The organism is Corynebacterium sp. 32222D000AT (genome assembly GCF_053546955.1).
This window is the reverse complement of record NZ_JBPPVW010000001.1, coordinates 55,916-111,837: the sequence shown is the minus strand read 5'-3', so window position 1 is coordinate 111,837 and position 55,922 is coordinate 55,916. Positions and strand designations below refer to the sequence as shown.

Annotated in this window: 53 protein-coding genes and 1 tRNA gene (2 of these 54 running past the window's edge); 39 read left to right on the top strand and 15 right to left on the bottom strand. The window is 65.9% G+C overall.

What is annotated here, in order from left to right; all coding sequences use genetic code 11:
- Positions 1-69 carry the final stretch of a metal-sulfur cluster assembly factor gene (locus ACEE23_RS00560; RefSeq protein ID WP_070768020.1) on the top strand. The gene continues 339 nt to the left of window position 1, outside the view, so the window shows 69 of its 408 coding nt (coding positions 340-408); its start codon lies beyond the left edge, outside the window; it ends in the stop codon at positions 67-69.
- 93 nt (positions 70-162) lie between these two features.
- A complete protein-coding gene (locus ACEE23_RS00555) occupies positions 163-1,794 on the top strand; it encodes an ABC-F family ATP-binding cassette domain-containing protein (protein WP_448871191.1) in 1,632 nt (543 codons plus the stop codon).
- Positions 1,795-1,930: 136 nt separating this feature from the next.
- Here ACEE23_RS00555 and ACEE23_RS00550 read toward each other — a convergent pair whose 3' ends face one another.
- The 3 genes from ACEE23_RS00550 to ACEE23_RS00540 form a co-directional block, all read right to left on the bottom strand.
- Positions 1,931-2,188 (bottom strand): hypothetical protein, encoded by a 258-nt coding sequence (locus ACEE23_RS00550; RefSeq protein ID WP_368521166.1) that lies wholly within the window; start codon positions 2,186-2,188, stop codon positions 1,931-1,933.
- A 141-nt stretch (positions 2,189-2,329) separates the two neighbouring features.
- Positions 2,330-2,620, bottom strand: a complete 291-nt coding sequence (locus tag ACEE23_RS00545; RefSeq protein ID WP_368519310.1) for a hypothetical protein — start codon at positions 2,618-2,620, stop codon at positions 2,330-2,332.
- Between the two features lie 5 nt (positions 2,621-2,625).
- Positions 2,626-3,918, bottom strand: coding sequence for an anion permease (locus ACEE23_RS00540; protein ID WP_448871194.1), 1,293 nt, complete (start codon positions 3,916-3,918; stop codon positions 2,626-2,628).
- Positions 3,919-4,236: 318 nt separating this feature from the next.
- On the opposite strand from ACEE23_RS00540, the gene ACEE23_RS00535 reads away from it, so the two are divergent.
- The 4 genes from ACEE23_RS00535 (at position 4,237) to ACEE23_RS00520 (ending at position 7,288) form a co-directional block, all read left to right on the top strand.
- Positions 4,237-4,488: a hypothetical protein gene (locus tag ACEE23_RS00535; protein WP_368519312.1), complete on the top strand. Its 252-nt coding sequence runs from the start codon at positions 4,237-4,239 to the stop codon at positions 4,486-4,488.
- A 341-nt stretch (positions 4,489-4,829) separates the two neighbouring features.
- The gene (locus tag ACEE23_RS00530) at positions 4,830-5,402 is read left to right on the top strand and encodes an ATP-binding cassette domain-containing protein (protein WP_368521164.1); all 573 of its coding nucleotides are present in this window, start codon (positions 4,830-4,832) and stop codon (positions 5,400-5,402) included.
- Positions 5,403-5,523: 121 nt separating this feature from the next.
- Positions 5,524-6,405: a hypothetical protein gene (locus ACEE23_RS00525; protein ID WP_448871196.1), complete on the top strand. Its 882-nt coding sequence runs from the start codon at positions 5,524-5,526 to the stop codon at positions 6,403-6,405.
- Between the two features lie 289 nt (positions 6,406-6,694).
- Positions 6,695-7,288 carry a hypothetical protein gene (locus ACEE23_RS00520; RefSeq protein WP_448871198.1) on the top strand — a complete coding sequence of 198 codons (594 nt, stop codon included), beginning with the start codon at positions 6,695-6,697 and terminating at the stop codon, positions 7,286-7,288.
- A gap of 10 nt (positions 7,289-7,298) precedes the next feature.
- Here the strand turns inward: ACEE23_RS00520 and ACEE23_RS00515 are convergent, their stop codons facing one another.
- Complete coding sequence (locus ACEE23_RS00515; RefSeq protein ID WP_368521161.1) at positions 7,299-8,663, bottom strand: PFL family protein; 1,365 nt, start codon at positions 8,661-8,663, stop codon at positions 7,299-7,301.
- A gap of 15 nt (positions 8,664-8,678) precedes the next feature.
- On the bottom strand, positions 8,679-8,948 hold the full coding sequence (locus ACEE23_RS00510; RefSeq protein ID WP_290221813.1) for an ACT domain-containing protein: 270 nt from the start codon (positions 8,946-8,948) through the stop codon (positions 8,679-8,681).
- A gap of 88 nt (positions 8,949-9,036) precedes the next feature.
- On the opposite strand from ACEE23_RS00510, the gene ACEE23_RS00505 reads away from it, so the two are divergent.
- The 5 genes from ACEE23_RS00505 to ACEE23_RS00485 all read left to right on the top strand — a co-directional run bounded on the left by ACEE23_RS00505 (position 9,037) and on the right by ACEE23_RS00485 (position 13,814).
- Complete coding sequence (locus ACEE23_RS00505; protein WP_368521160.1) at positions 9,037-9,717, top strand: NAD(P)H-binding protein; 681 nt, start codon at positions 9,037-9,039, stop codon at positions 9,715-9,717.
- Positions 9,718-9,872: 155 nt separating this feature from the next.
- Positions 9,873-10,871, top strand: a complete 999-nt coding sequence (locus ACEE23_RS00500; protein WP_368521159.1) for a nucleoside hydrolase — start codon at positions 9,873-9,875, stop codon at positions 10,869-10,871.
- Between the two features lie 199 nt (positions 10,872-11,070).
- Positions 11,071-11,811, top strand: a complete 741-nt coding sequence (locus ACEE23_RS00495; RefSeq protein WP_368521241.1) for an ECF transporter S component — start codon at positions 11,071-11,073, stop codon at positions 11,809-11,811.
- A gap of 21 nt (positions 11,812-11,832) precedes the next feature.
- A complete protein-coding gene (locus ACEE23_RS00490; protein WP_448873492.1) occupies positions 11,833-12,603 on the top strand; it encodes an ABC transporter permease in 771 nt (256 codons plus the stop codon).
- Positions 12,594-13,814, top strand: coding sequence for an ATP-binding cassette domain-containing protein (locus ACEE23_RS00485; protein ID WP_448871203.1), 1,221 nt, complete (start codon positions 12,594-12,596; stop codon positions 13,812-13,814). The genes ACEE23_RS00490 and ACEE23_RS00485 overlap by 10 nt, the downstream gene beginning before the upstream one ends.
- Here the strand turns inward: ACEE23_RS00485 and ACEE23_RS00480 are convergent.
- Positions 13,811-14,380 carry a TetR/AcrR family transcriptional regulator gene (locus tag ACEE23_RS00480; RefSeq protein WP_070768031.1) on the bottom strand — a complete coding sequence of 190 codons (570 nt, stop codon included), beginning with the start codon at positions 14,378-14,380 and terminating at the stop codon, positions 13,811-13,813. The two genes, ACEE23_RS00485 and ACEE23_RS00480, sit on opposite strands and share 4 nt — an antisense overlap.
- 175 nt (positions 14,381-14,555) lie before the next feature.
- Positions 14,556-17,372, bottom strand: coding sequence for an aconitate hydratase (gene can, locus ACEE23_RS00475; RefSeq protein WP_368521156.1), 2,817 nt, complete (start codon positions 17,370-17,372; stop codon positions 14,556-14,558).
- A gap of 376 nt (positions 17,373-17,748) precedes the next feature.
- Between can and ACEE23_RS00470 the strand changes: the two genes are divergently transcribed.
- From ACEE23_RS00470 to ACEE23_RS00460, 3 genes are all read left to right on the top strand, one after another.
- On the top strand, positions 17,749-18,237 hold the full coding sequence (locus ACEE23_RS00470; protein WP_368534009.1) for an Rv1476 family membrane protein: 489 nt from the start codon (positions 17,749-17,751) through the stop codon (positions 18,235-18,237).
- Between the two features lie 875 nt (positions 18,238-19,112).
- Positions 19,113-20,987 (top strand): DIP1281 family NlpC/P60 protein, encoded by a 1,875-nt coding sequence (locus tag ACEE23_RS00465; protein ID WP_368526513.1) that lies wholly within the window; start codon positions 19,113-19,115, stop codon positions 20,985-20,987.
- Between the two features lie 47 nt (positions 20,988-21,034).
- Positions 21,035-22,120, top strand: coding sequence for a ferrochelatase (locus ACEE23_RS00460; protein ID WP_448871208.1), 1,086 nt, complete (start codon positions 21,035-21,037; stop codon positions 22,118-22,120).
- Here ACEE23_RS00460 and ACEE23_RS00455 read toward each other — a convergent pair.
- Positions 22,117-22,893: a hypothetical protein gene (locus ACEE23_RS00455; RefSeq protein WP_368519325.1), complete on the bottom strand. Its 777-nt coding sequence runs from the start codon at positions 22,891-22,893 to the stop codon at positions 22,117-22,119. The genes ACEE23_RS00460 and ACEE23_RS00455 overlap by 4 nt on opposite strands.
- A 33-nt stretch (positions 22,894-22,926) precedes the next feature.
- On the opposite strand from ACEE23_RS00455, the gene ACEE23_RS00450 reads away from it, so the two are divergent.
- Positions 22,927-23,781, top strand: coding sequence for a DUF3097 domain-containing protein (locus tag ACEE23_RS00450; protein ID WP_448871210.1), 855 nt, complete (start codon positions 22,927-22,929; stop codon positions 23,779-23,781).
- On the opposite strand, the gene ACEE23_RS00445 is transcribed toward ACEE23_RS00450, so the two are convergent.
- The 3 genes from ACEE23_RS00445 to ACEE23_RS00435 all read right to left on the bottom strand — a co-directional run bounded on the left by ACEE23_RS00445 (position 23,778) and on the right by ACEE23_RS00435 (position 25,363).
- Positions 23,778-24,347: a MarR family transcriptional regulator gene (locus ACEE23_RS00445; protein ID WP_448871212.1), complete on the bottom strand. Its 570-nt coding sequence runs from the start codon at positions 24,345-24,347 to the stop codon at positions 23,778-23,780. The genes ACEE23_RS00450 and ACEE23_RS00445 overlap by 4 nt on opposite strands.
- A gap of 70 nt (positions 24,348-24,417) precedes the next feature.
- Positions 24,418-25,167, bottom strand: a complete 750-nt coding sequence (locus ACEE23_RS00440; protein ID WP_368521153.1) for a TVP38/TMEM64 family protein — start codon at positions 25,165-25,167, stop codon at positions 24,418-24,420.
- Positions 25,168-25,277: 110 nt separating this feature from the next.
- A tRNA-Leu gene (locus ACEE23_RS00435) sits at positions 25,278-25,363 on the bottom strand.
- A gap of 313 nt (positions 25,364-25,676) precedes the next feature.
- Between ACEE23_RS00435 and ACEE23_RS00430 the strand changes: the two genes are divergently transcribed.
- Together ACEE23_RS00430 and ACEE23_RS00425 are read left to right on the top strand one after the other, a co-directional pair.
- Positions 25,677-26,213 carry a YbhB/YbcL family Raf kinase inhibitor-like protein gene (locus ACEE23_RS00430; protein WP_368519329.1) on the top strand — a complete coding sequence of 179 codons (537 nt, stop codon included), beginning with the start codon at positions 25,677-25,679 and terminating at the stop codon, positions 26,211-26,213.
- A gap of 14 nt (positions 26,214-26,227) precedes the next feature.
- On the top strand, positions 26,228-26,617 hold the full coding sequence (locus ACEE23_RS00425; RefSeq protein WP_368519330.1) for a hypothetical protein: 390 nt from the start codon (positions 26,228-26,230) through the stop codon (positions 26,615-26,617).
- A gap of 141 nt (positions 26,618-26,758) precedes the next feature.
- On the opposite strand, the gene ACEE23_RS00420 is transcribed toward ACEE23_RS00425, so the two are convergent.
- Together ACEE23_RS00420 and ACEE23_RS00415 are read right to left on the bottom strand one after the other, a co-directional pair.
- Positions 26,759-27,868 carry a quinone-dependent dihydroorotate dehydrogenase gene (locus ACEE23_RS00420; RefSeq protein WP_368519331.1) on the bottom strand — a complete coding sequence of 370 codons (1,110 nt, stop codon included), beginning with the start codon at positions 27,866-27,868 and terminating at the stop codon, positions 26,759-26,761.
- A 12-nt stretch (positions 27,869-27,880) separates the two neighbouring features.
- Entirely contained in the window at positions 27,881-28,912 is a 1,032-nt protein-coding gene (locus ACEE23_RS00415; RefSeq protein ID WP_368519332.1) for a hypothetical protein, read from the bottom strand.
- A 246-nt stretch (positions 28,913-29,158) separates the two neighbouring features.
- Between ACEE23_RS00415 and ACEE23_RS00410 the strand changes: the two genes are divergently transcribed.
- From ACEE23_RS00410 to ACEE23_RS00370, 9 genes are all read left to right on the top strand, one after another.
- Positions 29,159-29,983 carry an undecaprenyl-diphosphate phosphatase gene (locus ACEE23_RS00410; RefSeq protein WP_368519333.1) on the top strand — a complete coding sequence of 275 codons (825 nt, stop codon included), beginning with the start codon at positions 29,159-29,161 and terminating at the stop codon, positions 29,981-29,983.
- 93 nt (positions 29,984-30,076) lie between these two features.
- A complete protein-coding gene (gene mshC, locus ACEE23_RS00405; RefSeq protein ID WP_368521152.1) occupies positions 30,077-31,315 on the top strand; it encodes a cysteine--1-D-myo-inosityl 2-amino-2-deoxy-alpha-D-glucopyranoside ligase in 1,239 nt (412 codons plus the stop codon).
- A 24-nt stretch (positions 31,316-31,339) separates the two neighbouring features.
- Entirely contained in the window at positions 31,340-31,720 is a 381-nt protein-coding gene (locus ACEE23_RS00400) for a hypothetical protein (protein ID WP_448871216.1), read from the top strand.
- Positions 31,721-31,820: 100 nt separating this feature from the next.
- Entirely contained in the window at positions 31,821-32,582 is a 762-nt protein-coding gene (locus ACEE23_RS00395) for an HAD family hydrolase (RefSeq protein ID WP_368521150.1), read from the top strand.
- A 51-nt stretch (positions 32,583-32,633) separates the two neighbouring features.
- Positions 32,634-32,897, top strand: coding sequence for a phosphoribosyl-ATP diphosphatase (locus tag ACEE23_RS00390; RefSeq protein WP_368519337.1), 264 nt, complete (start codon positions 32,634-32,636; stop codon positions 32,895-32,897).
- Positions 32,898-32,976: 79 nt separating this feature from the next.
- Positions 32,977-33,822, top strand: a complete 846-nt coding sequence (gene hisG, locus ACEE23_RS00385) for an ATP phosphoribosyltransferase (RefSeq protein WP_368521149.1) — start codon at positions 32,977-32,979, stop codon at positions 33,820-33,822.
- 111 nt (positions 33,823-33,933) lie between these two features.
- Positions 33,934-35,499 carry an aspartate ammonia-lyase gene (gene aspA / locus ACEE23_RS00380; RefSeq protein WP_368521148.1) on the top strand — a complete coding sequence of 522 codons (1,566 nt, stop codon included), beginning with the start codon at positions 33,934-33,936 and terminating at the stop codon, positions 35,497-35,499.
- A gap of 231 nt (positions 35,500-35,730) precedes the next feature.
- Complete coding sequence (locus ACEE23_RS00375) at positions 35,731-37,038, top strand: anaerobic C4-dicarboxylate transporter (RefSeq protein ID WP_448873490.1); 1,308 nt, start codon at positions 35,731-35,733, stop codon at positions 37,036-37,038.
- 141 nt (positions 37,039-37,179) lie between these two features.
- Positions 37,180-38,844, top strand: a complete 1,665-nt coding sequence (locus ACEE23_RS00370; protein WP_368521146.1) for a formate--tetrahydrofolate ligase — start codon at positions 37,180-37,182, stop codon at positions 38,842-38,844.
- A 146-nt stretch (positions 38,845-38,990) separates the two neighbouring features.
- Here the strand turns inward: ACEE23_RS00370 and ACEE23_RS00365 are convergent, their stop codons facing one another.
- Positions 38,991-39,854, bottom strand: a complete 864-nt coding sequence (locus ACEE23_RS00365) for a RecB family exonuclease (RefSeq protein ID WP_368521145.1) — start codon at positions 39,852-39,854, stop codon at positions 38,991-38,993.
- 46 nt (positions 39,855-39,900) lie between these two features.
- On the opposite strand from ACEE23_RS00365, the gene ACEE23_RS00360 reads away from it, so the two are divergent.
- The 11 genes from ACEE23_RS00360 to ACEE23_RS00310 all read left to right on the top strand — a co-directional run bounded on the left by ACEE23_RS00360 (position 39,901) and on the right by ACEE23_RS00310 (position 53,437).
- Positions 39,901-41,175: a M18 family aminopeptidase gene (locus tag ACEE23_RS00360; protein WP_368521144.1), complete on the top strand. Its 1,275-nt coding sequence runs from the start codon at positions 39,901-39,903 to the stop codon at positions 41,173-41,175.
- 81 nt (positions 41,176-41,256) lie between these two features.
- Complete coding sequence (locus ACEE23_RS00355) at positions 41,257-42,093, top strand: tRNA (adenine-N1)-methyltransferase (protein ID WP_368521143.1); 837 nt, start codon at positions 41,257-41,259, stop codon at positions 42,091-42,093.
- Positions 42,094-42,177: 84 nt separating this feature from the next.
- Positions 42,178-43,722 carry a proteasome ATPase gene (gene arc / locus ACEE23_RS00350; RefSeq protein WP_448871223.1) on the top strand — a complete coding sequence of 515 codons (1,545 nt, stop codon included), beginning with the start codon at positions 42,178-42,180 and terminating at the stop codon, positions 43,720-43,722.
- Positions 43,707-45,224, top strand: a complete 1,518-nt coding sequence (gene dop, locus ACEE23_RS00345; RefSeq protein ID WP_448871225.1) for a depupylase/deamidase Dop — start codon at positions 43,707-43,709, stop codon at positions 45,222-45,224. Before arc ends, dop begins: the two co-directional genes overlap by 16 nt.
- Positions 45,225-45,298: 74 nt before the next feature.
- Positions 45,299-45,496: a ubiquitin-like protein Pup gene (locus ACEE23_RS00340; protein ID WP_368521140.1), complete on the top strand. Its 198-nt coding sequence runs from the start codon at positions 45,299-45,301 to the stop codon at positions 45,494-45,496.
- 63 nt (positions 45,497-45,559) lie between these two features.
- On the top strand, positions 45,560-46,942 hold the full coding sequence (gene pafA, locus ACEE23_RS00335; protein ID WP_368521239.1) for a Pup--protein ligase: 1,383 nt from the start codon (positions 45,560-45,562) through the stop codon (positions 46,940-46,942).
- Positions 46,943-47,010: 68 nt separating this feature from the next.
- Positions 47,011-48,051 (top strand): helix-turn-helix transcriptional regulator, encoded by a 1,041-nt coding sequence (locus ACEE23_RS00330; RefSeq protein WP_368519348.1) that lies wholly within the window; start codon positions 47,011-47,013, stop codon positions 48,049-48,051.
- On the top strand, positions 48,051-49,007 hold the full coding sequence (locus tag ACEE23_RS00325; RefSeq protein WP_368519349.1) for a helix-turn-helix transcriptional regulator: 957 nt from the start codon (positions 48,051-48,053) through the stop codon (positions 49,005-49,007). The genes ACEE23_RS00330 and ACEE23_RS00325 overlap by 1 nt, the downstream gene beginning before the upstream one ends.
- Before the next feature lie 103 nt (positions 49,008-49,110).
- The gene (tatA, locus tag ACEE23_RS00320; RefSeq protein WP_368521139.1) at positions 49,111-49,422 is read left to right on the top strand and encodes a Sec-independent protein translocase subunit TatA; all 312 of its coding nucleotides are present in this window, start codon (positions 49,111-49,113) and stop codon (positions 49,420-49,422) included.
- Positions 49,423-49,654: 232 nt separating this feature from the next.
- Entirely contained in the window at positions 49,655-50,638 is a 984-nt protein-coding gene (gene tatC, locus ACEE23_RS00315; protein WP_368519351.1) for a twin-arginine translocase subunit TatC, read from the top strand.
- 21 nt (positions 50,639-50,659) lie between these two features.
- A complete protein-coding gene (locus tag ACEE23_RS00310; protein ID WP_368521138.1) occupies positions 50,660-53,437 on the top strand; it encodes a DEAD/DEAH box helicase in 2,778 nt (925 codons plus the stop codon).
- Positions 53,438-53,471: 34 nt separating this feature from the next.
- Here ACEE23_RS00310 and ACEE23_RS00305 read toward each other — a convergent pair whose 3' ends face one another.
- The gene (locus tag ACEE23_RS00305) at positions 53,472-54,167 is read right to left on the bottom strand and encodes a serine protease (protein ID WP_368521137.1); all 696 of its coding nucleotides are present in this window, start codon (positions 54,165-54,167) and stop codon (positions 53,472-53,474) included.
- Positions 54,168-54,188: 21 nt separating this feature from the next.
- Here ACEE23_RS00305 and ACEE23_RS00300 point away from each other — a divergent pair, with 21 nt between their 5' ends.
- Both ACEE23_RS00300 and ACEE23_RS00295 read left to right on the top strand, forming a co-directional pair.
- Positions 54,189-55,343, top strand: coding sequence for a M24 family metallopeptidase (locus ACEE23_RS00300; RefSeq protein ID WP_368521136.1), 1,155 nt, complete (start codon positions 54,189-54,191; stop codon positions 55,341-55,343).
- A protein-coding gene (locus ACEE23_RS00295; RefSeq protein WP_368519355.1) for an SDR family oxidoreductase crosses the window boundary here: on the top strand, positions 55,340-55,922 show its 5' portion. The gene runs 227 nt beyond the window's last position; 583 of the gene's 810 nt are visible here — the first part of the coding sequence; the start codon lies at positions 55,340-55,342; the stop codon falls past the right edge of the window. Before ACEE23_RS00300 ends, ACEE23_RS00295 begins: the two co-directional genes overlap by 4 nt.

The window sequence follows — 55,922 nt, the reverse complement described above, 5'->3', positions numbered from 1 at the left end:
CCGTGGGGTCCGAACATGATCACCGAGGAGGGGCGCGAACAGCTCCAAGCCCTCGGGTTCGCCGTCTAGGCTCGACTTCGTTTTCTCTCACTTAGCCAGGCTCCTTGGTTCGTCCAGGGGGCCTGGCTTTGTGCTGCGCGGAAGTTGATAGACTAGCGGGTTGTGATTGTTACCAATGACTTGGAAGTTCGCGTCGGCGCCCGTACCTTGCTCAACGCCCCGGGCCAACACCTGCGCGTCCAGCCGGGGGACCGCATCGGGCTCATCGGACGCAATGGTGCCGGAAAGACCACCACGATGCGAATCCTGTCGGGGGAGACGGAGCCCTACGGCGGTTCGGTGACCACCTCCGGGCCCATCGGCTACCTGCCGCAGGACTCCCGGGAGGGCAATATCGAGCAGTCCGCCCGCAACCGCGTGCTTTCTGCCCGCGGCCTGGATGAAATCCAGCGTTCCATGGAAAAGCAGCAGCACATCATGGAAAACACCGACGACGACAACAAGCGCGACAAGGCGATCGCGAAGTTCTCGCGCCTGGAGGAGCGCTACCAGGCGCTGGGCGGCTACGAGGCCGCGGCCGAGTGCGCCCAAATCTGCGACAACCTGGGCCTGCCGCAGCGCGTGCTGGACCAGCAGCTCAAGACCCTGTCGGGCGGCCAGCGCCGCCGCGTGGAGCTGGCCCAGATCCTCTTCTCCGCCACCGCGGGCGCGGGCAAGTCGAACACGACCCTGCTGCTGGACGAGCCGACCAACCACCTGGACGCGGACTCGATTACCTGGGTGCGCGGCTTCCTGGCCAAGCACGAGGGCGGCCTCATCATGATCTCCCACGACGTGGAGCTGCTCGAGGCCGTCTGCAACAAGATCTGGTTCCTCGACGCGGTCCGCGCGGAAGCCGACGTCTACAACATGGGGTACAAGAAGTACCTCGACGCCCGCGCTACCGACGAGGCCCGCCGGCGCCGCGAACGCGCCAACGCGGAGAAGAAGGCCGCGGCGCTGCACAAGCAGGCCGCGAAGCTGGGCGCGAAGGCGACGAAGGCCGCGGCCGCGAAACAGATGCTCGCCCGCGCTGATCGCATGATGAACGAGCTGGACGAGGTGCGCGTGAGCGACAAGTTCGCCAGCATCAAGTTTCCTGAACCGGCCCCCTGCGGCAAGACCCCGATGAACGCCAAGGGCCTGACCAAGATGTACGGCTCCCTAGAGGTCTTCGCCGGCGTGGACCTGGCCATCGACAAGGGCTCCCGCGTGGTGGTACTCGGCACCAACGGCGCGGGCAAGACCACCTTGCTCAAGCTGCTCGCCGGGGTGGAGCGCACCGACGGCGAAGGCGGCATCGTCAGCGGCCACGGCCTGCGCATCGGCTACTTCGCCCAGGAGCACGACACCATCGACGGCGACAAGACCGTCTGGGAAAACACCATCGAGGCCTGCCCAGAGGCCGGCCAGCAGGACCTGCGCGGACTGCTCGGCGCGTTCATGTTCTCCGGCGACAAGCTGGAGCAACCCGCCGGCACGCTCTCCGGCGGTGAGAAGACCCGCCTGGCCCTGGCCACGCTGGTTTCCTCGCGCGCCAACGTCCTGCTGCTGGACGAGCCGACCAACAACCTGGACCCTATCTCCCGCGAGCAGGTCCTGGACGCCTTGCGCACCTACACCGGCGCCGTCGTCCTCGTGACCCACGATCCGGGTGCGGTCAAGGCCCTCGAGCCCGAGCGCGTCATCATCATGCCCGACGGCGACGAGGACCTCTGGTCGGACGAGTACATGGAGATCGTCGAGCTGGCCTAAACGCCTCACCGCTTACGCCCCCTGCCATCCGTGTGCCCAGGCGGCAGGGCAGTAGCGGGGAAGCTCGAAACAAAAAGCACCGCCGCGGGCTGCCAGGAAGGCAGGCCGCGGCGGTGCTTGTATGTATGGGTTGGCTTTAGCGCAGCCAACCGAAGCTCAGCAGGAATGCTTCGAGCTGAATCATCTCGTCGGTATCGGGGGCGTGGCCGGCGATAGTCTCGAAGGCCGCTGCGGCCTCCTTGGTGCTCGCCGGGGTCGAGTCAGCCTCGACCAAGTATTCAGCCACCGCGGCGTCGACCGGGATAGCAGAAATGGTATCCACGCCGGTACCGGTGAGAGAATCCTTGAACGTATCAGCAATGCCATCCAGGATGGTGCGCATTGTGGTCATCATGATTCACCTCCACGTGAATACGGATCGTCTCGATAGTTGATAGCTCAATTATAGGACGGTCGTTCTGTGAAAGCAACCCCTAGGTAACCGAGTGTTAACCTTTTGTTCACTTTATGGCCGGGCGGTGTGGCCCGGCCGGTTTTAGAGGCCGCCGAAGAGCTCCATGCCGAAGTAGTGGGCGATGGTGTCGCGGGCAATCCAGACGATGGCGAGGATGATGACGGCAGCGAGCACGGCGTAGACGGTCCAGCCAAGCACCTTCATCTGGGGGCTGGCCGGGGTGTCGTCCACCACGACGCCATCGGCGTTGCGGATGGGATCGCCGGTCATGCACCGCATGCCGAGTGAAAACAGGAGCGGAATGCCGGCGCCAAAGAGAAGGGCAAGCCCGGCGACGTGGAGGATGGACTGGAAAATCTCGGTGACGGTCATGGCGTTTAGCGACCTTCCTGCGCGTTAGTGGAATCGGATGCGGCGACCGGCTGAGCAGACGCGGTGGCGGCGGCAGCGACGGGCTCCTGGGGGCGGGACATGGAGGAGTCAACGGACTCCGAGTCCTTGTTCCAGTCCTCGTTGACGTTGGAGGCGTCGACCGGGTTCATGCGGGAGCGGACAACGATGAGGGCGGCCATGGCGACCAGGAGGACGAAGTCCACGATGGCGCCCACCGTTAGTGAAGAGAAGGCGGATACGCCGTGGGCGAGCCACCAGCTGACAAAGCCGACGAAGGCGGCGCAGGGCAGCGTGATCAGCCAGGCCGCGGCCATGCGCATGGCCACGCCCCAACGGACGTCGGCGCCGCGCTTGCCGAGGCCGGTGCCCATGATGGAGCCGGTGGACACGTGCGTGGTGGACAGCGCCATGCCGCCGGTGGCTGAGGTCAGGATGATGGCGGCCGAGGTGGCCTCAGCGGCCATGCCCTGCGGGGACTCGATTTCGACCAAGCCCTTGCCCAGGGTGCGGATAACGCGCCAGCCGCCGGAGAGTGTGCCGGCTGCGATGGCGATTGCACAGGCGAAAATGACCCAGGTCGGGATGCGCGACTCGGCGGAGGTCTCGCCAGCGGCGACCAGCGCCAGGAAGATAACGCCCATCGTCTTCTGCGCGTCACCGGCGCCGTGGGCCAAGGACACCAGGCAGGCGGTCACGATCTGGCCGTGGCGGAAGTGTTCGTTCTTGACCTTCGTCGGGATGGTGTTGGTGACCCAGTAGATCAGGGCGGTGGCGCACGCGGAAACGAGCGCGGCGATGACGGGGGAGGCCAGGGCCGGGATGATGATCTTGCCGGCGATGGAGGACCACTCCACGCCGCCGGAGCCCATGGCGGCGAAGGCCGCGCCAATCAGGCCACCAAACAGCGCGTGGGAGGAGCTCGACGGCATGCCCAGCAGCCAGGTGAACAGGTTCCACAGGATGCCGCCGATAAGGCCGGTGAAGACCACCATCAGCAGGGCCTGGCCGTCGGCCGGCACTGCGCCGGTGCCCGCGCCGGAGAGGTCATAGGAGTCCAGGTTGACGATTCCCTTAGCCACCATGGCGGCCACGTTAACGGAGAGGAACGCGCCCACCAGGTTGAGCGCCGCGGAGATGGCTACCGCGGTAAAAGGCTTGAGCGCGCCCGTGGCAATCGAGGTCGCCATGGCGTTGGCCGTGTCGTGGAAACCGTTGGTGAAGTCAAAAGCGATGGCGGTAATCACCACGATCGCCAGGATGATCAGAGTCGCTGTCACAGTGTCGGCCCCTTGCAGTGCATGATTTGAGTAGTACAGAGTGCATCTGCGGCGCCCAAGCGTCGCGGACGGTCCGAAACATTACTCCTGCCTCGAGATTTGAACAATTTAGTTCATGCACCTATCTGAATTGTCACACTAAATTAATTCCCAGGTTGCATGGTGTTAACCGGCCGTTAACCTAGGTGGGCTTCGCCACCTCCGCGGAGGTGGCTAACGCAACACCAAAAGCGCCGATTTCTCCCGAATTAAACACTAAAATAGGGGATAACATTTCACTACTTTGCGCCGACCGTGACGCAGGAAAAGGAGTCAACCATGTCCTGTTCGTGGGATAAGTGCCAACACGACCTGAACAAGCGCTGGTCGCAGCTCTCTTCAGCCGAGCAAAAGGGCGTTATCGGCGCCCTCGTCCTGGACGGCGTCCTCAAGGCGACCGCGTGGCACTACCTCTACCACCTACCCAGCCGCAAGATCCGCGGGCCGAAGTGGCTCTGGGCCATTATCACCGCCGTCATCGGCACCTTCGGCCCCGCCGGCTTCCTCCTCGGAGGCATCCGGCGCCGTTAGAACCTAACGCACTTAGTGGCAGCCCTGGCTTTGGCTAGGCTGCCACTTTTTCTTGTTCGGGGTCCTCGCTACCTTTGGAGGTCAATTTTGTGGGAGTGTGCTGGGCAAACGTATTGAAGGTTAGTGCAGTGTCCATGCGACTCTCGTGGAGAATCTTCCGTTTGGTACTTTTATTCAGTCCGAGTGTTTTAGGGTCTTAAGAGAAGTGTGCGCAGGGCAATACTATTTCGCTCTTTTTGTCCTGTGTGTGAGTGGCTTAGTGGCCCCGGCGCTGTGCAGTTAATCCTGCGCACGTCAGGAGACGACGGCCGAAGGTTTAAGCATCTCCCGCAAAGGAATCCATGACTGTCTACCTAGAAAACGTTGAGGTGAGGCGCGGGCGGCGCGTCACGTGCTCGGTCCCGCGGCTGGAATTGGATGAACGTCCGACGTTGCTCTTGGGGCCGAACGGCGCGGGCAAGACCTCGTTGATGAACGTCGCCGCAGGGATTCTGCATCCCTCTTCCGGCAGGGTAGTTCGCAGCGGAAGGACCATCTACGTCCCGCAAAAATTCACGCCCATCGTTGGGTTCAGCTGCCTGGAGTACTGCGCGTATGTGGCGTGGTTGCAAGGGCAAACCTCGGCTGCCGCACGCGCCGATGCGCCGCGGTGGTTGGATTCCGTGGGGCTTGCCTCTTTGCGCGGGCACCGGTGCGACCGATTGAGTGGCGGTGAGGCTGCCCGCCTGGGGCTGGCGACTGCGCTGAACAGCGCGGCAGACACGTTGCTGCTCGACGAACCGAGTGCCTCTTTGGATCCACTGAGTAAACAGCAGCTGACGGAGACGTACCAACGCGTAGCAAGCAGCGGGCATTCGATAGTTGTCTCGACGCACGACCCGGGCGAGCTGCAGGCGCCTTTTCCCGAGTGCTAGTCGTCTTAGAAGGCGCTATTGCTTTCGACGGGAGCCGGGACGAGTTTCGCCAGTTGGGGGAAACCGGTTCAGGGCCCGTGGCGGTGCTCGCTCGGTCTTTCGTGGAAAGGGGGCAGAGACCATGACACGCCTATTTGGTCTGTCGCACTGGCTGCGCCGCCCGTCAGTGTGGTTGGTGATCGTGGGGCTAGCCATCCTTTTGGTGCCACTGGGGGAGTTGACCAGTGGCGGGTACGGCCAATCGGCACTGGCGCAGGCTACCGTCTCATTCTTCGTGGCGGTTCCGGCCAGCGTGTGCGCCGTGGCCTGGGAAGCCTCCCGGTTCCGAGCACTTCGGCCACTGTCACCACGGACCGGGCTGAAGATTTTCGCCAGCCGTGCCGGAGGCTTCATCTTCGTCCCCCTCGCTGGTTTTCTGCTGGGGCTGGTGTTGCTCCTGCCCGGCTCGTCTGCGCCGAACCTGTCCACGTTGACCGGGATGGTGTTGTACTGCCTGGTAGTCGGGCTGGCCTGGTCGGTCGTCGGCTTCTGTTTGGGACTTATGCTCCGCCCGGTCTTTGCCATTCTGCTAGGCGTCGCGGTTCCGTACGTCTGGTACGCGCTGACCCCGGCCCTGCAGCCCGGCCGGCTACGGGTATTGACCGGAGATTTTACGGCATGCTGCGCACTGGATCGCACGATAGATCCGCAGGCTGTGCTGGTTGCAGCACTCAGTGTGAGCGCATTGGCTTTAGCGGTGCTAGGACTCACGGCGGCGGTATCGCGCGGACGAGTCCATGTCGGGGTGCCCCTAAGCGTTGGAGCCTCAGTAGTCAGCGCGGTGCTTGCTTTTGCGCTCGCTGGCACCGTCGGCGTGGGCGGGGGCAAACCTCGCGCGGCAGAGGAGATCCGGTGCGTGGACGAGGTGTGCACGTGGCCGGAAGTCCCAGAGCACAACGTCGAGCTCAATGTCCAGGCCCTAGACGAGATCAACGAGCTCGTCCCGGAAGGGCTCCGGCCCTGAGTCACCGGCCCCGTGGTCTGGGACGCCGCGTCCGGTGGGCAGCTTCTCTTTAGCGGGGCGGAGCACGTCGACGGGGTACTGGGAGACTTCATCGACCAAGTGGCCGTGGGATATCTCAGCCAGGCAGGCGTTGCTGTCTGCGGCCGCGATCCCCAGGGATTGAGCTCGGTGCGAACCATGGAGCCGTGGCCGATGGATAAGCCGCTGTCGGTCGAAGCGGTCCAGCAAAGGCTAGAGGAAACGCTATGCCCGCCGGCCGACGCCACCGTTCGGCAGGGAGGGTAGTGTCTTGCGTTCGATGTTCGCTTTGTACTGGCGTTCCCACCGGCTCATTGCGGTAGTCGCTGTGGCGCTGGGGTGTGTCGTGGCGGTTGTCGCTATCGGGAGAGTCGCTATTTCATTGCCATGGATTTCCCGAGAAGGGTTGGTAAACGTGGCGGTGGTGGCGGAAATCGCCTACGGGTGTCTGATTCCGTTGACCTTTCGCAATCGGGCGTCGGAGCTTGAGGAAATCGGCGAACGAAACTGGAAGGTGCCGGACAGCCTCCTCGTTGGCGTCCTGTGGGGTTTGCCCGTGGCGGTAGTGGTGCTGACCGAGGAGGGGCTGAGGTTCTTTTATGCCTGCTCACTGCTTCAAGCGGCATGGATTGTCCTGGGCCGGTGGCTACGTAGCGATACTGTGATGGTGGCGATAGTAGGGGCGTTCCTCGTACAAACTGCGCTGTGGTCGGCGGTCGCGCATTCGCCCTGGCGCTTCGCGCTTTTCCTACTAGAAACCCCGCCGGCTCCGGTCGCCTGTGGGCTGGCCGGGTTGGGCGGGGTGGTCTGCCTGGTCGGGGTGGGCGCCTATAAGGCGGCCAACCCCGGGGACCAGGCGAAGTAGGGAACGGCTCCTAGTTGCGGAAACCGTGGACCGGGGCGGGGATGAAGCCGCCGCGGTTGATGAACTGGGAGTTGCCCACGGTGTTGACCGGGATGACGGGGGCGTAGCCCAGCAGGCCGCCGAAGTTGACCTCGTCGCCGATCTGGGCGCCGGGCACCGGGATGACGCGCACCGCGGTCGTCTTATGGTTCATCATGCCGATGGCCGCCTCGTCGGCGATCATGCCGGCGATGGTGGTGGCGGAGGTATCGCCCGGCAGGGCAATCATGTCGAAGCCGACGGAGCAGATGGAGGTCATCGCCTCCAACTTGTCCATGGAGATGGCCCCGGACTTGACCGCGTCGATCATGCCCTTGTCCTCGGAGACCGGGATGAAGGAACCCGACAGGCCGCCGACGCGGGAGCAGGCCATCATGCCGCCCTTCTTGACGGCATCGTTAAGCAGCGCCAGCGCAGCGGTGGTGCCGTGGGTGCCGACCTGGTCCAGGCCCATGTGCTCGAGGATGTGGGCGACGGAGTCGCCCAACTCGGCGGTAGGTGCCAGGGACAGATCCACGATGCCGAAGGGGACACCGAGGCGCTCCGCGGCGAGGTTGCCTACCAGCTGGCCGGCGCGGGTGATCTTGAATGCGGCCTTCTTGACCTCTTCGGCGACCTCGTTGAGGGTCGCGCCCTCCAGCGAGCCCAGGGCGCGGTCGACCACGCCGGGGCCGGACACGCCCACGGAGACGACGCAGTCGGGCTCCTCGATGCCGTGGAAGGCACCCGCCATGAACGGGTTATCGCCCACGGAGTTGGCGAAGACGACCAGCTTGGCGCAGGCGATGGCGGAGTTGTCGCGGGTCAGTTCCGCGGACTCCTTGATGACCTCGCCCATGCGCTTGGCGGCGTTCATGTTGATACCGGCGCGGGAGGAGGCGATGTTGACCGAGGAGCAGACGAGCTCGGTGGTGGACAGGGCCTCCGGGATGGAGTCGATGAGCTTCTTCTCCGCGGAGGTGGCGCCCTTTTCCACGAGGGCGGAATAGCCGCCCACGAAGTTCACGCCGACTTCCTTGGCAGCGCGGTCGAGGGCCTCGGCGACCTCGACGGGGTTGCCTTCGACGCCGGCGACCACGAGGGAGACCGGGGTGACGGAGATGCGCTTGTTGACAATCGGGATGCCCAGCTCGGTCTCGATACCGCGGGCGACCTCGACCAGGCGCTCGGCGCGCTTAGTCACCAGGTCGTAGACGGCCTCGGCGGTGGCAGACATCGTGGAGCGGGTGCAGCCGAGCAAGGAGATGCCCATCGTGACCGTCCGGATGTCCAGGCGGTACTTGTCGATCATCTCAATGGTCTCGAGGACCCGGTGAGTATTGAACGTGTTAACCATGAATCCAGACTCTCCTTAGACCTCGTTCATGGTGGTGAACAGTTCTTCGGACTGGATGCGAATGGACTGCTTCTTCGCTTCCGCGACCGGATCCATCTTCGACTGGATTTCGGCAATAGAGGTGGCAGAATCATCAAACTCGACCCGCAGAATCATCGTGAAAAAACCGGACATCAACGTCTGGGAGATGTCAACAATATTCACATCGAGCTCGGCGAGCTGGGTGGACACGGAGGCAACAATACCGGTGGAATCCACACCGGTCACGGTCATAATCGCAAACATGTCCCTATTGTATCTGTCACTCCACAGGTGGCGGGCTAAAGGGCAAAATCGGCAAGGTAATTCGCCTCACGTTGGTACGGTGGGGCTTATGACTGCGAACAAAGAACTCAAGGTCCTCATCATCGGCGGACACGGCAAGGTCGCCCAGCTCGCCGCACCGAAGCTGTGCGAGGCCGGCGCCGAAGTCACCTCGCTCATCCGCAACCCGGATCAGCAGGCCGACATCGAAAAGCTGGGTGCGACGCCGTACCTGGCGGACGTCACCCAACTAACTGTGGAGGACTGGGCCCAGCTGGAGAGCCAGTTCGACGCGGTGGTCTGGTCCGCCGGTAACGGCGGCCGCGGCGGCGAGCAGGTCACCATCGACGTCGACCAGGACGCCGCACTGGCCAGCATCCACGGCCTGGAGCAGCTGCGCGATCAGGGCGCAAAGGTCCCGCGCTACGTCATGGTCTCCTACAAGGGCGCGACGCAAGCGGAGTTCGACCCGGATCACGACCTCTACACCTATTCGCTGGCCAAGAAGGCCGTGGACGACTACCTGAACTCCACGGACTTGGACTACGTCATCCTGGGCCCAGCTGTGCTTACCGACGAGCCGGCGGCGGGCATCCAGCTGGTTGCCGATCAGCCTGCGACCTCTACCGATGAGCACACCTCCCGCGAGCTGGTGGCCGCGGTCATCACCGAGGTCGTTACCCGGGAGCAGACCCCGCACAGCCCGGTTTCCTTCGTCGATGGCGAAGGGACGCTCGGCGAAATCGCCTAGACCGGGAGAGCGTCTGTCGGTCCCGTAGACTTCGTCGATTGCGGAGATTCTCGAGAATATTGGAGACTCTGGAGACTTCGGAGACTTTGCGGGCCGTGCAGACTCTGGAGACTGTGGGCACTAAGAAAGGACCTGGGATGGAGGCGAGAGACGAGATGGCAATTGAGCGAGTGAATTCAGGGGCGGGGCAGGCACCGCGCAAGGTCCTGCTGGATTGCGACCCCGGCATCGACGATGCCGTTGCCATCCTGTACCTGGCCGGGCGGCACCACGCCGGAGAAATCGAGCTGGTCGGGATTAGCACCACGGGTGGCAATGCCACCGCCGAGCAAACCGCGGTTAACGCCCGCTGGCTCCTGGACGCCTGCGGCCTGCCCGAGGTCCCCGTGGCCGTCGGGGAGGCCGGCCCCGCCGATCGCGAGCTGGTCACCACCCCGGAGACCCACGGACCTAGCGGCCTGGGGCACTTCGACGCGCGCCTGGCTGATGGGGCAGAGCCGAAACAATCGTGGCGGGAGCTGTGGCAGCAGTGCCTGGACGGGGAGGAGCCCCTAGATCTTATCGTGACCGGACCGCTGACGAACGCGGCGCAGTGGGATAACCTCGCGAGGTTCCGCCAGGTCACCGTCATGGGCGGGGCCGTCAACTACCGCGGCAACACCACCCCGACCGCCGAGTGGAACTTCTGGGTGGACCCTTTGGCCGCCCACCGCTTCTTCCACGCCCAACTGCCGCCGGTGGTGCTGTGTTCGCTGGAGGTGACCGAGCAATTCCTCATCACCCCGGAGCGCGCCGATCGGTTGGCGGGCGTGCTTGATAATGCGGACCTGGCCGAGGCGATGCTCGAGATGCTGCGGTTCTACTTCGAGTTCCACGACGCGCAAGGCGAGGGCTACCAGGCCCAGGTCCACGACGCCGTAACCGCGATCGTGGCGCTGGGCGCGTGCGCCTATGATGCCGTGCCCACCACCATGGACGTCGAGGTCGACAGCCCACTGCTGCGGGGCACGAGCGTGGCCGACCTGCGCGGGCACTGGGGCCGCGACGCCAACGCTTCGCTCGTGACCGGGGTGGACATCGACCGCGCCCACGCGGAATTGGAGCGGGGCTGGCGGCTGCTAGCCGAATTCGGGCTACAGCACCCGGAACGCTAAGATAGCCACCGTACAGCTGCTGGCTCGAGGTGACATAGAGCAGGCAGCACGGCAATAGCCGTGCTTTTCCTATCCACTACCAACCCGTAGGTGGTCAATTTCTATGTCCCCACTGTTTTCAAAGTCCGCTCCATCTGCTGATTCCGCCGAGACGCGAACCCCCGGCCCGGCCAAGCTCAGCGCCGGCCGCCGCGCCCTCATGGTGGCCGGCGCCCTGGTCGTCGCCGGCACCTGGATCTACCTGGTTCTGCTGCGGCCCACGGATTGGGAGTCCGTGGCCGGCAGCCCCGAGGCACTAATTACCCTGGCCGGCTATTTCGGCGGGGCAGCGCTGCTGCTCGCCGGCGCGCTGCCGTCGCTATCCGCCGAGGCAATCGCCCTCATCCCGGTCTGCTTGGTCATCAACATCGTCATCGGTGAGCTCATCGGCTCTATCGGCGTGCCGCTCTACCTAGATTCCCTGGGCACCGTCCTGATGGCGGCCCTGCTCGGCCCAGTGGCCGGCCTGGCCACCGGCACGCTGTCATCCGTGGTCTGGGGCTTTATCAACCCGGCCGCCCTGCCGTTTGCGGCGGTGTCGGCGGCCACGGGGTGGATGGCCGGGTGGGTCATCCAGCGCGGTGCCTTCCAACGCATCTGGCGCATCGTGGTCAGCGGCGCCATCATCGGCATCGTTAGCGGCATGCTCGCCGCTCCGGTCGCGGCCTTCGTCTACGGCGGCACGGCGGGTCTGGGCACGGGCGCGTTGGTCTCGGTCTTCCGCGAATTCGGCAATTCCCTCCTCGCGTCGGTGACCATGCAGTCGCTGGTCTCCGATCCGCTCGACAAGATCGTGGTCCTTGCAGTCGTGGCGCTCACGGTGAAGGCGCTGCCGCAGCGAGTCCTCAAGCGCCTGCACCCGGCAGTGCAGCCGCGCCAGGACGCCGAGACGAAGTCCTAGCCGCCGGGAATACCAACCGATATGGGCATGGGGATGGGGACGGGCCAGGGCCCGGCCGCGGGCACGCGCGGTGGCGGTAACGCGCCGCGGGCGCCGCAGCGCAGGCTCCACCCGGCGACGCCTGCGACTTTTGCCGCGGTGGCGCGGCTGCTGGTCATCGCGCTGAACCACCCGGCGGTCTCCGCGGTGGTGCTGGGGCTCGCGCTGGTAGTCGGCACCTACCGCGGCCGCGGGCCGGCGGTGGCCATGATGACCTGCGCTATTTCTCTGCCCGCGGCGCTGTCGATGGTCGCCATCCACGCCCCGCACGGTCAGGACCAGATCTTTGCTTTCGTCACCCGCGACGGGTTGGTCCTGGCCGGGGTCTTGTCGCTGCGGTTTTTCGCGCTCGTCGCGGTGGTACTCGCCGCGGTGGCCTGCGTGGACGTGCCCGACGTTGCCAAGGCGATCCAGGCCTCTAAGGCCGGGCACAAGGTGGCCTATATCGTGGGCGCCTCGTTGCAGCTGCTGCCGCGGGGCACCCGGGTCGTCGGCGTAGTCCGGGACGCTAACCGCCTGGAAGGCCGCGCGCCTAGCTGGCGGAACCTGGCCAGCCGCTATATCGGCCCGGTGGTCTCCTTGCTGCTGTACCAAGCCACGGCGCAGGCCAAGGCACTCACCGCCGTCGGCTTCGACCAGCCCGGCCCGCGCACGGTGCTCCGCCCGGTCCCGGCCACCCTAGGCCAACGGGTCTTCCGCTGGGCCGCCGTAGTCGCCGGGCTGGCCGTCGTGGGGTGGTCGCTATGGAGTTAGCCCAGCTGGCCGACCGCGTTCGGGAGTCCTCCGCGCGGTTGGTGCAAGTCGTGGTGCCGTATAGCTACCAGGTTGAAGACGTCGCCGAGGCGCTGGCCGGCGCGCTGGAGACCCGGGCGGTGCTAGGCGCTGACCCGCAGGTGCACATCTCCGCGCTGCGTAACACGGTCATTGAGGAACTGGCCATCCCGCTCGAGCACGCTGGATGGACGCGGGAGAGCATGGAATGCCAGTGCACCGCGGTGCTCGCGCAAGTGGGCTTAAGCGAGCACGCGGAGCGCGACCCGCGGCAACTGTCCGGCGACCAGACCCGCCGTCTGGCTATCGGCGCGCTGACCATCGTCTCCCCGGCAGCGGTCGTGCTGACCGAGCCGCTCGCGGGGCTGGACAGTAGGTCCCGGGCGGGCATCGTCGAGCTCCTCCACGCCTTGGACGGCAGCCGGGTGGTGACGATCAGCCACGCCGTGGAAGAAGACCTGGGTGGCGGGGTCGTCGCCCTCGCCGCCACCACGGACGAGCCGGACCTGGCAGCCGCGGTGCAGGCCCTCGACCTGCCGGGTGCCGGGACGAGGATAGAGCCCGCGGCCGGGTCGGTAGCGGATGCGGCGGGGGAGAGCCTGCCCGTGCGGGACCTGGTGGTGCGCCGCGGGGCGGGCCGGCGGCGCTGGTGGCAGTTCCGGCAGACCCAGGACCCGGGTTTTCAGGTGGGTCCGGTCGACTTCGATCTCGTACCCGGTCGGGTGCTGTGGGTGCGCGGGGACAACGGCAGGGGGAAGACCACGCTGGTGCGCGCGTTGGCGGGCCTGGATGGCCATGAACCGGTTTGTGACTCCGTCGCGGCCTGCCTGCAGTCGCCCTTCGACCAGGTGGCGGCCCCCACCGTGGAGACGATGCTGGGCTCGGCACAGGCGTGCAGGCAACTCGGCCTTGACCCCCAAACGCACCCTTTGGACCTGCCGGTCTCCCAGCTGCGGGTGGCCCAGGTTGTCGCCACCACCCGGCGGGCGGCCCGCGTCGTAGTCTTCGACGAACCGGATACCTACCTCGCGCCCGCCCACCGAGAGGTCATCGCCGGACTTATCGCCCGGGTGGCGGCCACGGGCGCGGCGGTGGTGTTGACCTGCCACAACGAAAAATTCGTGCACGACCTGCCTGCGGGGCTGGCCGTGCACGAATTGTGGCTGGGGCGGACGGGGAAGGACCTGTCCTAGTCGACGCCGTCCTTGCGGATGGAGTGCTCGACGATGTCGAGGACGCTGCTTAGCCGCTGGGTATCACCCATGGCCAGCCGGTTGATGAACCCGTCCATGAAGGTCTCCAGGTAGATGACCAGGGTCTCGACGGGGACGTCGTCGCGCAGCCGGCCCTTCTCCGCGTTGGAGTACAGGCGCTGGCGGACCGCGTCGTCCAGGATGGACTGGTGGTCCTTCCAGCGGGCACGGAAGGAGGCATCCGTGCGCAGCAGCGAGATGATCTCCAGGCGGGTGGCCAGCCAGTCGTAACGCTCCGGCTGGTTGAGCATGTTGCGCATGACCTCAACCAAGCCCTCGCGGGCGACGACCTCCGCCTGGCGGGCGGCGTCCTCGCGGGCCAGGGCCAAAAACAGCGACTCCTTGTCACCGAAATGGTGGAAGATAGCACCGCGGGACTTGCCTGTCGCTTCCTCCAACAGGCGCACCGTGGCACCCTCGTAGCCATGCTCCGCGAAGCAGCGCCGAGCACCTATCAGGATGTCGTGGCGGCGCCGGTTGAGTTCGCTATCGCTGACGATGGGCATGTTGTGACCTCTTGCTCTGTGGGTGGACGTGGACAGGAAATTGCGCGTAGGCGCATGAGCCCCGCGGGGCGGGTGCGGGAATAGCTAAAGGGGGCCGCGAGGCTCCCGCAGGTTGACGCCGCGGGAGTGCAGCCCCCTCTAACTTCAGGGTGCGGCTATATCGAGCCTAGCCAGCTTAGGACTTAACCATCTGGCGCAGCACGAACTGGAGGATGCCGCCGTGGCGGTAGTAGTCAGCCTCACCAGGGGTGTCGATGCGCACGTCGGTGTCGAACTCGACGGTGGAGCCGTCCTCCTTGGTGGCGGTGACGTGGACCTCCTTCGGGTGGCCCTCGTTGTTGAACTCGCTCAGGCCAACGATGTCGAAGGTTTCGGTGCCGTCCAAGCCGAGGGACTCGTGGGAGTCGCCGTCCTTGAACTGCAGCGGAGCCACGCCCATACCGATGAGGTTGGAGCGGTGGATGCGCTCGTAGGACTCGGTGATGACGGCCTTGACGCCCAGCAGGTTGGTGCCCTTAGCAGCCCAGTCACGGGAGGAACCGGTGCCGTATTCCTTACCAGCCAGAACGACCAGCGGGGTGCCCTGCTCCTTGTAGTTCTGAGCAGCGTCGTAGATGAACGCCTGCGGGCCACCCTCCTGGGTGAAGTCGCGGGTGTAGCCGCCGGTCACGTCCACCAGCTGGTTAGCCAGGCGGATGTTCGCGAAGGTACCGCGGACCATGACCTCGTGGTTACCACGACGGGAGCCCAGGGAGTTGTAGTCCTTGCGGGCCACGCCGTGCTCGTCCAGGTACTGGGCGGCCGGGGTGCCCGGCTTGATGGCGGAAGCGGGGGAGATGTGGTCGGTGGTGACCGAGTCGCCCAGCTTCACCAGGACGCGAGCGCCCTTGATGTCTTCGACGTCGCCCGGCTCGAGCTGCATGCCCTCGAAGTACGGTGCCTTGCGGACGTAGGTGGAGTTCTCGTCCCACTCGAAGGTCTCGCCCTCCGGAACGTCCAGGTTGCGCCATGCGTCGTCGCCCTTGAAGACGTCGGCGTAGTCGGCCTCGTACATCTCGCGGGAGATAGCGGACTGGATGGTCTCCTCAATCTCCTCGGTGGACGGCCAGATGTCCTTCAGGAAGACGTCGTTGCCGTCCTGGTCCTGGCCCAGGGCCTGGTTCTCGAAGTCGAAGTCCATGGTGCCGGCGATAGCGTAGGCGATGACCATGATCGGGGACGCCAGGTAGTTCATCTTGACGTCCGGGGAGATGCGGCCCTCGAAGTTACGGTTACCGGACAGGACTGCGGTAGCAGCCAGGTCGTGCTCGTTGATGGCGTCGGAGATCTCGTCCGGCAGCGGGCCGGAGTTACCGATGCAGGTGGTGCAGCCGAAGCCGGAGAGGTAGAAGCCCAGAGCCTCGAGGTCCTTCCACAGGTCGGCGCGCTGGAAGTAGCCGTCGACAACCTGGGAACCCGGGGCGCAAATGGTCTTGACCCACGGCTTGGAGTGCAGGCCCTTCTTAGCCGCGTTGCGGGCAATCAGGCCGGCGCCGACCATGACGGACGGGTTCGAGGTGTTGGTGCAGGAGGTGATGGAGGCGATAGCCACCATGCCGTGGTCCAGGGTGTACTCGCCACCGTTCGGGGAGTTGACCACGACCGGGTGGGACTGACGTCCGGAGGAACCCTTGGCGGCGGACTCGTTGTTGCCCGCGCGGGACTGGTTCAGGCCGCCGGTGACGTCGACGTCGTCGTCCGGAGCGCCGCCCTCGTCGGTCATGCGCTTGGCCTCAACGGTGGTCTCGTCGACGATGACCTCGTCGGTGGTGTAGTTGCCCAGGTCCTTACGGAACTGCTCCTTGGCCTCGGACAGCAGGATGCGGTCCTGCGGGCGCTTCGGGCCGGCGATGGACGGAACCACGGTGCCCAGGTCGAGCTCGAGGTACTCGGAGTACTCGGCCTCCGGAGCGTCCTGCTCCAGCCACATGCCCTGTGCCTTGGCGTACTCGCGGACACGGTCGATCTGCTCTTCCGGACGGCCGGTGAGCTCGAGGTACTTGATGGTCTCTTCGTCGATCGGGAAGATGGCCGCGGTGGAGCCGAACTCCGGGGACATGTTGCCGATGGTGGCGCGGTTAGCCAGCGGGACGGACTTGACGCCGTTGCCGTAGAACTCGACGAACTTGCCGACAACGCCCTGCTGACGCAGCATCTCGGTGATGGTCAGAACGACGTCGGTAGCGGTCACGCCGACCGGGATCTCACCGGTCAGCTTGAAGCCGACGACCTTCGGGATGAGCATGGAAACCGGCTGGCCCAGCATGGCAGCCTCGGCCTCGATGCCGCCGACGCCCCAGCCCAGGATGCCCAGGCCGTTTTCCATGGTGGTGTGAGAGTCGGTACCGATACAGGTATCCGGGTAAGCCAGGCCCTCGTTGTCGAAGACGACGCGGGACAGGTACTCGATGTTGACCTGGTGGACAATACCGGTTCCCGGGGGCACCACGCGGAAGTTGGAGAAGTTCTCGGAGCCCCAGCGGAGGAACTGGTAGCGCTCCTCGTTGCGCTGGTACTCGATCTCGACGTTCTTCTCGAGAGCGTCGGAGGAACCGAAGGCCTCGGTGATAACGGAGTGGTCGATGACCATCTCGGCCGGGTTCAGCGGGTTGACCTGATCCGGGGTGCCGCCCAGAGCGGACACGGCCTCGCGCATGGTGGCCAGGTCGACCACACAGGGAACGCCGGTGAAGTCCTGCATCAGAACGCGGGCCGGGGTGAACTGGATCTCGGTGTCCGGCTCAGCCTTCGGGTCCCAGTTGGCCAGGGCATCGATGTGCTCCTTGGTCACGTTCTTGCCGTCTTCGTGGCGCAGCAGGTTCTCGCCGAGGACCTTCAACGAGTAGGGCAGCTTGGACATGCCCTCGACAGCGTTGATGTCAAAGTAATCGTAGGACTTGCCGTTGACGTCAAGAGTCTTCTTGGCGCCGAAAGAGTTCAAGCTTTCAGTCACAGGGAGCTCCATTCCTTGTTTGAGAACTAAGATGTTCGCCATCGTCGCTCAGGTATTAGTTCCGCATACTCGCCCGGGCGCCCCGCGTGAGCGGGAAACTAGGGCGAAGTTAATAGCCATGGGATATATACTTCGGAGACGACGTGAACGCGATGGTTCATTTATCCATCATAGATGGCTGAACCGTCGACTGCCTTAACTATAACAGTACGCGCGTTCTGTTTCCAGCATTTTGACGCTTCGCGGCGAGTCGGATGCGCGTGGGCTGCGAGTTGATGCGTAATGTGGCCCCGTAAACAATCCCACCGGGTCCGGTCTATTCCCAGCTCAACGCACTGTTGGGGAAGGACCTGGGATGCGACAAGGAGACGAGACGATGATTCCGCAAGGGGTAGATGTTCCGGACTTGGCGGAACAGCTGGACCAGGATTCGGTTGCATTTACTAACCCCGTTTTAGCGGGGGACCCGGGTGCGCAGGCGGACGCGCAGGCCTCGTTGCGGGACGGCGACGGGATTGCCGTCGTGGACATCGCGGGCGGTTCGCCGGCCGATTATCGCGACGTCGCCCAGGAGCTGCAGGACGCCACCGGCCTGGATACGGTCATCGTCCAGTCTCCCGGAACTATCTCTGTGGTTAGTGATTCCTTGTCCCGCGCCGAGATTGAATCTGCCCAGGCCGGGGTCCCTACAGGGCTGGTGCAATCCGAGGCCCTCGACGCCTTCTATGTCGGCGTCGACCAGACTCCGTTTAGCTACGTGTCCGCTGCGATGGTCGTGGTCGCGGTTCTTGCCGTGGTCGGGGCAATCTGGGCCTTCCGGCAGGCGGTTCGCGGCGTCCAGCGAACCGAACCGGCTCCGGCCTAGAGGGGTAGTGCGGGTGTTGCCGGCAGTAGGCGCACCCGCCGGCGCTAGGTGTCCGCGCTAAGAGCGTAACAATTGTCCATGTAACGATAGGGCCGCTTCTGGTCGTGGGGCCCGGGAATAAATCGGGGTCGGTAGGTGTTAAGGGGCGCCGCCGTTAGGCGCAGTGGTCAACCTTGTAGGGTTGACCACTTTTTCGATCCGCACGCCCGTCGGTGGGGCACGCGTTACATGATCGAGCAAGAAAAGCACGAAAGTGACGAAACTCACAGGCTTAGTCTCAAGTTGGTAACAGTGCTGGTGACGGCGAAATGTTAAGTGCTGTGACTTTACTTAACTCGTGTGGTTTGTGAGAAACCTATGCGAGATATGGCGTATGTGCTTTATGGTTTCCATAGCAACTCATGAGGTGAATTGTGGAACATGGTTCACGGATTGAGGCTTGACTGGAACGTTCAGACGTACGCGGTACGGGCATGTGGGGAAGCACGCCAAGACCGGGCGAAGGGCCGTTGTGGTTGGGGTTCAACCGTTTGCCGAGTCCGGCAGTTGGCCTATGGGTTGGAGTTAATGTCCAATCTTTGTATTACCAGCAGGCTAGGAGGAGACAAGTCGTAGGCCTTTACCTTTGTTCTTAAGTGTCGTGCCCATACCGACGGTCTTTCGTTCCGCGATGACCGATTTGCGGGGTGGCTGCTGCGCCCGGAGCTCATGCCGATGGGGAAGTCTGTGCCTGAGTCCGCCCAACAGCCGTTCCCATAGACGGGATGGGTGAGCGCGCTCTTCTGCTCACGGTTGAGAACCTGCGGCTTCGGCATACTTTTGTGCGAGGTAGGCCTGTCTCAACACGCCTAGCTTGCTGGCCAAGGAGCATATTCGTGGCCACCACATCCAATGTGAACGCGCGGAGTAATTCCGGCCGTTCTTTCAAGTCCCGTTTCCGGGCGGCGTTTTCCGCTGTTGCCTGTACGGCAGCGTTGTCTACCGTCGCCACTTTGACCCCGACCGTTGCCAACGCCGATGAGCCGGGCGACGACCTGAAGCGCCTGACCCGGGAACTTACCCGCGGTAGCAGCTCGATCTCCGACGTCGCCGGCGCCATTGCCGACGTCCAGGGCGAGATCTCTCGCCTGGAGGGCGAGATCGGTCGCTACCGCGAGATCGTCAACCAAGCTTTGGTCGACCTCCAGGACGCGCGCACCGAGGCCCAGCAGGCCCGCGACGGCGCCGCCACCGCCAAGGAAGAACTCAACGGCGCCCAGGTCGACGTCGAAAAGGCGCAGGAAAAGCTCGACGAGATTTCCCGCTCGGTCTACCGCCGCTCCGGTACCTCGGACGCGGTGACCAACGCCGCCGGCGCCGACGCGCGGGCGGAGAAGCTGGAGCGCCAGAGCTACCTGGCGGACCAGTCCGATAAGCAGCGTGCCGTCGTCGAAGACCTGGAAAAGGTTCGCACGCAGAAGGCCAACAAGGAATCCCAGCTGCGCCTGGCCAAGGAACTGGCCGACCAGCGCGAGGAGCGCGCGACCTCCGCCGAAGAGGACGCCCGTAAGACCCTGGAAGACTCCCTGGCCGAGGTGGAAAAGATCTCCGCCGAGCGCGACGAACTGGCGCACCAGGAAGAAGACGCCCAGGAAGCATTGGATGCGGCCCGCGGTCACTCGCACAGCGCTAACCGCGGCACTGAAGACGCCGACAAGGATGACAACCAGTCTGCTGCTAGCGGCCGCTCGCAGTCCGCGACTGCGACCTCGACGGCCGCCCCACGGGAGGAGTCGACCTCCACTCGCGCGGGCGCTGAAAACAGCACCTCGGCCCAGGCCTCGACCTCGGAGAGCGCCTCCGCATCCGAGTCTTCTGCCTCGACTGAGTCCGCTGGTTCGTCTGAATCCGCGGAGCCGACCGAGGCCCGCGATTCCTCGGCTACCTCCACCAGCGCGGAGAGCGCCGGCGCGGGCAACAACGGCTCGCAGCAGGATGAGCCGACCGTGCAGGGGCTCGAGTCGGCACCGCGTTCCGGTGCCGGCGATGCCGACTCCGGTGACCAGCTGAGCGCACGCGAGAATGGTTCTTCGGCAGAGGACATGGCAGTGCTGTCGAGCGCGGCCATGGCCGTGGCAGAGGGCATTGTGGCCGGTTCTCAGCCGGTGCACTCGCAGCTCGAGGAAGCTACCGCGGACGAGTCCACCGGTAGCCTTCCGGCCCTGCAGGGCGAGGGTCAGGGCGAAGAGGACGCGGACCTGACGAGCCAGCTGGGCGGCGTGCTGGAGGAGCTCGAGACCTCTGACTCGGTGACCGAAGAGGCCAGCGACGCTGTCTCCGACATGGGCCGCGAGGCTCAGATCGAGGCCGTCATCGCGCGAGCCGAGTCCCAGATCGGCGTGCCTTACGCCTGGGGCGGCGGCGACGCCAACGGCCCGACCCAGGGTATCCGCGACGGCGGCGTGGCCGACTCCTTCGGCGACTACAACAAGGTTGGCTTCGACTGCTCCGGCCTGGTGCTCTACGCCTTCGCCGGCGTGGGCATCTCCCTGCCGCACTTCACCGGTTACCAGTACAACCACGGCGAGAAGATCCCGACCTCCGAGATGGAGCGTGGCGACCTGATCTTCTACGGCCCCAACGCCTCGCACCACGTCGCCATCTACTTGGGTGACGGCATGATGCTGGAGGCCCCGCAGTCGGGCCAGAACGTGCAGAAATCTCCGGTGCGTTACGGGGGTATGGCACCGTATGCCGTACGTCTCATCTAGCGTCGCCAAATATTAAGCCACCAACTTTAGTTGGTACTGTCAGGATTATGACTGACGCACAACAGACTAATCCTGGCTATGACGCCCTCCTCGTTCTTTCTTTCGGTGGCCCGGAAGGAAACGAGGAGGTCGTCCCGTTTCTGGAGAACGTCACTCGCGGCCGCGGCATCCCTCGGGAGCGCCTCGTGAAGGTCGGCGAGCACTATTTCCACTTCGATGGTGTCAGCCCGCTCAATGGGCTCAACCGCGAAATCATCGACAATGTCAAGGGCGAGCTCGCCCGCCGTGGCATGGATCTGCCCATCTACTTCGGCAACCGCAACTGGCACCCGTTTGCCAACGAGGCAGCGGAGCAGATGGCCGCCGACGGCGTGCGCCGCGCGCTCGTCTTCGCTACCTCCGCCTGGGGCGGCTACTCCGCCTGCCGGCAGTACGACGAGGACATCGTCGCCATGCGTAAGCACCTGGCGGAGCAGGGTCTGCCCGAGATTGAGTTCACGAAGCTGCGGCAGTTCTACTCCCACCCGAAGTTCATCGGGGAGATGGCCCGCGCGCTCAAGGACGCGTGCGCGGAGATCCCGCAGGACAAGTGGGACAGCACCCGCGTGCTTTTTACCGCCCACTCGGTGCCGAACGCGCACGACGCCGTCGGCGGCGCGGAAGGCGACAAGAACCTCTACTCCCGCCAGGTGGCGGAGGCGGCCCGGCTCATCGCCGAGCAGGCGGGGATTGGCCGCTACGACCTGGTGTGGAACTCCCGCTCCGGCAACCCGGCCACGCCGTGGCTGGAGCCGGACATCGTGGACCACGCCACGGACATCCACAACGACGAGGGCGTGGATGCGATCGTCGTCTGTCCGGTGGGCTTCATCTCCGATCACATGGAGGTCATCTGGGACCTGGACTCGGAGCTGGCCGAGGCTTGCCGCGAGATGGGGGTCGAGATGTCGCGCACCCGGACCGCCGGGCCGACCCCGGCCTTTACCGAGATGATCGTCGATCTCGTCGAAGAGATGACCGCCGGCGCGCCCCGCGAGGACCTAGGCGAGGTCACCACCCAGGGCTGCACCGTCAACGGCGAGCCCTGCGCCCCGGGCTGCTGCGACATCTGGTCGCTGCGTAAATCCAGCTAGCGGGCGAAATCGCTGAGCGCGTAGGCCACCCCGGCCATGCGCGCCTGGCGGATGTGCCGCCACAGGCGCAGCAGCTGGGGATCCAGGCTGTGATCGCCCAGGCGATCCGTGACGGTCTCGATGATGGCCGCCACGCGATCGGCGCGGGCGAAAAGCTTAGCCGCGCGCCCCGGCACGCACGACGGCAGGCCGGGGGTGTCGTAGAAATCCGCGAGCGTGCCGACGGTAAGCCGGGCGTCGGCGGCGTTTATCTTACGCTGCCCGGTGGCCTCGATGAGCTGCGCGGATTCTTCCGTCGCAGCTGAAAGCACAGCGTTCGCCTCGCCGGGGCTGAGCCAGGCCGGCTCGGGCAGGCGCCCGGCCACCTCGTAGGCGAACCACCAGGTCGCCCCGTCGTGAAAGTCGGGGGCTAAGACCAGGTGGCGGTCAGGATCTGCGGTGCGCACGACGATACCGCCGGCCCCGTTCGCCGCCACGTGTTCCGCGGCCTCCGTACCCGCGGGCAGGGCGGGAGGATCCCCGGGGCCGGAGAGAATCAACCGCAGCGCCGGCTCCGGCCGGGAGCCCGGCGACAGCTCGGCGTCGTCTGCGGCGTTGTCGCGGATGAGCCGCAGCAGCTCAATACCGGGCTCGCCGTGGCGGACATAGACCGGCCCGCCAAGCTCCTCGAGGGCCTGCAGCGTCGCATCCGCCGACTCGTGGTGGTAGAGCCAGGCTCCCAACCAGACGGCGGTGTTTTGCAGTGGTAACCACACCTCGGCGCGCATATCCATGACGGGACAGTCTAGTAGATAAGATATTCCGCCATGAGCTTCAACTCCCGAGACCCCTACGGCGGCGATATTTTCGCCGGACACGCGCGCAAGCAGCCGAAGAACTACCCCGAGGTGCCTGCCGAACCCGGGCTCGTGGTGGAGGTCCGCGGGGACGAGCAGGAATTTACCGGGGCGGTCCAAGGCGTGGATAAGACGGTCTTCGGCGAGGTCGTTCGGCTCGCCGACCGCCACGGCAACGAGCGGGTGTTCAACCTAGTCAAAGGCGGCTTCCTCATCGAGGGCAAGCCAGTGACCCTGGTGCGTTACGTGGAAAAGCAAGCCCCGCGCCGCTCGAACTCCGGCTCCCGGCGGGTGGAAAACCTCGAGGCCAAAGTCGCCGCGCCGTCGCGCATTTGGGTCGAAGGCATCCACGACGCCGCGATCGTGGAGAAGGTCTGGGGCCACGACCTGCGCGTCGAGGGCGTGGTCGTCGAATACCTCGAGGGCTTAGACAACCTGCCGGAGCGGCTCGCGGAGTTTCGCCCCGAGCCCGGGCGCCGCATTGGCGTGCTGGCCGACCACCTAGTCGAAGGTAGTAAGGAGAGCCTGCTGACCCGCGCGGTCGGCCCGGACTGCCTGGTCACCGGGCACCCGTACATCGATATCTGGGCCGCGGTAAAACCGGAGCGCCTGGGCCTTAAGAGCTGGCCGGAAGTGCCCTACGGCGAGGATTGGAAGACGGGTATCTGCAAGCGCGTGGGCTGGTCCGATCCGAAGGAAGGCTGGCACCGCGTCTACAGCGCGGTGAATTCCTTCCGCGACCTAGAGCCCAGCCTGATCGGCGCGGTCGAGCGCCTCGTGGACTTCGTGACCACCCCGGAGCTTTCCAAGGAGGACCTGCTCTAGGCCTGGTTGCCGCGCTCCAAAAGGCGGACGGCTAGTTGCCAGCCGGCGCTCTCGGCCGCCCAGCCGGCGGCTTGCAGGCGCTGGGACATCGCCTGCTTGGAGATGCCGAGCTCCTCGGCCGCCTCTTTCTGGTTGTAACCGGAACGCACCAGGGAGGTGGCCTCGCGCCCCTCGGCGGTGCGCTTATGGAGCACGTAGCCGAGCAGTCCGAAGGCGGCGGCGATGTCGTCCGCCTCCGACTTGCGGGCGCGCACGTCCGTCTTGGCCCGGACCTGGCCGGCGCGGGCGGAGCGCCCCAAGGCCCCGGAGGCCGTCGCGCGTGCCACGGCTTTGTCGGTGGCGCCGGGGCACAGACCGATCCCGACGGCCCAATCGCCGTCGGCCAGCAGCGCCATGACGACCTCGCAGACCGACGAGGGGGAGTCGACCACGGTGCAGATGTCCTCCACGCCGAGGATGGTGAAATCGTCGACGCCGTCGAGGGTGGCGAGCGCCTGGGCGGAACGCTTGACGAGGTCGGCGCGGTGCATGGAGGAACCGCGGTAGCGAGCGTGCACGGCGAGCATAGGGATCCAGCTCCTTCCCGGAAGTGGCCAATAGGGAACTATGGCAAGGCAAAAGCCTTGACCTTTTCTTTTAGTCTACTTCCTGGGCTTGACTTAGTTGAGGTTGGGGTAGCCGGGACTCAACATAGAGGCCGCCCAGCCCGGCGGCTGCGGCAAGGAGGAACGCGGCGAGGATCCAGGGGGAGAGCCCGCTCGTGAGGGCCTCGCCGAAGAAGACACCGATGACCGTCGTGGGGATGGAACCGACCAAAGTCGCGCTGACGAATTGCCAGAACGGGATACTCGTCAGGGCGGCGGTGTAGTTGAGTAGGGAGAAGGGCACGCCCGCCACCATGCGCAGGCTGCAGATGGCCAGCCAGCCGCGGCGGGCCAGTCGGGCGTTAAGTCCGGCCACCGCCGGGTGGGATAACCGCGGGCGCATCCACTCGCCGAAGAGCTTGCGCACGCCCAAGAAGGCGAGCGCGGCCGATACCGTCAGGCAGACCAGCGCCAGGCTAAGCCCTAGCACCGGCCCGAAGAGGATGCCCGCCGCCACGGTCCAGATGGTCCGCGGAAGGGGAAAGAGGGTAAAGACGATATAGGACAGCGCGAAAAGCACTACGAAGAAATCGCCGTACTGCTGCGCGCCGGCCCGCAGGTCGGCCAACTCGGGTACGTCGACATAGCGCGCCGCCACCGCGAGGGCGGCCACGGCCACGAGGATGACCAGCCAACGCCGCCAGCCCAACCCACACAGCGTGCGCACGGCGTCGCGCGCGACCTGGGCCAAGAAGCTGCCGAAGCTGCGCAACCAGCCCCACGCGGAGTTCTCATCGTGCATGCCGGCCACCTTGCTCTATGCCTGTGCTCTCTATCAGTGTTGTGCGAAGTCGACGTGGTGCAGAAAGAAAAATCCCGCGTTCTTGTTCGAAGAACGCGGGAGAGTCATTGTGCCCGGAGGGGGACTTGAACCCCCACGTCCGTTAATAGGACACTAGCACCTCAAGCTAGCGCGTCTGCCATTCCGCCACCCGGGCAGGGTGTTTTCAGCCGTTACCGGCTTCGGCACTCCCAAAACTCTAGCCTGCCGGCGGCGGGCAAACAAATCGCCAGCACAGGGCCGTAAACGCCCGCGTGATTATGGAACCATTGTTAGGGAGTTCCTTTCCTTCCCCGAGTGGGCAAGGGAGGGCGGCTGCCCTCCGCGGGCGCGGTCCAGGCAACTGGCGGGGCAACTGGCGGCGCAGTTCCACTTTTTGAACTGCGCCAAACTCTGGGGTGCGGTGGGAGGATGAATATGGTGCGCGTTACTGACAGACACGGAATGTGTTTTCCGGTACAAATGGGAGTATGACTTCTTACAACGATTCTCGATTCCCTGGCCCCGATCCTTATGCGCCGCTGCGGGATCTCCCGTCGTTCGCTTTGTCCTCGTCCGACCTCGTCGACGGGGACGAGATCGAAGAGCGCTTCCGCGCGCCGGAGAGCATCTCCCCGCAGCTGGAGTGGTCCAACCTGCCGGAGGGCACCAAGTCCCTGGCCGTGACCTGCTTCGACCCGGATGCCCCAACCGCCGCCGGTTTCTGGCACTGGGCGGCCTTCAACATCCCGGCCGATGTCACCGAGCTGCCCACCAACGCGGGCGCCGCCGAAGACCTCGGCATCGAGGGCGTTATCTCCCTGCGCAATGACTCCGGCAAGCGCACCTACCACGGGCCGCAGCCGCCGGCCGGCCACGCCCCGCACCGCTACCTCTACGCAGTGCACGCCGTGGACACGGAAAAGCTGGACATTGATCCGGACGCCACCCCGACGGTGCTGGGCTTCAACCTGCACTTCCACGCGATTGGCCGCGCCATCCTGTGGGGCTGGTACGAGGAGAAGTAGTCCTCACTGACCCTATGGCCAACAACGACAATCCCGGGGTGACGATCCCGCTGCAGCTGCGAGTGGGCGGAGCCTTTATCGCCGTCGCACTCGTCCTCGTCATCATGACCATCGTCGCGGTACTCACCGAAGGGTGGATGAGCCCCTTCGTGTGGACCCCAGCCCGCGTGGCGCTGGTGGTCGCCGCGCTCATCATCGGCGCCTTCGCCACCATCCGCAAGGACCAGCGCCCCAGCATCACTCAGGTGGTGGCCCTGGGCGGGGCGGTGCTGATTATCATCGCCAGCCGTTTCCTGCCCAGTGCCGAGCTGGCCGTGATGGGCCAGTGGTGGCTGCTCATCTACGCCGGCCTAGCGCTGGTCTGCGCGCTCGTGCTGCGCCGCAGCCTGGCCCCTCGCTCCTAGGAAGTCAGTGCCCAGCACGGGCTGGCGGGCGGCCGGACGCGCTGGCACACTACCTAGAAATGAAAAGCGCCGAAAAGAAGAAGCTAGGGCTGCGAAGGCAGCCCTAGCTTTTGTTTATGTTTCGCTCCTTGTTGGAAGGGATTAGTTCTTCCACGGCAGGCCGGAGCCGACCGCCTCGCTGATGTTGCTCAGGCCGTGGGCGCGGATCTGCTCGGCAATCCCTAGGTGGATGTCGCGGATCCAGTCCGGGCCGCCGTAGATGAAGGGGGTATAACCCTGCAGGAGGCTGGCGCCGGCCGTGATGCGCTCCCAGGCCTGCTGCGGGGTGAAGATGCCGCCGACCGAGACGATGGGCAGCTCGCCGCCCAGGTGCTCGTGGAGCAGGCGCAGGACCTCCAGGGAGCGCGCGGCCACCGGCGCGCCGGAGACGCCGCCGGCGCCCATGTCCTCGACCTCTGCGGCCGGGGTCTTGAGCCCCTCGCGGGAGATGGTGGTGTTGGTGGCGACAATGCCGGCCAGGCCGACCTCGCGGGCCAAGTCGGCGACGGCGAGGACGTCTTCGTCGGACAGGTCCGGGGCGATCTTCACCAAGACCGAGGCCGGGGTTACCTCGGCAACGGCGGTGAGGATGGGGCGCAGCGATTCCACGGCCTGCAGATCGCGCAGGCCCGGGGTGTTCGGAGAGGAGACGTTGACCACCAGGAAATCGGCCAGCGATCCCAGAACTGAGGCCGAACGGCGGTAGTCGTCGACGGCCTGGTCCACCGGGGTGACCTTGGTCTTGCCGATGTTGATGCCAATGACGTCGTCGCTGCGGCGGGCCCGCAGATTGCGGGCTACCTCCTCCGCGCCCTGGTTGTTGAAGCCCATTCGGTTGAGCAGACCCTTGTCCTTGGGCAGGCGGTAGAGCCGGGGAGCCGGGTTACCCGGCTGGGCGGCCGCGGTGACGGTGCCGAGCTCGGCGTAGCCGAAACCAATGGGCCCCCAGGCGTCCGCCGCGGTGGCGTTCTTGTCGAAGCCGGCGGCCAGGCCGAGCGGGCGCGGGAAGTCCACGCCGAAAACGGTCTGACGCAGGACCGGGTCCTTGACCGGCAGGACCTTGTTCAGCCCGCGGTTGACCGGCCACGCGACGTGGAAGCCGTGGAGGGCCGAGCTCATCAGGTGGTGGATGCGCTCGGCATCGATCTGGAACATGGCTTTGAGCGCGGCATCGTAAACCTTGCCCCGGACGGTGCGGAAGATGGTGGGCATGGTGGAAACTCCTTAAATGTCTTTAATGATCTGCAGTCCGTCGCCGGAGGCGGAGGCAATCGCGATGGTTCCGTCGCTGAGCGCGACCATGTGCTGGGCGTTGGCCACGGTGGAGACCTTGGCGCGCTCCTCCGGAACGCCCTTGGAGATCTCGAAGGCTTGCGCCTGGTTGTTGTCGGTCGTGGTCGTCCACGCCAGCTGCCGGGATTCGTCCCAGGCCGTGGCCCACGGCACCCCGTCGGTGTTGCCGTACTGGTGCAGGCGGATGACGTCCTCGGCGTTGTAGATAGCGATCCGCTTGCCCAAGGTGTCGGAAACCACGATGGTGCCGTTCTCACCGACTGAGGCCTGGCCCAGGCCGACGCCGACGCGCAGGCGGCCGCCCGCGCGGGACTGCTCCCAATCCAGTGATTGGATGGTGGAATCCGCGCGCAGGGTACGCACCACGTTGTCCGTGCCGTCCTGGTTCGGTACCGCCAGAAGCTGGTCGGTCGGGTCCTCGACGGCAAAGGAATCGCTGCGCTTTCCGTCCTTGTAGATGGCGACGTCGGAGCCTTGGTTGGAGGCCACGAAAAGCTCGCCGGTGGAGGTCCGGGCGGCGGCGGTGACGGGGAATTCCTCGTCGACCGCGATCTTCTCCGGCTGTGTGGGGCGGGCCGGGTCGAAGGAGAGAACCTCGGTGCCGCAGCCGAGCAGGAACTCGTTGTCGGCGGCCGAAAGCTGGCCGCAATCGGTCGGGATCTCCACCACCGCGGCGGAGCCGTCCTGGAAAGCGGCAGCATCGCCCACGGCCAGGTGATCGGAGCTGCGCACGGCGATGGTCTCGCCGGTGGCGGCCATGTCGGTTACCTCAGCGACCTCGCGGGGGAGCTGGGCGACCTCGCCGTCGGGATCCGCGGCGGCGGGGGATTCAGCCGGGGTGGCGTTGCCGACCGTGGCGGAGTCGTCCGCCTCCTCTTCCGGCGGGGTTTGTTGGCACCCCGCCAGAGCCAGGGCGGAGACTGCGGAGACAGTCATTACTGCGAAACCGGTCTTAGAAGTCACAAACAGTCATCCTAGCAGTGAGACCTCCAAATCCAGCAGTCCCACCAGCCGCCGGAATCGGCCGGGAACGCCACGGGGCAGTGGGGAGGCGGCGCGAGTTAATCAGAACTGTCCGGAAGGTGTGAGCTTGCTTCGAAAGTCAGACTCGCCCGGGGTGGTCCTCGCGTGGGTGGCGGGGGCGTCAGTATGCTGTTCCGGGTGAATAACGTGCAGTACCTCGCCCAAGCAGGCGTAGAACAATCAGATATGTCCTGGTTGCAAGTCATCGTCTTGTCGGTAGTCCAGGGCCTTACCGAGTTCCTCCCCGTCAGCTCCTCGGGGCATTTGCGCATTGTCTCCGAGCTCTTCTGGGGCCAGGACGCTGGCGCCTCCTTCACCGCGGTCATCCAGCTCGGCACCGAGCTGGCCGTCGTGGTCTATTTCGCCAAGCTGATTTGGCAGATCCTGTCCGGCTGGTTCCGTGGCTGGGTCGACAAGGACTCGCGCGGCCAGGACTGGAAGATGGGCTGGATGGTCATCGTCGGTTCCATCCCGATCGGGATTATCGGCTTCTTCGGCAAGGACCTCATCCGGGACGCGCTGCGCAACCTGTGGATCACCGCGGCCATGCTGGTCCTGTTTTCCTTCGTGTTCATCCTGGCCGAAAAGATGGGCAAGAAGACCCGCGGCTTCGACGAGCTGACCATGAAGGACGCCATCATCATGGGCCTGTGCCAGTGCCTGGCTCTCATCCCGGGTGTGTCCCGCTCCGGCGGCACCATCTCCGGCGGCCTCTTCTTAGGGCTTGACCGCGAGGTGGCCACCCGCTTCAGCTTCCTGCTGGCCATCCCGGCGGTGCTGGCCTCCGGCCTGTTCTCGCTGGGCGATGCCTTCGGCCCGACCGTGGGGCAGTCCGCCACCGGCACCCAGCTGCTGGTCGGCACGGGCATCGCTTTCGTCGTCGGCTACGCCGCGATCGCCTGGCTGCTGAAGTTCGTGGCCAACCACTCCTTCTCTTGGTTCGCCGCCTACCGTATCCCGGTCGGCCTCTTTGTCATGGCCCTGCTGGCCTTCGGCGTGCTGCAGCCTTAAGGAGTAGGGCTAGCGTCGGACTCGCCCGTGGGTCGTACAGGCCCGGCTGTGGCGTTATGCGCGTCGGCGGGACTCGGCGTTACGATGGTGGGCATGCATACTTGGCCCCAGCCCGAAATCCAGCCCGTCCCGGGCGCTTCTGTTCCCCTGCAGCTTTTTGATTCCGCGGACCGCGCCGTCCGCGAGGTTAAGGTCGACGGCCCGCAGGCGGGTGTGTACGTGTGCGGCATTACCCCGTACGACTCCACGCACCTTGGGCACGCGGCGACCTACGTGACCTTCGACCTGGTCAACCGCATGTTGATGGACAACGGCCACGACGTCCACTACGTGCAGAACATCACCGACGTCGACGATCCGCTCTTTGAACGCGCCGAGCGCGACGGCGTCGACTGGCGCGAGCTGGGCACCTCCCAGATCGATCTCTTCCGTTCCGACATGGAGCTGCTGGAGGTCATCCCGCCCCAGGACTACGTCGGCGCCATGGAAGCGGTCGACGAGATTGTCGAGCTGGTCCAGAAGCTGCTCGACCGCGGCGCCGCCTACGTGGTCGATGATCCGGAGTACCCGGATGTTTACGCCTCCATCGAGGCCACGGAGCAGTTCGGCTACGAGTCCAACTACAGCCGCGAAGAGATGGAGAAATTCTTCGCCGAGCGCGGCGGGGACCCAGACCGCGCCGGCAAGCGCAACCCGCTGGATGCCCTGCTCTGGCGGGCGCACCGCGACGGTGAACCGGCCTGGGAGTCCCCGTTCGGGCCCGGTCGCCCGGGCTGGCACGTCGAGTGCTCGGCTATCGCGACCAACCGCCTGGGCAAGACCTTCGAGATCCAAGGCGGCGGCAGCGATTTGAAGTTCCCGCACCACGAGTTCTCCGCCGCCCACGCGGAGGCCGGCCTGGGCGTGGACCGCATGGCCGATTTCTACGTCCACACCGGCATGATCGGGCTGGACGGGACCAAGATGTCTAAGTCCCTGGGCAACCTCGTCTTCGTCCACAAGCTGGTGGAACAGGGCGTGGAGCCTTCGGCCATCCGCATCGGCATCTACGCCGGCCACTACCGCAGCGACCGGGACTGGTCGGATGAGGTCCTGGCGGCCGCCCAGCAGCGCCTTTCTCACTGGCGCGAGGCCCTGGAGCACGCCGGCTCCCGCGAGCGGGCCGAGGAACTGGTCCAGGACATCCGCGCCGCCTTGGCCGACGACTTGGATACCCCGCGCGTGCTGGAGGCCCTCGACGAGTGGGCCGCCGGCGAGCGCGGGGAGGACGATCCTGCCGCCCAGCAGCTGGTGACGGTTGCGCTGCGAAGCCTGCTCGGCGTGCGAGCGTAGCGGAATTGAGTAAGAATTAAGCGCATGAGCATTCGCGCAGATTTCCAGCCCACCGTCGACGAGTTCATTGCCAACCTTAAGTCTTTCGCCACGGGTGACTACCTAAAGGAAGACGAGAAAGAGTTCTGGGACCAGCCCTTCGATCCCGCGGTCCTGCCGGACCTCAAGGAGATTATCGAAGGCCTGCTGGACGACCTAGACGCGGTCCCGGACGATCCGAACGGCGACGTCCTCTCCGCGGTGATCGCCAAGCGGCAGGTGGAGCTGGTCGCCTTCAACAAGGCCAACGACTACGCGGTGCTGGAGCCGGAAGAAAAGGAAGAGCTCGCCGAGCTCGTTTACTCCGCTTCCGCCGCGACCGGCGCGGACGACGAGGCCCTGGCGCAGATCCCTGAGCCGGACTAGCCCCCGCCGCCACGCCACGGCGCCATAGCTGGCGCAGCAGCGCGCCCGCGCACCCGGGCGCGAATTTGCCGACCCAAGAAGAAAGTAGTCACGAATTTCTATGCCGCTTCCTAGCGAGTCCCACCTGGACCAAGCCGCAACAACTCCGGGCGATACCGGCTTCCCGGCCCGGCCCCGGGCCATCTTCTGGGACATGGACGGCACGCTGACCGACTCTGAGCCGCTGTGGGCGGAAGCGACGTTCTACCTCTCGGAGACCCTGGGCAAGCGCCTGACGCCGACGGAACGGCTGGCCACGGTCGGCTCGACCTTCGCCACCACGCTGGAGATCTGCGCGGCGAAGGCGGGGGTCACGCTGACCGAAGAGGATTACCCCAAGTACCGGAAGCTGATGTTTTCCAAGGTGCGGGAACTTTTCGCCGGCAACCTGGAGGTCTTTGACGGCGTCCGGGAACTGCTGCGCGAGCTCCACGCGGACGGTATGCCAATGTTGGTGACCACCAACACGGAGCGCTACGTCGCCGACGGGGCCATCGCGGCCATCGGGCCGGAGTTTTTCTACGACACGATCTGTGGCGACGAGGTGCCCACCGGCAAGCCGGCGCCGGACATGTACCTCCAGGCTGCGCGCAGCGTCGGCGCCGACCCGGGGGACTGTCTGGTCTTCGAAGACTCCACGGCCGGCATGACCGCGGCGGTCGAGGCGGGCTGCCGGGTCATTGGCCTGCCGGAGGACGACCACGTCGCCGTGCCAGACGGGGTAGTGCAGATTTCGCAGCTGCACGGCCACCGTCACCTAGCCCCGGCTGGGGCTGCGGATGTCTACGCGTGGTGGCAGCAGATAACCGCATATCGGGGGTAGAAAAATAGCGCTTGCGACCTACTGGCTAATTTCTATGGAACAATAGATGGCGTGAAAACCTTCGATGATTTATTTGCAGAGCTAAAGACCAAGGCCACCGAGCGGGAGGAAGGGTCCGGCACCGTTGCCGCCCTGGACCATGGTGTGCACCACATCGGCAAGAAGGTCATCGAGGAAGCCGGCGAGGTCTGGTTGGCGGCAGAGTACGAATCCGACGAGGAGCTCTCGGAGGAGATCTCGCAGCTGCTGTACTGGACCCAAGTGATGATGCTGGCCCGTGGCCTCGAGCCCAAGGACATCTACAAGTACCTCTAACGCCCGCGCTGCGCTGCCTCTGGCGCACGGCGTACCCAGTCCATTCGAGTACACACGAGCAGGGAAGAAAGACACACGCATGATCACTATCGCAGTGCCCAACAAGGGCTCGCTGTCCGAAGCCGCGATGTCCATCTTCGCGGAAGCCGGGTACAAGTCCCGCGGCAACTCCAAGTCGCTCAACGTCGTCGACGAGGCCAACGGGGTGGAGTTCTTCTTCCTCCGCCCGAAAGACATCGCCATCTACGTGGCCAAGGGCGTGCTGGACATCGGCGTGACCGGCCGTGACCTGGCCGCCGACGCCAAGGCCGACGTCCAAGAGATCCTCGACCTCGGTTTCGGCGGGTCGACCTTCCGCTACGCCGGGGTCAAGGGCGAGGGCTGGAGCGTGGACCAGCTGGGCGGCAAGCGCATCGCCACCTCCTACCCGAACCTGGTCCGCAAGGACCTGGCCGAGCGCGGCTTGGAGGCCGAAGTCATTCGCCTGGATGGGGCAGTGGAGGTCTCCATTCGGCTTGGCGTCGCCGACGTCATCGCCGACGTGGTCTCCACCGGCCGCACCCTGCGGGAGCAGGGGCTGGAGCCTTTCGGCGAGCCGCTGATTAGCTCCGAGGCCGTGGTCATCCAGCGCAAGGGCGCGACCGTGGGGCGCGAGGAGGAGATCCTCCTGGGGCGTCTGCGCGGTATTCTCAACGCCCGCCGCTACCTGATGATCGACTACAACATCGCGGAGGAAAACCTCCCGGCTGCCTCGGAAATCACCCCGGGGCTGACCGGCCCGACGGTGTCTCCGCTGGCGCGCGAGGGCTGGGTCGCGGTGCGCGCGCTGGTGCCTAAGAAGCAGGCGAACCAACTGATGGATGATCTTTCAGGCCTCGGCGCCGAGGCAATTCTGGGTTCCGAACTCCGCATTGCCCGCATTTAGGGGTACACCTTCGGCGCGAGGATTCTAAAACTCCTTTGCTAGCTACCATGGGGGTCAAGTATTTGAAGTACTTAAATTCATCCCCGAAAAACGCAAAGGAGCGTCGCCGAGATGGCAAAGAATGCCAAGAAGGATACTAAGAAGCCTTCTGAGGACGTCCAGGACAAGGAAACCACCGCAGCCTCCACCGCTTCCGACTCTGCTAAGTCCGACAAGGAGACCAAGCAGACCAAGCAGACCGCTGCTAAGTCGAAGAAGTCCCGCATCGAGCAGGACCTCATCGGCGAGATGGAAGTTCCTAACTCCGCCTACTACGGCGTGCACACCATGCGCGCCATGGACAACTTCCAGATCTCGTACGTGACCATCAACTCCATTCCGGAGTTCATCCGCGGCATGGCCCAGGTCAAGAAGGCCGCCGCCATGGCCAACCGCCGTCTGCACACCCTGCCGAAGAAAAAGGCGGAGGCCATCATGTGGGCCTGCGACCAGATTCTGGAAGAGGGCCGCTGCATGGACCAGTTCCCGCTGGACGTCTTCCAGGGCGGCGCGGGCACCTCGGTCAACATGAACACCAACGAGGTCATCGCCAACCTGGCGCTGGAGTACCTCGGTGAGGAAAAGGGCGCTTACGACATCATCAACCCGAACGATGATGTCAACATGTCCCAGTCCACCAACGACGCTTACCCGACCGGCTTCCGCCTGGGCCTGTACGCCTCCATCGACCAGCTGATCCAGCGGATGGACGCGCTGCAGAACGCCTTCAGCGTGAAGGCCAACGAGTTCCAGGACATCCTGAAGATGGGCCGCACCCAGCTGCAGGACGCCGTCCCGATGACCCTGGGCGACGAGTTCAAGGCGTTTGCCCACAACCTGCAGGAGGAGCAGGCCGTCCTGCGCGACGCCCAGGCTCGCCTACTGGAAATCAACATGGGCGCTACCGCCATCGGTACCGGCGTGAACACCCCCGCCGGCTACCGCCACCAGGTCACCGCCGCGCTGTCCGAGGTCACCGGCCTGGAGATGAAGACCGCCCGCGACCTCATCGAGGCCACCTCCGACTGCGGCGCCTACGTGCTGCTGCACTCGGCCATCAAGCGCGCCGCCATGAAGCTGTCCAAGATCTCCAACGACCTGCGACTGCTGTCCTCCGGCCCGCGCGCTGGCCTGAACGAGATCAACCTGCCGGCCCGCCAGGCCGGTTCCTCCATCATGCCAGGTAAGGTCAACCCGGTTATCCCGGAGGTCGTCAACCAGGTCTGCTTCAAGGTCTTCGGCAACGACATCAGCGTCAACATGGCTGCCGAGGCCGGCCAGCTCCAGCTCAACGTCATGGAGCCGGTCATCGGCGAGGCCCTGTTCCAGTCCATCCGCATCATGGGCAACGCCGTGGATACCCTGCGTGAGAAGTGCGTGGAGGGCATCACCGCTAACGCGGACGTCTGCCGCCACTACGTCGAGAGCTCCATCGGTATCGTGACCTACCTGAACCCCTTCATCGGGCACCACAACGGCGACCTCATCGCCAAGGAGTCCCTGGAGACCGGCAAGGGCGTGCGCGACCTGGTCCTGGAGAAGGGCCTGCTGGACGAGGAGACCCTGGACCGCGTGCTGTCCGTGGAAAACCTCATGCACCCGGAGTTCCGCGGCAAGCTCTACATGGATGAGAACTAATTCTTAACGCGTAGAGCACGACGCTCGGCATGCCCTCCCGCTGCGGCGGCTGGCTCCCTGAATAGGGGAGTCGGCCCCGCGGCCGGAGGGTTTGTTTTTGCCCTAACGGACGCCAATCCACCGAAGCGGGTGTGGCAATCAACACAACCGGGCATTTCAATTGGGATGAATCACCCCGGCGGGGCACAATAGTAACGTAGTGATAATTTTTTACAACGTTTGGAGACCTCCATGGTTGTTATCCATATCTTGATTGTCCTCGCGGCAATCTTCCTGGGCGCCCGGCTGGGCTCCATCGCCATTGGTTTCGCCGGCGGCTTGGGCGTGTTGGCCCTGGGCCTGACCGGAGTGCCGGTCACCCGCGAAGACATTCCCTTCGACGTCATCGGCATCATCATGTGCGTCATCGCCGCCATCGCCGCCATGCAGCGCGCCGGTGGCATGGACTACCTCGTCCACCTGGCCGAGCGCCTGTTGCGCAAAAACCCCCGCCAGATCACCTATTTCGCCCCGGTCGTCACTTGGCTGATGACTGTGCTCGCCGGCTCCGGCCACACCGCGTTTTCGACCATGCCCGTCATCGTGGAGGTCGCCAAGGAGGGCGGCGTGCGTCCGTCGCGCCCGCTGTCGATTGCGGTCGTCGCCTCCCAGATGGCTATCTGTGCCTCGCCGATTTCCGCAGCCGTCGTGCTGATGGCGTCCCTCCTGGAGCCTGCCGGCGTGGGCTACCTGCAGGTGCTGGCCGTCCTCATCCCGGCGACCTTCCTGTCCATCTTCCCGGCGGCCTGGCTGGCCAACAAGATGGGCAAGGAGCTGGACGTCGATCCGGTCTACCTCGAGCGCAAGGCCGCCGGCCGCGTCAAGGAACCCATCGGGGCGTCCTCGTTTACCCCGGCACCGGGCGCGAAGCTGTCGGTTCTCATCTTCCTGGTCGCCATCGTCATCGTGATGCTCTGGGCCACCATCACCTCGGAGCAGGTCGGCCTGATTGCAGAACCGACCCTGCCGCGTAACGAGGCCATCATGGCCGTCATGCTGACTGCCGCCACCGCCATCGTCATGGCCACCAAGATCCCGGCCGGCGATGTCCTGAGCACGCAGGTCTTCAAGTCCGGCATGTCCGCGTGCGTCTGCGTGCTGGGCGTGGCCTGGCTGGGCACCACCCTCATCAACCACTACATCGAGGACATCCAGGCCCTGGCCGGCGACGTTATCCAGGCCACCCCGTGGCTGCTGGCCGTCGTGCTCTTCCTGGCCGCCGCACTGTTGTACTCCCAGGCCGCTACCACCAAGGCCCTCATGCCGGCCGCCCTGGCGCTGGGCGTTAGCCCGCTCACGGCTCTGGCAGCGTTCCCGGCGGTTTCCGCCTTGTTCGTCCTGCCGACCTACCCGACGCTGCTTGCGGCGGTGGAGATGGACGACACCGGCTCGACCCGAATCGGCAAGGCAGTGTTCAACCACCCGTTCCTGGTCCCCGGCGTGGTCAGCATCGTGCTGTCCATCGTGCTTTGCTACGCCATCGGGGCAGTGGTGGTCTAGGCCCACCGGGGAGGGCATCCCCAGCTTTCTCGTCACCTCGGCGCCGCAGTACAACAGCGGTTCCGGGGTGATTTTTCTATCGCTTTGGGTCTATGGATGAAACTGGCCACACGGGCGCGCCAGCTCGGTACGATAGGGACCATGACTACTCAGCCATCCGATGTTGAAATCGCTCAGTCCCACCAGTTGCAGCCCATCGCCGATATCGCGGAGAAAGCCGGCCTGCCCGCCGACGCCCTCATCCCGTACGGCACCACCAAGGCCAAGGTCGATATCACCAAGCTGGACCACTCCCGCGAGCACGGCAAGCTCGTGCTGGTTACCGGCGTGTCCCCGACGCCGGCCGGCGAGGGCAAGTCCACCGTCCTGATTGGTCTTACCGACGCCATCGCCAAGCTGGGCAAGAAGGCCATCGTGGCCCTGCGCGAGCCCTCCCAGGGCCCAGTCATGGGCATCAAGGGCGGCGCCGCCGGCGGCGGCTACTCCCAGATCGTGCCGATGGAGGACATCAACCTGCACTTCACCGGCGACCTGCACGCCATCGCCGCGGCGACCAACACGCTGGCCGCCATCATCGACAACCACATCCACCAGGGAAACCAGCTGAACATCGACCCGCGGCGGGTGACCTGGCAGCGCTGCCTGGACGTCAACGACCGCGCCCTGCGCGGCGTCGTCACCGGCCTGGGCGGCCCGGCCCACGGCGTGCCGGCGGAGACCGGCTTCACCATCACGGCCGCCTCCGAGATCATGGCCATCCTCGGCCTGGCCACCAGCCTGGAGGACCTGAAGAAGCGCTTGGGCGATATCACCGTGGGCTACACCTACGACCAGGCCCCGGTCACCGCCCGTGTCCTCGAGGCCGAGGGGGCGCTTACCGCGCTGATGCGCGATGCCCTCAACCCGAACCTGGTCCAGACCCTGGGCGGGACCCCCGCGTTCGTACACGGCGGCCCCTTCGCCAACATCGCGCACGGCTGCAACACCCTGCTGGCCACGCAGACCGCCCTGGAATACGGCGAGGTCGTGCTCAGCGAGGCCGGTTTCGGCGCCGACCTGGGCGGCGAGAAGTTCGTGGACATCAAGTCCCGCTTCGGCGAGCTGAACGTGGACGCCGCCGTGGTGGTGGCCACCATCCGCTCCCAGAAGTACAACGGCGGCGTGGCCAAGGACGAGCTGACCAACGAAAACGTCGAGGCCCTCGAGAAGGGCGTGGTGAACCTGCAGCGCCACGTCGAAAACGTGCGCAAGTTCGGCGTCACCCCGGTGGTCGCGCTCAACCTCTTCCCGTCGGATACCCAGGCCGAGCGTGACTTCATGCGCGACTGGGCCGAGAAGGTCGGCGTGCAGCTGGCCGAGGTCGAGGTCTTCACCAAGGGCGGCGACGGCGCCCTCGAGCTGGGCCAGATCGTCCTGGACAACCTGGGCGGCAACTCCGCGCCGCTGTACGACCCGGCGGAGGGCATCGAAGCCTCCATCGAGAAGATCGCCACGGAGATCTACCGCGCGGACAAGGTCGAGTACGGCTCCAAGGCCATCAAGGACCTGAAGTACCTGAAGGACAACGGCTGGGACACGCTCCCGGTGGTCATCTCGAAGACCCAGTACTCCTTCTCGGACGACGCCCAGGCCCTGGGCGCCCCGGAAGGACACACGCTGCACGTGCGCGAGCTGCTGCCGCGTACCGGCGCGGGCTTCGTGGTCGCCCTGACCGGCAACGTCATGACCATGCCGGGCCTGCCGAAGAAGCCGGCGGCCAACAACATCGACGTCGACGCCGACGGCCTCATCTCCGGCCTGTTCTAGGCTTTACATAGCTTAAGGATCGCGAAACCCCGCGGCCCGAACTTTCGAGTTTCGGGCCTGCGGGGTTTTACGCGTTGCGCAGGGCTTTCCGCCGGTAGGGCTGCAGGCCGAGCCGGGGCAGAATAACGGGCGCGGCGGAAGGCCGGCTAGCTGGTGGGGGCGGCATCGGCCGCCGAGCCGGGCCAGCCCGGGTAGGCCGGGGGAGCGCCTCCGAAGGCCGGGCACAGGTCCTGGAAGGAACACCAGCCGCACAGCTTCGAGGTCTTCGGGTGGAAGGTGCCGGCCTTGCCGTCGCCTTCGATGCGCGCCCATAACTCGCCGAGATCGCGCTCGAAGTACTCGAGTTCCTCGCGGCTGGGGGTCAAAAACATCGAGTCGATGACCTTGAGGTACATCAGGCGCAGCTGGGTGGGGATGGTGCCCAGCAGGCGCCAGTAGACCAGCGCGTAGAAGCGCATCTGGAACTGCGCCGAGTGGCTGAACCTAGGCGCCGGCTTCTTGCCGGTCTTGTAGTCGACCACGCGGACCTCACCGGTCGGGGCGACGTCGACGCGGTCGATGAACCCGCGCACGGGCACGCCGTTGGGCAGGACCGTGTTGACGTACATCTCGACTTCTTGGCAGTCGAAGCCCTGCGGGTTTTCCATCTCGAAATAGCCCTTGACCAGCGCGCGGGCCTGGACGAAGAAATCGAGGGTCTGATCTTCGGGCACCAGCTCGTCCAGCTCGGCGTCCCCGGCGCGCATTTTCTCCCAGGCCGGCTTGATCATCTTCACCGCGGCTGGATAGGTGCGCTGCTCGCGCGGCAGCTCGTGCATTTCCTCCAGGACGGCGTGGACCAGGGTGCCCTTGACCTGCGCCAAGGTCTTGGGCTCCGGGAGGCGGTCGATCGCGCGGAAACGGTAGAGGAGGGGGCACTGCTGGTAGTCGGAGGCGCGGGAGGGCGATAGCGCCAGGGGCCGCGGCTTGCGCGGCTGGGCCGGGGTAGCGGGCTGGGAAGATTCAGTCATGGTGTTTTTACCCTATCGCGCGCGCGGACGTGGCAAGGTAGAGGGTATGACTAGCACGCAGGATTTCCTCGACTTCATTGACGCTTCCCCGAGTTCCTACCACGCCGCGGCCAACGTGGAACGCGAGCTGGTGGCAGCCGGTTTCCAACGCCAGCGCGAGGAGGACGCGTGGGACGTGAGCCCCGGCGGTCACGTTGTGGTCCGCGGGGGCGCCGTGATGGCTTATATCGTCCCGCCCCGGCTGGCTGAGGGCGCGGGCGAGAAGTTGCGGGGCTTTCGGATCGTCGGTTCCCACACCGATTCGCCGGGGTTCACGGTCAAGCCCGAGCCGGATTTCCAGCATGCCGGCTGGGACCAGATCGGGGTGGAGGTCTACGGCGGGCCGATTCTGCACTCTTGGTTCGACCGAGAGCTGACCCTGGCCGGTCAGGTGACCCTGCGGGACCAGACCACGCACCTGGTCAGCACCGGCCCCATCCTGCGGATCCCGAACCTGGCCATCCACATGGTGCGCAAGGACGAGTTCACCCCGGACCGCCAGTTCCACCTGCAGCCGGTCTGGCAGCTCAGTGACGGGGGCAAGTATGCCTCGCTGGGCGAGTACGTCGCCGAGCAGCTGGGGGTGCAGGCCACGGACATCGCCGCGTTCAACCTGATTACTGCCGCCGCGCAGCCGGCCGGACTGTTCGGCCCGGCCGAAGAGTTCATCGCCGCCGGCCGGATGGACAATTTGAGCTCCGTGCACGCTAGCCTGCAGGCCTTCAAGGCCGCGGCCCAGGGCTACGACGGCCCTGACGTGTTGGTGATGGCCGCCTTCGACCACGAGGAGGTCGGCTCCAACTCGCGCTACGGCGCGGCGGGCCCCATCCTGGCCGATATCCTCCAGCGCACTGCCGTCGGCCTGGGCGCCAGCGGCGACGATCTCTTCCGCGTCTTCGCCCAGTCGCACTGCGTGTCGGCGGACGCGGCGCACTCGGTGCACCCCAACTACGCACAGAAGCACGATCCGCACCACCAGCCGCTCATCGGCCACGGCCCGGTGACCAAGATCAACGGCAAGCAGCGCTACGCCTCCGACTCCGAATCCATCACCCGCTGGGAGAACGCCTGCCGGCGCGCGGGCGTGCCCTTCCAGCGCTTCGTGGCCAACAACGACGTGCCCTGCGGCAGCACCATCGGGCCGATTACCGCCACCCGCTTAGGCATCGAGACCGTGGACATCGGCGTGCCCATGCTGTCGATGCACTCGGCGCGCGAGATGGTCGGCGTTTCTGACCAGGCTGCACTGTCCGGCGCGCTGCTGGAATACCTGGTCGGCTAAAATAGCCGGGTTGACTGGTCCCCGCTTCACAACGGGCGGCCAGCCTTTCTGGCCCAATAAGATGCAAGGAGCAACAAGCACATGGCCTATTCCGGCCCCTTCCAGTACGGCGACCGCGTCCAGCTCACCGATGCCAAGCGCCGGCACTACACCATCGTCCTAGCCGAGGGTGGTCAGTTCCACTCGCATAAGGGCATCATCGAGCACAGCCAGATCGTAGGCCTCGACGAGGGTTCGGTGGTCACCTCCAGCCTGGGCTCGGACTTCCTGCTCTTCCGCCACCTGATGGTGGACCACGTGCTGTCGATGCCCCGCGGCGCGGCCGTCATCTACCCCAAGGACTCGGCCCAGATCCTGGTTGAGGGCGATATCTTCATGGGCGCCCGCGTACTGGAGGCCGGCGCCGGCTCGGGCGCGCTGTCGATGACCCTGCTGCGCGCAGTTGGCCCGGAGGGCCAGGTCTTTTCCTACGAGGTGCGCGACGACCACCTGGAATACGCCGTGGACAACGTCAAGGAATACTTCGGCGAGACACCGGAGTGGTGGACCCCGCGCCTGGGCGATCTGGCCGACGTGCAGGTCGAAGACCTGGGTGGCCCGGTCGACCGGATTATCCTGGACATGCTGGAGCCCTGGGAGCACCTGGAGAAGGTCCGCGACCTGCTGATCCCGGGTGGCGTCTTCATGACGTACGTGGCCACCGTGCCGCAGCTGATGAAGGTGATGGAAGGCATCCGTGAGCTCAAGTGCTTTACCGAGCCGCGTGCCTGGGAATCCCTGGTCCGCGAGTGGAAGGTCGAGGGCCTGGCCACGCGCCCGGAGCACCGCATGAACGCGCACACGGCCTTCCTCATCTGGACCCGTCGCCTAGCCGACGGGGTGACGCCGCCGCGCCCGCAGCGCCGCGCCCGCCGTTAGGGAATCTATCCGCGGGGGATAGGCAACCCCGCACAATGTTGGGGCGGATAGTCCGCTCGTCGCTAAAAACGTTAGGGTAGTGACATGGATGACACGAAAGAGTTGCGTCGCCAGATTTCACAGCTGGCCGACCGCAACGCGAAGCTCGCGGAGCTGCTGAAGGATTCGCGCGACAAGCTCGGCCAGCTCGCCGCCGATGTCAACGCCTTGGCCGAGCCGGCCTCGACCTACGGCACGTTCCTGGGCTATAGCCAGACTCCTTCCGGCGGCCGTGAGGAGGCCGAGGTCTTTACCAACGGGCGCCACATGCGCCTGAAAATCTCCCCCGAGGTGGAGCAGGGCTCCCTGCGGGTGGGCCAGCAGGTGCGCATCGGCGATGGCATCGTCGTAGTCGAGGGCGTGGCAGCCCAGCGTACCGGGCACCTGGCCACCGTGTTGGAGCGCCTGGGCCCCGACCGAGCCCTGGTCACCAACGGCCCGGCCGACGAGGGGGTCATCACCCTGGCCGAGTCGCTGCGCGATTCGCTGCGCGCCGGCGATACCGTGCTGGCGGATACGAAGGCCGGCATCGGGCTGGAGGTCGTCGCCAAGACGGAGGTTTCCCAGCTGTCCCTGGAGGAGATCCCCGAGGTCGAGTTTTCTGATATCGGCGGCCTGGACGCGCAGATCACCCAGATCCGGGACTCGGTGGAACTGCCCTTTCTGCACCCGGAGCTCTACCGCTCCTTCGAGCTGCACCCGCCCAAGGGCGTTCTGCTCTACGGCCCGCCGGGCTGTGGCAAGACGCTCATCGCCAAGGCGGTGGCCCACTCCCTGGCGCAGAAGATGGGGGCGGGCGAGCCCAGCTACTTCCTCAACGTCAAGGGGCCGGAGCTGCTCAACAAATTCGTGGGCGAGACCGAGCGCAAGATCCGCCTGATCTTCGAGCGCGCCCGCGAGCTGGCCGGCAAGTCCACCAACCGCCCGGTCATCATCTTTTTCGACGAGATGGAGTCCATCTTCCGCACCCGCGGCTCGGGCGTGTCCTCCGACATGGAGACCACGGTCGTCCCGCAGCTGCTGGCTGAGCTCGACGGCGTGGAGGACCTGCGCAACGTCATCGTCATCGGCGCGACGAACCGCGAGGAGCTTATCGACCCGGCGATCATGCGCCCGGGCCGCCTCGACATCAAGATTCGCGTCAGCCGGCCCAACAAGCAGGGCGCGCGCGAAATCATGCAGCGCCATTTCCCGGAGTCCATCCCGCACGCGGGAGACCGGGAGGCGCTGATCTCGTCGAGCATCGCGGAGCTTTTCGCCCCGCGCCCGTTCGTCAACCTGCACCACGCCGACGACTCGGTGACCACTCTCCATTATCGCGACTTCGTGTCCGGCGCGATGATCGCCAATATCGTGGCCCGTGCCAAGAAGCTGGCCATCAAGGAGTCCCTGGCCACGGGCAAGCAGGCGGCCATCGAGATGCGCCACTTGTCCCAGGCGATCGCGGCCGAGCAGTCGGAGAGCGAGCACGTGCCGACCTCGACCAACCCGGAGGAGTGGGCCAAGATCGTCGGCGGCAACGCCACCGGGCAGCCCATCACGCACGTCGAATTGATTGGATTTAGGAGCCCCACGTGGCACGCCTTCTAGGAACCGAGACCGAATACGCCATCGTGACCCCCGATCGGCCGGATTTCTCGCCGATCGTCTCCTCGACCCACGCGGTGGTCGCCTACGCCGCCCTGCACACCGACGCCCGCACGCGCTGGGACTTCGCCGAGGAGCACCCGCTGCGCGACAGCCGCGGCTTCGACCTCAAGCGCTACCAGACCGTCCCAGTGGTGGACCCGCACGCCATCGGCGTGGCCAACGTGGTCACTGCCTCCGGCGCGCGCTTCTACGTCGACCATGCCCACCCGGAGTATTCCTCGCCGGAGTGCCGGAACGCCTGGGAGGGCATGCTCTACGATGCCGCGGGCGACGTGGTGCTGCGCAAGGCGGCCGCGGCCGTGGCCCAGCTGACGGCACAGGATACCTCGGTCTTAAGTGATCACGAGCCCTGCCCGCCGCTGAAGTTCTACAAGAACAACGTGGACGGCAAGGGGGCATCATACGGCTCCCACGAGAACTACCAGTGGTCGCGCAGCACTGACTTCGATGACCTAGCCCAGGGCCTCATCCCGTTCTTCGTTACCCGGCAGGTTGTTACCGGCGCCGGGCGCGTCGGGCTTGGCCCGGAGGGCGAGGAGCCCGGTTTCCAGATTTCCCAACGCGCGGACTATATCGAGCAGGAGATCTCCCTGGAGACCACGCTCAACCGCGGCATCATCAATACCCGCGACGAGCCGCACGCCGACGCCCACCAGTTCGGGCGCCTGCACGTCATCATCGGCGACGCCAATATGTCGCAGACCTCCAACTTGCTGAAGCTGGGGATGACCTCCCTGGTCATGGACGCCATCGAGGCCGGCGTGGACTTCGGCGACGTGCGCCTGGCCAACCCGGTCGAGGCCGTGAGCACCGTCAGCCGGGACTTGGAGCTCAAGGAGGAGCTGCCGCTGCGCGGCGGCGGCGAGGCGACCGCGTTGGAAATCCTGTCCGTCTACCGTTCGCGGGTTAGCGCGGACACCGACGCCGAGCGCGAGGTCCTGCGCCGCTGGGACGAGGTTATCGAGCTGCTCGATGCCGATCCCCTGCAGGCCGCGCACTTGCTGGACTGGGTAGCCAAGTACCGCCTCATCAAGGGCTACCTGGATCGCGGGGTGACCGCGGATGACCCCAAGCTGGCGCTCATTGACCTGCAGTACACCGACATCGACCCGGCCAAGTCCCTCTACCACGCGCTGGTGCGCCGCGGGCAGCTGCGCACCTTGGTCAGCGAGGAGGAGATCGAGCGTGCCGCCGAGGTCGCCCCGCCGGGTTCCCGGGCGGGCCTGCGGGGAGCGTTCATGCAGCACTACGCCGCCGATCTGATCTCGGCGAACTGGCAGTACGTGGCGCTTCGCCAGGGCGATCTCACCGCGCTTTTCGAGCTGGACGAACTCCTAACGGCGCCGCCGGAGACCCGCGAGGCGATAATCCACGGCGAGCTGGGGATCGACCAGCTCATCTCCCGGCTTAAGACCGAGGGGATTAGCCCGGAGTACCGTTAGAACTAGTAGCACTAGCGAAGCTTTAGACACACGCACCTTAAAGGCACCGGCCTGGGAAGGGAGAAGACAACACCATGTCACAGCAGAACCAACAGATTCACTCTGGTGGCGGCGACGACCACGATGGCTCCGCCGAAGACGGCGCCTTGGGCTCCGGCCAGGCACAGATTTCGACCACCGGAACCGACGATCTGCTCGATGAGATCGACGGCCTGCTGGAAAACAACGCCGAGGAATTCGTCCGCCACTACGTGCAGAAGGGCGGGCAGTAGCCGGTGAGCCCGCTGTCCACCCACGGCCCGCAGCAGGCGCCCGGGCCCTTCGCGCGCCGGATTATGGGCATCGAGACCGAATACGGGCTGTTCTCCTCGTCGCCGGAGGACCGCCGCGGCCTGGACCCGGATGAGCTGGCACGCAAGCTCTTCCGCCCGGTGGTGGAGAAGTACTCGTCCTCGAATATTTTCACCGCCAATTCGTCGCGCCTCTACCTGGACGTCGGCTCGCACCCCGAGGTGGCCACGGCCGAGTGCGACAGCCTGACCCAGCTGCTCAACCACGAGCGCGCCGGCGATGCCATCGTCGATGAACTCGCCCGCGCCACCGAGGAGGAACTGCGCGCGAGCGGGGAGGCAAACGCGGTCTACCTGTTCAAGAACAACGTGGACTCGGCCGGCAATTCCTACGGTTGCCACGAGAACTACTTGGTCTCGCGCCACCTCGTGCTCAAAGAGCTGAGCACGGCGCTGCTGCCGTTTTTCATCACCCGGCAGCTCATCTGCGGCGCCGGGCGCATCAAGCCGGCGACGGGGTCTGCTCCCGCGCAGTTCGTGCTCTCGCAGCGCGCGGACCAGGTCTGGGAAGGCATTTCCTCGGCCACGACGCGCTCGCGGCCCATCATCAATACCCGCGACGAGCCGCACGGGGATTCCTCCCGCTTCCGCCGCATGCACGTCATCGTGGGTGATTCAAACATGGCGGAGCCGACCTTCGCGCTGAAGGTGGGCTCGGCCCTGCTGATGCTGGAGATGCTCGAGGCCGGCTTCGACGTGCCCAGCTTCGCTGTCAACGAGCCCATTGCCCAGATGCGCGCCATCGCCGGCGACCAGACCGGCCAGACCCCGTTGACCCTGGAGGACGGGCGCACCATCCCGGCCATCGAGGTGCAGCGCCAGCTGGTTAGCGCTGCCGCGCGCTGGATGGACGAGCGGCCCGACGAGGGCACGCCGAACAGCGAGATGCGCCGGGTCGTCGACCTGTGGGAGCGCATGGTCACGGCCGTCGAGACGCAGGACTTCAGCCAGGTCGATGAGGAGATCGACTGGGTGATCAAGAAGAAGCTGCTGGACAGCTTCCAGCAGAAGCTGGACTGCGATTGGTCGCACCCCAAGTTGGCGCAGGTCGATCTGACCTACCACGACATCCGGGCAGGGCGCGGGCTCTACAGTGTGCTGAGCCGCCGCGGCCTGGTCCGGCGGTGGACCACGGACGAGGCGATCGCCGCCGCGCGCGAGCAGGCCCCGGCCACGACTCGGGCGGCGATGCGCGGGAAATTCCTGGCCGCCGCGCGGCAGACCGGTGCCAACGTCACCGTCGACTGGACCAAGCTCAAGGTCAACCGGCCCGAGCCCCGCGTCGAGCAGTTCCTAGATCCTTTCGTCGCGGACGATCCCCGGCTTAAACCGCTGCTAGACTACATGCAGGAAAATCAAGGACACTAGGCAGGCACTGCCCAGCCGGCGAAACCGGCCGGCGTGCTCGTGCCACGGGGAAGGAGAGCGGAGAGAACTTGGCTGGTGCTACCGTCACGCAGGGCTCGCGCCGCGACAAGGCCGTCGAGCGTTTGACCAATCTCTGCTTCGCCCTCCACGGCGCCGCCTCGAACGGCGGCAGCCCCGACCGCTCCGCCGCGTGGATCCGCTCCCACGTGGCGGGCTACCAGGACCTGGGCGACGAGGCCTTCCACAAGCAACTCAGCCGCGACATCCGCAGCCTGCAGCGCGCCGGCGTGCCGGTTATCCAGTCGGCGTCCAAAACCAGCGGGGGACTCGGCGAAGAGCGCAGCCAGTCTGTCTACCGCATGCAGCAGGCCGACTACCAGCTAGCCGAGGTCGAGTTCACCCCGGAGGAGGCCATGGTCCTGGGCGTGGCCGCCGGAATGGGGCAGCCGGGCGGGCTGAGCTCGTTCTCCTCGTCCGCGTGGACGAAGATCGCGGCCTCCGGGGCCTCCCGCGACCTAAGCGGCGCTCCGGTCTACACCGCGGACAATGACCTGACCCGCCTGGATCCAAACATCGTGCGCGACATCCTGACCACCGTGCGCAAGGGGCTGCGGATCAACTTCACCTACGTGCCCGGACCGCAGCAAAGCGCCCAGTCCCGTTCCATGGACCCGTGGGGGCTGGTGACCCTGCACAACCGCGTCTACCTGGTGGGCTGGGATAACGATCGCGGTGCGCCCCGCGCCTTCCGGCTGCTGCGGGTCACCGAGATCCGCGCGACCCGGCAGACCCCGGAACACGGCGAGCCCACCCAGTCCCTGCAGGAGGTCGTGGAAGCCTCCCTTAACCGGGACGTCGTCGAGCGCGCCGTCCTGCGCATCCCCGCTGGCAAAGCCGGGGAGCTGGAAGCCCTCGGCACGCCGGGCCCCGACGGCACCGTGGTGATAGAAGAAATCTCGCGCGACTTCCTCGTGCGCACGGCCGCCGGTTACGCCGCGGACGTGGAGGTGCTCGAGCCGGCCAGCGTGCGCGAGGACATCGCCGCGCTGCTGCGCGCGGCTGCCGCCACCGCTTCCCAGGACAACCAGGATGAGGAGGCCCGCTACTAATGGCCGACGCACCCCAGAAACTGCACGCCCTGGTCCAGTCCCTGAACTTGATCCCCTATTTCCGTAGCCACCCCAAGGCCACGCTCATGGAGGCCGCCCAGGACCTCGGCATGGACGTGGCCGAGCTCAACAGCGCGCTCAACCGCCTTTTTTGTTCCGGGGTGGGGCAGCGCACCGAGGATCTGATCGACATCAGCTTCGGCTACCGCGAAGGCGTGACCATCGTGGACGACCAAGGGCTCAACCAGGCGCTGCGGCTTACCCCCACGGAAGCCGGCGCCCTGCTGCTGACGCTGGAGTCGCTGGAGTCCATGCCCGGGCTCATCGACACGGCCGCGGTCCAAAGCGCAGCGGAGAAGGTCCGCGGCATCATGGACGATAAGACCCGCGCTATCTACGACTCCATCGCCCAGCCGGAGGAGGCCGAGTCGGCCGCGCAGGTGGCCGCGGCCCGGGCTATTGAGACCAAGCGGCAACTCCGGCTGCGCTACTGGTCGGCCAGCTCCAACGAGGAGCGCACCCGGACCGTCCACCCGGCCCGCATCTTCATCTTCGACTCGCAGGTTTACCTGGTGGCCTGGGAAGAAGACAAGGGGGAGCACCGGCGCTTCCGCATGGACCGGATCCGCCAGGCCACGGTCTTGGACGAGGAGGCCCAGCCCCATCTGCGGCAGCTGGATTTCGATCCGCGGGACCCCTTCGGGCTAGCGGACAGTGACAGAGCCCATATTGAGCTGAAGAAGGAAGCCACCTGGCTGGCCGATGACTACGACATCCGGTTGGGCGAGGATCTCGGAAACGGCTACGTAGCAGCCTCTATGCCCATCGGATCGGTGGAGTGGTTCGCGCGGTTTGCTGTCGGGCATGCTGACAGGTTCCGGGTAATTGGCCCAGATTCGGTTAAGAATGCTATTGCGCACGCCAGCGAAGCGGGCCTGCAGAGATATACTGACTAATTAGCCGCTGGCAACCTTTAGCGAGTAACCAGCGAATGCGTTAGGCTCTTAGGGGCAAAATCGCCGCTCCGCGGCGCCTGTGGAGGAGAAAGAGAGAAATACTATGACGGTCGGACCCGCCCAAATTGCCATTATCATTCTGCTGATCGTGCTGCTTTTCGGCGCGAAGAAGCTGCCGGATCTGGCCCGCTCGATGGGTCGTTCGATGCGCATCTTCAAGTCGGAGGTCCACGAGATGGGCAACGACGACCAGCGCTACCAGGACGAGCAGCAGCAGCGCCAGCAACAGCAGGGCCAGATCAGCCAGACCCCGGCTAGCCAGCAGCAGTCGGACGAGGACTTCTGGAACAGCCCGCAGATGCAGCCGCGCTACGACCAGAACAACCAGCAGGCACCGCGTCCTGACAATCAGTAAAGTCCCCACCCGCCCGTTCGCGGGAGCTGTTCGTCTTGTGTCGTGCTAACCAGGAAGTGTTCTAGAAGCGATGTCACCTAGCCCGAAGGGTTCTGAAGGTTCGCGGCCCCTACCGCAACCCAGTGCTCGCGCCGGCGCACCGGCGCGCCGTCAACGGCAGCGCGGAGGCGCGTGGGCACGCCTGAAGAAGGCACAGGAGGCCCGCCGGGCGCGCAAGAACCCGACGGGGGAGATGACGCTCATCGAGCACCTCCAGGAGCTGCGCCGGCGCATTGTCTACTCGCTGCTCGCCCTGGTGGTCGGCACGATCATTGGTTTCCTCTGGTACCAAAACGCCCCGTTCGGCTGGTCCACCCTGGGCGAGATCCTCCGCGAGCCTTATTGCTCTTTGCCGGCGGACAAGCGCGCCGACTTCACCAACGACGGCACCTGCCGCCTGCTGGCCACGACCCCGTTCGAGATGCTCATGCTGCGCATCAAGGTCGGCGCCCTGGCCGGCGCGGTCATCTCTTCGCCCGTCTGGCTCTACCAGGTGTGGGCGTTTATCGTGCCGGGCCTGCACAAGAAGGAAAAGCGCTACACCTTCATGTTCGTCAGCGTCGCCGGCGTGCTCTTCGTCGCCGGCGCCGCGCTGGCGTATTTCGTCCTCTCCGAGGGCCTGGAGTTCCTGATGTCCGTCGGCGCGGAATACCAGACCGCCGCGCTGACCGGTAACGAGTACTTCGGTTTGATGCTGACCATGCTCATCCTCTTCGGCATCGCCTTCGAGGTCCCGCTGATCATCATCGCGCTCAACCTGGTCGGCGTGCTCGAGTACGAGCACGTCAAGGGCAAGCGCCGCATCCTGTTCATCATTGTGATGATCATCTCCGCCTTTATCACCCCGGCCGACCCTTACTCGCTCATTGCCTTGTCCGCGGCCCTGTGGATCCTCATCGAGTCGGCTTTCCAGTTCTGCCGCATCAACGACAAGCGCCGCAACCGCCAGCGCCCGGAGTGGATGGACCTAGACGACGAGCAGGCCTCGCCGCTGGGCCCCGGCCCGGGGGCGGTGGGGCCGGCCGAACCGGTACCCGCGCCCACCCCGGTCAACCCGCCGAGCAGCCATCCCAGCGCCCCGGCGCCCGCGCGTCCGTTAAGCGCCCAGCCGCAGCAAGGCAGCCGCCAGGCCCGCCCGCAGCAGCCGCAGGCCGGCTTCTTCGACGACGTGCTCTAGGGCCGGGTAAGCTGGGCGGCTATGACGCAGTCGCATCTGGAATACTTCTCGCACAACCTGTCCTATTCGCTCGATGAGTTCCAGCTACTCGGCTGCCAGGCGGTAGAGCGCGGAAGCGGCGTGCTGGTCTGCGCGCCGACCGGCGCCGGCAAAACCGTCGTCGGCGAATTCGCGGTCTCCCTGGCGCTGTCCCGGGGGACTAAGTGCTTTTACACCACCCCGATTAAGGCGCTGAGCAACCAGAAGTATCACGACCTGGTCGACCAGCACGGCGAGGACGCCGTCGGCCTGCTCACCGGGGATGTCTCCATCAACGGCGACGCGGAGATAGTCGTGATGACCACCGAGGTGCTGCGCAACATGATCTACGCGAAGTCGCCCGCGCTGGATCGCCTAAGCCACGTGGTCATGGATGAGATCCACTTCCTGGCGGATGCCTCCCGCGGCGCGGTCTGGGAAGAAGTGATTCTGAACCTGGACGAGTATGTCTCCATCATCGGGCTGTCCGCCACGGTGTCGAACTCGGAGGAGTTCGGACGCTGGCTGCGCGCCGTGCGCGGCGAGACCGAAGTCATCGTCTCCGAGCACCGCCCGGTGCCGCTGGATCAGTGGATGATGATCGGCCGTCAGGTCTATTCTCTCTTCGAACCCGGCACCGACGGGGAGGTCAACCACGAGCTTCTCCGCCGCGTCCGCCGGCTGGAGGCAGGCGATACGGACGAGGGCCGCGCGGACTACCAGTCGGGGAAGGGCTTTCGGGCGCGCTCGGGCGGCGGCCGCAGCGGCGCACGACGCCCCCAGGACCGCTACCGCCCGTTGGGCCGCCCGGAGGTGCTGAAGGCCCTGCAGGGCAAGGACATGCTGCCGGCGATTACCTTCATCTTCTCCCGGGCCGGCTGCGACGGCGCGCTCTACCAGTGCCTGCGCTCCCGGATGAGCCTGACCACCCCGGAGGAGGCCGCCGAGATCGTCGAGACGGTCAACGCCGGCGTCGAGGGGATCCCGGAAGAAGACCTGGAGGTGCTGAACTTTAAGTCCTGGCGCACAGCCTTGAGCCGCGGTTTCGCCGCCCACCACGCCGGGATGCTGCCGGCCTTCCGTCACATCGTCGAAGACCTCTTCGTCCGCGGGTTGGTGCGCGCGGTCTTCGCCACGGAGACGCTGGCGCTAGGAATTAACATGCCGGCGCGCACGGTGGTGCTGGAAAAGCTCATCAAGTTCAACGGCGAGGCCCACGTGGACCTCACCCCGGGCCAGTACACGCAGCTGACCGGCCGCGCCGGCCGCCGCGGCATCGACACGCTGGGCAACGCCGTGGTCCAGTGGGCCCCGGCGATGGATCCGCACTACGTCGCGGGTCTGGCCTCCACGCGCACCTACCCGCTGGTCTCCACCTTCGAGCCCGGCTACAACATGGCCATCAACCTGCTGGGCATGCTCGGCTTCGAGGATTCGCTGCGCCTGATGGAAAAGTCCTTCGCGCAGTTCCAGGCCGACGGCTCCGTGGTCGAGGAAACCCGCGAGGTCGAAAAGGCCGAGCACCGCGCCCGCCAGCTGCGCGAGCAGCTCGACGAGTTAATCAGTGCGCTGGCCCCGCCGGCCAGCGATGCCACCACCGCCCGCCAGGAGCTGCTGGACTATATCCAGCTGCGCCAGGAGCTGACCGCGGAGGAACGCTCCTCCCAGGTCAGCGGCAAGCAGGAACGCTCCAAGGAGGTCACCACGGTCCTGGCCAAGCTGCAGGTCGGCGACGTCATCGCCCTGGCCACCAAGAAGCAGCCGTTGCTGGCGGTGGTCAATACGCCCGCCAACCAGACCAAGGATCCGCGCCCGTGGGTGACCACGGAAGGCGGCTGGTCGGGCCGTATCGATGCCTCCGGGATCGCCAACCCGCCCATCGTGGTCGGCCACATGAAGCTGCCTAGGCGCGTGACCAAGGCGCCGCGCAAGTCCGCGGGCTACGTGCAGAAACTCTTCCAGCGCAACAAGTACCCGCGGCCAAAGAAGATGCGCCTGACCCCGCGCCACCGGCCCAACAAGAAGGTGGGGCAGCTGCGCGATGCCATCCGGCAGCACCCAGTCCACGCCTGGCCCGCCACGGACCGGGAACAGCTGGCCAGCATGGCCCACAAGCTGGCCCGGCGCGAGAAGGACGCGGAGAAGCTGCGCGCCAAGATCACCCAGGCCACCGACACCCTGGGCCGCACCTTCGAGCGCATCGTCGACCTGCTGTCCGAGATGGACTACGTCGAATTCGTCGGCGCGGGCGAGGACCGGCACTCGGAGATCACCGACGAGGGCGAGCGCCTGGCCAAGATCCACAACGAGTCGGATCTCCTGGTCGCGCAGTGCCTCAAGCGCGGGATCTGGAACGACCTGGACCCGGCGGAGCTGGCCGGCGTGGTCTCCCTGTGCACCTTTGAAAACCGCAAGGCCACCCGCGGCGAGCCGGAAGCCGCCACCGACGCGATGGCCGATGCGATGAACGCCACCTGGCGCATCTACACCGAGCTGGTCGCCGACGAGCAGCGCCACCGCCTGCCGGTCACGCGCGAGCCGGAGGCCGGCTTCGCCCTGGCGATGCACCAGTGGGCCGCCGGCGCCCCGCTGGGCTACTGCCTGGCCGCGGCGGCCGAGTGCGGCGCGGAGTTGACCCCCGGCGACTTCGTTCGCTGGTGCCGCCAGGTGGTGGATCTGCTCCAGCAGGTCGCCAAGACCGGCTACGAGGACGGTATCCGGGCCAACGCCCGCCGGGCCATGGACGCTATCCAGCGCGGCGTGGTGGCCATCGGCGCTTAAGGCCTCACCAGCGACTCACTACAGCGCTTGGTTCCTATACAAACCGTGGTTCGGCGCACAGAGCCTCGGCAGCGGCGCGGATGGCCGGCAGGTGCGGTGCGAGGACGCTGACGGTCGCGACTCCGAGGTTGGTCCCGAAGGGATCCGCGATAAGTGACTGCGTGGCGACGATCGTGCCGTCCGCGATGACCGGCCCGCCGGAGTCGCCCTTGACCGCCGGGGGAGCGTTGCGCACCAAGGCCGCGGGCCGCACGACGGTACGCAGGTTGCGCCCGATCGCTACGGGAAGGCCGAGGAGGACCCGTCCCCAGCGGGGTTGGGCCTCCTGGCGCCCGGTGGCCCCGCCCAGCCCGCCAAAGCCGTAGGTGGTGACCTCCTGGCCCCAGTGCGGCCGAGCCGCAGACAGGCCGAGCAGCGCGGGGACTTCTACTGGGTGGTGCAGGAGGGCGAGGGCACAGTCGCTGCCGTCGATGGTGCGCACCGCCAAGATCCGGCGGCGCCACTTCTTGCCGCCGCTAAACCCGTTGACGTGGTACCCGCGCCGCGGGGCAGTGCGGAAGAAGTGCGCGCAGGTCAGCACCAGGCGCGTGCTTCTGGGCCCGGCGGCAGAATGAACGGTGCCGCTGTGGGGCTCGGCGATGAGCACGCCGGTGCAGACCCGGTTGCGCTCGTTAAGGCGCACGGTGGTGGAGCTGGCAATTTCTTCCCACTGGTCGAAGGAGTCATTCATGGGCGGTTACACTGTTGTCCTATGAGTGAAAATTCTTCTGCTTTCCCTTCCGAAGTCTATCGAAACCGGATCACTGCGGCGCAGCAGCAGGCGCGCGCCAACGACGTGGCCGCGCTGGTGATTAGCCCGGGCGCCGAGTTCGCCTATTTCACCGGCTCCTGGATGAGCTCGCACGAGCGTTTTAGCGCCCTGGCCATCCCGGCCGAGGGGGAGGCCTTCCTGCTGGCGCCGGCCACCGATGGCGCGGAGCTGGCCGCCGCCCCGGTCGCGGAGCTCAACTTGGCCTTCCACGGCTGGCAGGATGGCACCAACGCCCACGCGCTGGCCGCGGAGAAGCTGCGTCAAGCCCACGCGGCGGTAGCCGAAGACGGCGCGCGCCTGGCGGTTTCCGGCGTTATGGACGCCGCGCACCTGTTGGGCCTGCAGGCCCAGTTCCCGTCCGCGCAGTGGGTGGCGGCCGACCAGGTTATCGGCGCGCTGTTCTCCCGCAAGGACGGCGAGGAGATAGCGCAGCTGCGCGCGGCCGCGCTGGCTATCGATGCCGTCCACGCCCGCGTGCCCTCGCTGCTGCAGCCCGGTGTGACCGAGCAACAGGTCGCCGACCAGCTCACCGAACTCATCCTGCAGGAGCACGACGCGGTCGACTTCGTCATCGTCGGCTCGGGCCCCAACGGCGCGAACCCCCACCACAGCTTCTCCGAGCGCGTGCTTAACGAGGGAGAGCCGGTCGTCGTGGACATCGGAGGCACCTTCGGGGCCGGCTACCACTCGGACTGCACCCGCACCTACGTTGTCGGCGGCGACGTCTCCCGCGCGCCGGAGGACTTCCAGGACGCCTACGAGGTGCTGCGACAGGCCCACGCCGCCGGCATGGAGCAGGCCCGCCGCGGGGCCACCGCGGGCAGCGTCGACGACGCCTGCCGCCAGATCATCGCCGAGGCCGGCTGGGGCGAGTACTTCACCCACCGCACCGGGCACGGCATCGGCCTATCCACCCACGAGGAACCCTTCATCGCCGCCGGCAACGATCTGGAGCTGGCCGAGTCCATGACCTTCTCCATCGAGCCCGGCATCTACAAGGAGGGCGAATGGGGCATGCGCCTGGAAGACATCGTCACCATTAACGGCGACGGCGTGGCCGAGAGCCTGAACGAGGGCGAGCGCGGCCTGCGATGAGCGCGCAGAACAACACCGCCGGCCAGGCAAGTACGTCTCCCCAGATCCCGGGCGCAGTCCTGGTGCTGGGCGGGCGCTCGGATATCGGCACGGAGATCGCCGCGCTGCTCGCCCCTGGGCGCCGGGTGGTGCTTGCCGCCCGCGGGGACGAAGGCATCGATAAGCAGTGCTCCCGGCTGCGGGCTGCCGGCGCGAGCGAGGTGGACTTCCTCGACTTCGACGCGCTGGACATGGACAACCACCGCGCCGTGGTGCGCCGCGCCCGTGAAGTCGCTGGCGAGATCACCACGGCGGTGGTGGCCTTTGGCATCTTGGGAGATCAGGACCGCGCCGAGACCGACGAGGCCCACGCCGCCCATATCGCCCAGCTGGACTACACCGCGCAGGTCTCCATGCTGACCGTGCTCGCCGACGAAATGGAACGCGGGCATATCGTGGCCTTTTCCTCCATCGCGGGCTGGCGCGCCCGCCGGGCCAACTACGTCTACGGCTCCACGAAGGCCGGCCTGGACGCCTTCTGCCAGGGGCTGGCGGACCGACTGCACGGCGGGCCCTTGGCGCTGATCACGGCCCGGCCCG

What these genes read in the sequence shown, in the direction of transcription:
- pafA (WP_368521239.1), top strand. Translation starts at nt 45,560, where the DNA reads ATGGGCATCGAGACCGAATACGGGCTGTTCTCCTCGTCGCCGGAGGAC.
- arc (WP_448871223.1), top strand. Translation starts at nt 42,178, where the DNA reads ATGGATGACACGAAAGAGTTGCGTCGCCAGATTTCACAGCTGGCCGAC.
- ACEE23_RS00425 (WP_368519330.1), top strand. Translation starts at nt 26,228, where the DNA reads ATGGCCAACAACGACAATCCCGGGGTGACGATCCCGCTGCAGCTGCGA.
- ACEE23_RS00500 (WP_368521159.1), top strand. Translation starts at nt 9,873, where the DNA reads ATGGCAATTGAGCGAGTGAATTCAGGGGCGGGGCAGGCACCGCGCAAG.
- ACEE23_RS00360 (WP_368521144.1), top strand. Translation starts at nt 39,901, where the DNA reads ATGACTAGCACGCAGGATTTCCTCGACTTCATTGACGCTTCCCCGAGT.
- tatA (WP_368521139.1), top strand. Translation starts at nt 49,111, where the DNA reads ATGACGGTCGGACCCGCCCAAATTGCCATTATCATTCTGCTGATCGTG.
- ACEE23_RS00305 (WP_368521137.1), bottom strand. Translation starts at nt 54,167, where the DNA reads ATGAATGACTCCTTCGACCAGTGGGAAGAAATTGCCAGCTCCACCACC.
- ACEE23_RS00470 (WP_368534009.1), top strand. Translation starts at nt 17,749, where the DNA reads ATGATTCCGCAAGGGGTAGATGTTCCGGACTTGGCGGAACAGCTGGAC.
- ACEE23_RS00550 (WP_368521166.1), bottom strand. Translation starts at nt 2,188, where the DNA reads ATGATGACCACAATGCGCACCATCCTGGATGGCATTGCTGATACGTTC.
- ACEE23_RS00400 (WP_448871216.1), top strand. Translation starts at nt 31,340, where the DNA reads ATGAGCATTCGCGCAGATTTCCAGCCCACCGTCGACGAGTTCATTGCC.
- ACEE23_RS00355 (WP_368521143.1), top strand. Translation starts at nt 41,257, where the DNA reads ATGGCCTATTCCGGCCCCTTCCAGTACGGCGACCGCGTCCAGCTCACC.
- ACEE23_RS00455 (WP_368519325.1), bottom strand. Translation starts at nt 22,893, where the DNA reads ATGGATATGCGCGCCGAGGTGTGGTTACCACTGCAAAACACCGCCGTC.
- ACEE23_RS00430 (WP_368519329.1), top strand. Translation starts at nt 25,677, where the DNA reads ATGACTTCTTACAACGATTCTCGATTCCCTGGCCCCGATCCTTATGCG.
- ACEE23_RS00445 (WP_448871212.1), bottom strand. Translation starts at nt 24,347, where the DNA reads ATGCTCGCCGTGCACGCTCGCTACCGCGGTTCCTCCATGCACCGCGCC.
- ACEE23_RS00420 (WP_368519331.1), bottom strand. Translation starts at nt 27,868, where the DNA reads ATGCCCACCATCTTCCGCACCGTCCGGGGCAAGGTTTACGATGCCGCG.
- ACEE23_RS00410 (WP_368519333.1), top strand. Translation starts at nt 29,159, where the DNA reads ATGTCCTGGTTGCAAGTCATCGTCTTGTCGGTAGTCCAGGGCCTTACC.
- ACEE23_RS00525 (WP_448871196.1), top strand. Translation starts at nt 5,524, where the DNA reads ATGACACGCCTATTTGGTCTGTCGCACTGGCTGCGCCGCCCGTCAGTG.
- ACEE23_RS00325 (WP_368519349.1), top strand. Translation starts at nt 48,051, where the DNA reads ATGGCCGACGCACCCCAGAAACTGCACGCCCTGGTCCAGTCCCTGAAC.
- ACEE23_RS00375 (WP_448873490.1), top strand. Translation starts at nt 35,731, where the DNA reads ATGGTTGTTATCCATATCTTGATTGTCCTCGCGGCAATCTTCCTGGGC.
- ACEE23_RS00440 (WP_368521153.1), bottom strand. Translation starts at nt 25,167, where the DNA reads ATGCACGATGAGAACTCCGCGTGGGGCTGGTTGCGCAGCTTCGGCAGC.
- ACEE23_RS00535 (WP_368519312.1), top strand. Translation starts at nt 4,237, where the DNA reads ATGTCCTGTTCGTGGGATAAGTGCCAACACGACCTGAACAAGCGCTGG.
- ACEE23_RS00490 (WP_448873492.1), top strand. Translation starts at nt 11,833, where the DNA reads ATGGGCATGGGGATGGGGACGGGCCAGGGCCCGGCCGCGGGCACGCGC.
- ACEE23_RS00510 (WP_290221813.1), bottom strand. Translation starts at nt 8,948, where the DNA reads ATGTTTGCGATTATGACCGTGACCGGTGTGGATTCCACCGGTATTGTT.
- ACEE23_RS00365 (WP_368521145.1), bottom strand. Translation starts at nt 39,854, where the DNA reads ATGACTGAATCTTCCCAGCCCGCTACCCCGGCCCAGCCGCGCAAGCCG.
- ACEE23_RS00370 (WP_368521146.1), top strand. Translation starts at nt 37,180, where the DNA reads ATGACTACTCAGCCATCCGATGTTGAAATCGCTCAGTCCCACCAGTTG.
- ACEE23_RS00485 (WP_448871203.1), top strand. Translation starts at nt 12,594, where the DNA reads ATGGAGTTAGCCCAGCTGGCCGACCGCGTTCGGGAGTCCTCCGCGCGG.
- ACEE23_RS00310 (WP_368521138.1), top strand. Translation starts at nt 50,660, where the DNA reads ATGACGCAGTCGCATCTGGAATACTTCTCGCACAACCTGTCCTATTCG.
- ACEE23_RS00300 (WP_368521136.1), top strand. Translation starts at nt 54,189, where the DNA reads ATGAGTGAAAATTCTTCTGCTTTCCCTTCCGAAGTCTATCGAAACCGG.
- ACEE23_RS00545 (WP_368519310.1), bottom strand. Translation starts at nt 2,620, where the DNA reads ATGACCGTCACCGAGATTTTCCAGTCCATCCTCCACGTCGCCGGGCTT.
- ACEE23_RS00530 (WP_368521164.1), top strand. Translation starts at nt 4,830, where the DNA reads ATGACTGTCTACCTAGAAAACGTTGAGGTGAGGCGCGGGCGGCGCGTC.
- ACEE23_RS00450 (WP_448871210.1), top strand. Translation starts at nt 22,927, where the DNA reads ATGAGCTTCAACTCCCGAGACCCCTACGGCGGCGATATTTTCGCCGGA.
- aspA (WP_368521148.1), top strand. Translation starts at nt 33,934, where the DNA reads ATGGCAAAGAATGCCAAGAAGGATACTAAGAAGCCTTCTGAGGACGTC.
- ACEE23_RS00480 (WP_070768031.1), bottom strand. Translation starts at nt 14,380, where the DNA reads ATGCCCATCGTCAGCGATAGCGAACTCAACCGGCGCCGCCACGACATC.
- hisG (WP_368521149.1), top strand. Translation starts at nt 32,977, where the DNA reads ATGATCACTATCGCAGTGCCCAACAAGGGCTCGCTGTCCGAAGCCGCG.
- ACEE23_RS00505 (WP_368521160.1), top strand. Translation starts at nt 9,037, where the DNA reads ATGACTGCGAACAAAGAACTCAAGGTCCTCATCATCGGCGGACACGGC.
- ACEE23_RS00395 (WP_368521150.1), top strand. Translation starts at nt 31,821, where the DNA reads ATGCCGCTTCCTAGCGAGTCCCACCTGGACCAAGCCGCAACAACTCCG.
- ACEE23_RS00515 (WP_368521161.1), bottom strand. Translation starts at nt 8,663, where the DNA reads ATGGTTAACACGTTCAATACTCACCGGGTCCTCGAGACCATTGAGATG.
- ACEE23_RS00460 (WP_448871208.1), top strand. Translation starts at nt 21,035, where the DNA reads ATGACTGACGCACAACAGACTAATCCTGGCTATGACGCCCTCCTCGTT.
- ACEE23_RS00495 (WP_368521241.1), top strand. Translation starts at nt 11,071, where the DNA reads ATGGTGGCCGGCGCCCTGGTCGTCGCCGGCACCTGGATCTACCTGGTT.
- ACEE23_RS00340 (WP_368521140.1), top strand. Translation starts at nt 45,299, where the DNA reads ATGTCACAGCAGAACCAACAGATTCACTCTGGTGGCGGCGACGACCAC.
- mshC (WP_368521152.1), top strand. Translation starts at nt 30,077, where the DNA reads ATGCATACTTGGCCCCAGCCCGAAATCCAGCCCGTCCCGGGCGCTTCT.
- tatC (WP_368519351.1), top strand. Translation starts at nt 49,655, where the DNA reads ATGACGCTCATCGAGCACCTCCAGGAGCTGCGCCGGCGCATTGTCTAC.